Source organism: Pseudoxanthomonas japonensis, from assembly GCF_010093445.1.
Classification (GTDB): Bacteria; Pseudomonadota; Gammaproteobacteria; order Xanthomonadales; family Xanthomonadaceae; genus Pseudoxanthomonas_A; species Pseudoxanthomonas_A japonensis.
Genome location: NZ_PDWW01000015.1, coordinates 1 through 56,797, shown reverse-complemented (window position 1 = coordinate 56,797; position 56,797 = coordinate 1). Strand labels below are relative to the sequence as shown.

Below are 56,797 nucleotides of genomic sequence, written 5' to 3'. Positions count from 1 at the left end.
CCCTTGCGGGTGCCCAGCTTCTCCATCACGCCGCCCTGGTGGACTTCTTCCACGTCGACGACGAGTTGTTCGATCGGCTCCATCATCTGGCCGTCGATTTCCTTGATGATCACTTCCGGACGCGAAACGGCCAGTTCGTAGCCTTCGCGGCGCATGTTCTCGATCAGCACCGACAGGTGCAGCTCGCCGCGGCCGGAGACCAGGAACTTGTCGGCGTCTTCCAGCTGTTCGACCTTCAGCGCGACGTTGTGCACGGTCTCGCGCTCCAGGCGCTCCTTCAGCTGGCGGCTGGTCAGGAACTTGCCGCCCGACAGGTCCTTGTGGCCGGCGAACGGCGAGTTGTTCACCTGGAAGGTCATCGAGATGGTCGGCTCATCGACGGTCAGCGCCGGCAGTGCTTCCGGGGTGTCCAGCGCGCAGACGGTGTCGGAGATGGTGAGGTCCTGGATGCCGGAGATGGCGACGATGTCACCGGCCTCGGCGCTGTCCTGCTCGATGCGCTCCAGGCCCAGGAAGCCCAGCACCTGCAGCACCTTGCCCTGGCGCTTCTTGCCTTCGCGGTCGATGACGGCGACCGGCATGTTCTTCTTCAGCGTGCCGCGCTGGATGCGGCCGATGCCGATGACGCCGACGAAGTTGTTGTAGTCCAGCTGGCTGATGCGCATCTGGAAGGCGCCTTCCGGGTCCACTTCCGGCTTCGGCGCGTGCTGCATGATCGCTTCGTACAGCGGGGTCATGTCGCCGCCGCGCACCGTGTCCTCCAGACCGGCATAGCCGTTCAGCGCCGACGCGTAGACGATCGGGAAATCCATCTGCTCGGGCGTGGCGCCCAGGCGGTCGAACAGGTCCCACACCTGCTCCACGACCCACTCCGGACGCGAGCCGGGGCGGTCGACCTTGTTGATCACCACGATCGGCTTGAAGCCCATCGCGAACGCCTTCTGGGTGACGAAGCGCGTCTGCGGCATCGGGCCGTCCATCGCGTCGACCAGGATCAGCACGGTGTCGACCATCGACAGCACGCGCTCGACCTCGCCACCGAAGTCGGCGTGGCCCGGGGTGTCGACGATGTTGATGCGGTTGCCCTGCCAGGTGATGGCGGTGTTCTTGGCCAGGATCGTGATGCCACGTTCCTTTTCCTGGTCGTTGCTGTCCATCACGCGCTCGGCCAGCACGGTGCGCTCGGAGAGGGTGCCGGACTGCTTCAGCAGCTGGTCGACGAGGGTGGTCTTGCCGTGGTCGACGTGCGCGACGATCGCGATATTGCGGAGGTTTTCGATGGACATGGATTCTGGGATCGGAAAAACGCACCCGGATACCCCCTTCGAAGGGGCAGGGCGCGAGGACGGGGAGGAAAGAAGGCGGCGTATTATAGCGGGCTATGGCGCGCTAAGCACCTGATTTTCCGAATAACGCCAGAACGGACGCCGGCCGCCGAAGGGGCCGCCCTTGAAATCGCGCCGGATCGTCGTGATCTGGGAAGCGGAGGGCGCCTGAACGGGCGCCCGTCGTTCCTCTGGCGACGCCCGCGGCCTGCACGACCGCCGGGGGCAGCTCAGGCACCACCGTTGACGCCCCTGGCCCGTGCCAGAGCGCGCAGCAGTGGCGCAGAGCCGACCGCCACCTTATTTCACCCCTGGAGAACCGTTCCATGAGTCAGCTGACTGCCACCATCGACACCTCGCGCGGCCCGATCACGATCGAGCTGTACCCCGACAAGGCCCCGCTGACGGTGGCCAACTTCGTCAACCTGGCCAAGCGCGGCTTCTACGACGGCCTGAACTTCCACCGCGTGATCCCCGATTTCATGATCCAGGGCGGTTGCCCCGAGGGATCCGGCCGTGGCGGCCCCGGCTACCGGTTCGAGGACGAGACCACCAACGGCGTGCGCCATGAGCGCGGCGTGCTGTCCATGGCCAATGCCGGCCCGAACACCAACGGCAGCCAGTTCTTCATCACCCACGTGCCCACCCCGTGGCTGGACGGCAAGCACACCGTGTTCGGCAAGGTCACCGAGGGCCTGGACGTGGTGGATGCGGTGAAGCAGGGCGACCTGATCACCAAGGTCACCATCGCCGGCGACACCGATGCGGCGCTGGCCGCCAAGGCCGAGCGCGTGGCGGAGTGGAACCGCTTCCTGTCCGCGTGATGGAATGAAAGGGCCGGTCGTTGACCGGCCCTTTTTTGTTTGGGAGCACCACCATGAAGGATCGCCGTGCGCGCCTGATGGGCGCGATGCTGCTGTTGGCCGCGCTGCTGCTGGCGTCCTGCCGGCAGGACGCCGACACCGACCCCGTCGCTGCCGCGCCGGAAGTCGAACAGCCGTCCGCCGAACGTTTCCAGCAGAGCCTCGAGGGTCTCTGGAGCACCGAGGAGAACGAGGGCGACGACGCGGAAACGCTGTACGTTTTCGAGTGGCAGGCGGCTGGCCTGCGCGTGGTGCGCGATGGTGCCCTGCTGGACGGCAAGGTCGAGGATGTCGACCTGGACAACGGCACGCTGGCCCTGCACGTGACGTCGGATACCGGCCCCAGCGAAACCGTCACCGTGCGCAAGGTGCCCGATCCTCAAACACCGGATGCCTTCAGCCTGCGCATCACCTGGGGAGGCGGGCAGACGGAGGCGCTGGGCTTCGTGCGCCGACTGACGGCACGGGATCGCGAGGGCGTCGCGGAGGCGGTCCGCATGGCCAGCCGCCCGGACGATGCCGCCTGCGACACCGATGCGCCCGCCGGCAGCGTGCGCGCGGCGCTGGTCTGCGGGCACGAGGAGTTCGGCGCGCTGGACGCCGGCATGCGCGCGCAGTTCAAGGAACTGGCCGACCGCTACCCCGATGGCGACCGCACGGTGGCCGCGGCGACCCGGCAACTGGATGCCTGCGACACCCCCGCCTGCCTGCGCGCGGCTTATGCCCAGTGGCAGGCCTATTTCGACGAGAACTACGACCTGGGCGACGTCGTGGACTACCAGTGACCGCATGCGCGTGACGCTGCCGGCCTAGACCATGGGCTAGTCGGTCGCGGTGGGGTGCCGTGATACCATTTTGCGCCGCAAAAAAGACGGCGGCGACGCTCCATCACCGTTTCCACGCGAGGTTGTGCAATGCCCCTGCTTGCCCGGCGCATCGGTCGCGCCAAGCCCAGTGCGATCATGGCGGTTGCCGAGAAGGCCAAGAAGCTGAAGGCCGACGGCCGCGACATCATCAGTTTCTCGATCGGCGTTCCGAATTTCCTGCCCGGCGACCACGTCTACCAGGCCGCCCGCGACGCGCTGGCGAAGGATTCCGGCCAGTACGGCAGCAACCGCGGCACCGACGCGCTGCTGGATGCCTTCCTGCAGCACATCGAAGCGCTGGGCCTGACCGGCTACACGCGTGCCAACCTGTCCACCGGCATCGGCGCCAAGCACATCCTGTACAACCTGGCCGAGTCGCTGCTCGACGAGGGCGACACCATCGTCTACCCGTCGCCGTACTGGACCACCTACGCCGACATCGCCGACATCGTCAACGCGAAGGCCGTGCCGCTGCCGTGCCCGGCCGGCCAGGATTACAAGCTGACGCCCGCGCAATTGGATGAGGCGCTGGCGACGTACAAGCCGAAAGTCTTCCTGTTCAACAATCCGTCGAACCCGACGGGCATGGTCTACACGCGCGATGAAGTCGCCGCGCTGGCCGACGTGCTGGTGAAGTATCCGGACACCTGGATCATCACCGACGACATCTACAACCGCATGCTGTTCGACGGACTGGCGTACACCAACTTCGTGCAGGCGCGGCCGGAACTGCGCGACCGCACGGTGTTCGTCGACTCGCTGTCGAAGACCTACGGCATGCCGGGCTGGCGTGTCGGCTTCATGGCCGGTCCCGAAGTCGTCGCGAAAGCGCTGACCACGATGAACTCCAACCACATCACCAACGTGCCGGAAGTGGTCACCGCCGCGGCCATCGCCGCGCTGACCGGTCCGCAGGACGTGCCGCTGGCGAAGAACGCCGAATTCCAGGCCAAGCGCGACCAGGTGCTGGCGGCGATGGAAGCCATTCCCGGCGTGGTTTGCCCGCGTCCGCAGGGCGCGTTCTATGTGTTCCCCGACATCAGCTGCGCGTTCGGCAAGTCGCACAACGGCGTGAAGATCGAAAACGACGTCGATTTCTGCAACGTGCTGCTCGACGCGAAAGGCGTCGCCTGCGTGCCCGGCTCCGCGTTCGGCGAGCCGCGCGCGCTGCGCATCAGCTACACCTGCCCGACGCCGCAGCTGGCGCCGGGGCTGCAACGTTTCCAGGAATTCTTTGCCGAGTTGAAGTAACCGTCGCGTGGGCCTTGGCCCACCTTTCCCCACGCGGCGGGCCTGGGCCCGCCCTACGTAACCCCGAGGATCCGCACCATGAAAACCCCCGTCCGTGTTGCCGTTACCGGCGCTGCTGGCCAGATCGGCTACGCGCTGCTGTTCCGCATCGCTTCCGGCGAAATGCTGGGCAAGGACCAGCCGGTCATCCTGCAGCTGCTCGAGCTGCCGCTGGAGAAGGCCCAGGCCGCGCTGAAAGGCGTGATCATGGAACTGGAAGACTGCGCGTTCCCGCTGCTGGCCGGCATCGTCGGTACCGACGATCCGGAAGTCGCGTTCAAGGACGCCGACGTGGCCCTGCTGGTCGGCGCGCGTCCGCGCGGCCCGGGCATGGAGCGCAAGGACCTGCTGCTCGAGAACGCCAAGATCTTCACCGCCCAGGGCGCGGCGCTGAACAAGGTCGCCAGCCGCAACGTCAAGGTGCTGGTGGTCGGCAACCCGGCCAACACCAACGCCTACATCGCCATGAAGTCCGCGCCGGGCCTGCCGTCGAAGAACTTCACCGCCATGCTGCGCCTGGACCACAACCGCGCGCTGTCGCAGCTGGCCAACAAGGCCGGCGTGGCCGTGGGCGACATCGAGAAGCTGGTCGTGTGGGGCAACCACAGCCCGACGATGTACCCGGACTACCGCTTCGCCACCGTCAACGGCACGTCGCTGAAAGACACCATCAACGACGCCGACTGGAACGCCAACACGTTCATCCCGCAGGTCGGCAAGCGCGGCGCCGCGATCATCGAAGCGCGCGGCCTGTCGTCGGCCGCCTCGGCCGCCAACGCCGCCATCGACCACGTGCGCGACTGGGTGCTGGGCAGCAACGGCAAGTGGGTGACGATGGGCATTCCGTCCGACGGCAGCTACGGCATTCCGGAAGGCGTGATGTTCGGCTTCGCCGTCACCACCGAGAACGGCGAGTACACGATGGTGAAGGACCTGCCGGTCGACGCCTTCAGCCAGGCTGCGATCGACAAGACGCTGGGTGAGCTGGAAGAAGAGCGCAGCGGCGTGGCGCATCTGCTGGGCTGATCGCGCCCGCATGGTGTACAAGAAGCGCCGGGGATTCCCGGCGCTTTTTTTGTCCCGTGTGGGGCGGCGTCCGGGGCAGGGGAAGCGCATGATCGTTCCGCAGTTCTGGGCCGAAGGTCGGCTGCAGCATCGTTCGAAGGGCAGGCAGGTCACCGTGCGTCGCTTCGGCTGGTCCGACGTCAGCCAGCAGCAGGCGCAAGCGCACGCCGACGCGCGCACGCGCGAAGCCTTCGAACGGGTTGTCGCGGGCGAGCCGCTGCAGCGACGGGAAGACAAGCGTCCCTACAACGGCGCGGTCGGCGTACCGATCCGCGAGGAGATCATCGCGCGCGACGGCGACAGCGTGATCACCCGCAATTCCTATGGCGCGCTCTGTCTCAACACGCCGCATGCATTGTTCGTGGACATCGATCTACACGATCCGGCGCCTGAGCCCGCACTCAGGCGCAAGGTCCGGTGGCCGTTGCTCGGCATTGCGCTGGTGGCCGGCCTGGCGACATCCTCCTGGATCGTCGGCCTCGTATCCGCCTTGGCCGCGCTGTGGCTCTCGACATGGATCAGCAGTCGCATCCACGCCTCCCGGATGCGCAAGGACGGCGGCCCGGAAGCCCGGGCGGAGCGCCGCATCGAAACCTTCATGGCGGCGCATCCGGACTGGCAGCTGCGCCAGTACCGGACGCCCGCGGGCTTCCGCCTGCTGGCCATGCATCGCACCTTCGATCCGGGCGAGCCGGACGTCGAGGCCTGTTTCACCGCATTGCAGTCCGATCCGCTGTACGCCCTGATGTGCGTGCGACAGCACTGCTTCCGTGCGCGTGTCAGTCCGAAACCGTGGCGCATCGGGATCGGACGGCATCTGCGGCCGCGTCCCGGCACATGGCCGATCAAGCCCGAGCGCATGGAGGAACGCCGGCAGTGGGTCGCCGACTACGAGCGACGGTCCGAGGGCTTCGCTGCGTGCCGCTACGTTCGCACGCTGGGCGAAGGACGCGCGGATCCCCGCGTGGAAGCGGTGCGCACGTTGCATGATCGCCTGTGCCGCGCGGATGGCATGTTGCCACTGGCCTGATCCTGTACGGCAGTTTCCGCGCCAACCTGCGATAGGATCGCTGCCGGTTGCAGGGCAATGATCAGGATGTGATGGAGATGATGGATCCACGCGCGCCACGTTACCGCTGGGCTTGGCTGACTTTGGCGGGCATGCAGGCGTTGCTGCTGGCCGGCGTCGGTGTCGCGCTGGCAGCATGGTGGTGGCCCGAGCCTCACAGTGATTGGGCGTATTACTGGCAGGCAGCGGGACGACCGGAGGTCTATGAGCGTGGCGGACTGGGCCTGTGGCTGCTTGCGCTGCCCAAGGCGCTCGGTCTGTCGCCGGTGGCGTCGTCGTTGTCGATCAATATCCCGTCGGCCCTGTGGCTGTTGTTCCTCGCGTATCGGCTGGATGGCGGGCGCTGGAAGATCCTTGCTCAACTGGTGGCGCTATACCTGCTGCTGATCACGCCGTTCGCGGGCATCGTGCAACTCGACCTGGTAGCCGCTGCTGCGCTCGGCACCGCGTTCTGGCTGCTGGCGGATGCCGGACTCAAGCTGTCCTCTGGCTGGCGTATCGGTCTGGCGGTGGCCTGCATCGTGTTCGCGGTGTCGACCAAACCGCAGTACGCGCTGGTGATGTGGGCGTTGTTGGTGTTGTCGGTCCCGTTCGCATGGTGGCTGCGACGCTCCCTGTCGCCCGGCTACCAGCGTGTGCTGTTGGCGCTCCTGGTGGGGTCCGTGCTCGGTTTCGCAGTGGACATGGGAATGCGCGTATCCAGTGGCAGGACCGAACAGATCCGTACCAGTTCTGCGGTCACGCTCTATGGTGGCCTTCTGGTGTCCAGTGATCAGCGTTCCCAGGGATGCGGCTACTGGTCCGTGGAAGCGGCGCAGGCGGCAAAGGACGATCTGCACAAGCCGTTGTCGGAAGCGGTGATCGATCGGCTGCAGGCCCGGCCGGTCGAACACTGGGTGTCGGTGGTGCGCTGCAAGGCGCCGGAGATCCTGAGTCCGCCGCCCTATGCGCTTTACTGGCTGATCGAATCGCCCAATGTCCGGACGGCCATCGATGCGCGTCCTGACCACGAGCAGATCAACGCCACCTACCACCAGGCGCTCCGCGTGGAGCGCAAGGTATACGGCTGGGCACGCGCGCTGATCATCATCGCGAGCATCTGGACGGCCTTTGTGCTGTTGAGGAAACGAAATCCGCTGGGTGCGTTGCCGTTGCTGTGGCTCGTCGGCTTCTGGAGCGTGCACGTGGTGTTCGAGGTCCAGGGCCGATATTTCCTGGGCCTGTTCGTACTGGCTCCGGTGTTGTGTGCTGCCGTAAGCAGACTCGCCGCCCTTCCTGCCGCGGCGGGCGCTCGCGCGGAATCCACTTTATGAGCTGCGTCGTGCGACCAAGGTAGGGAGGCCACTGCGGATACGGAGGTCTATGCTGGTCCCAGCGCCGCACCCGGGAGGATCGCATGGCCTACGAAGACGTCTACCGTCGCTCGATCGAGCAGCCCGAGGCCTTCTGGGGCGAGGAGGCGAAGGCGATCCACTGGCACGTGCCGCCGCAGCAGGTGCTGGACTATTCGACGCCGCCGTTCCGCCGTTGGTTCGTCGGCGGCCAGACCAACCTCTGCTACAACGCGGTGGACCGCCATCTCGACGAGCGCGGCGACCAGTTGGCGCTGGTGGCGGTGTCCACCGAAACCGACGTCACCCGCGAACTGACCTATCGCGAGCTGTATCGCGAGGTGAACGCGTTCGCTGCCGTGCTGATGAAACTCGATGTCGGTCGCGGCGACCGCGTCGTCATCTACATGCCGAATATGGCCGAAGCGGTGTTCGCCATGCTGGCGTGCGCGCGCATCGGTGCGGTGCACTCGGTGGTGTTCGGCGGCTTCGCCGCGCACAACCTGGCGTTGCGCATCGACGACGCGCAACCGAAGCTGCTGATCGCCGCCGATGCCGGCAGCCGTGGCGGCAAGGTCATTCCGTACAAGCCGCTGGTCGACGAGGCCTGCGCGAAGGCGACCACACCGCCGCCGAAGGTCCTGATCGTGTCGCGCGGACTCGATCCTGCCGAGCCGAGGGTCGCCACCCGCGACGAGGACTACGCCACGTTGCGTGCCGAGGTCGGCGATGCCGACGTGCCGATCGAATGGCTGGAGTCGAACGAGCCCAGCTACCTGCTCTACACCTCCGGCACCACCGGCAAGCCGAAAGGCGTGCAGCGCGATGTCGGCGGCTACGCGGTGGCGATGGCGCTGTCGATGCGGACCGTGTTCGACGTCGGGCCGGGGCAGGTGATGTTCTCCACCTCCGACGTCGGCTGGGCGGTCGGCCACTCGTACAACGTCTACGGCCCGCTGATCGTCGGGGCGACGTCGGTGCTGTACGAAGGCCTGCCGATCACTCCGGATGCCGGCATCTGGTGGGCCCTGTGCGAGCAGTACGGCGTGCGCACGATGTTCTCCTCGCCGACCGCGGTGCGCGTGCTGAAGAAGCACGACATCGACTTCATCAAGCGGCACGACCTGTCGGAACTGAAATACCTGTTCCTTGCCGGCGAACCGCTGGACGAGCCGACGGCGCACTGGATCACCGATGCGATCGGCAAGCCGGTGATCGACAATTACTGGCAGACCGAAACCGGCTGGCCGGCGCTGACGCTGCTGCCCGGACTGGACATGAAGCCGGTGCGCTTCGGTTCGCCCGGCTTCCCGAACCTCGGCTACAGGATGAAGGTGATCGACGAGAACACCGGCGAGGAGGTCGGGCCGGGGCAGAAAGGCGTGCTGGTGATGCAGCCGCCGCTGCCGCCCGGCTGCATGACGACCATCTGGAACGACGATGCGCGTTTCCTGTCCAGCTACTTCAGCCACTTCAAGGAGCTGCTGTACAGCTCGCTGGACTGGGCGATCCGCGACGAGGACGGCTACACCTTCATCCTCGGGCGCACCGACGACGTCATCAACGTCGCCGGCCATCGCCTGGGCACGCGCGAGATCGAGGAGTCGGTGTCGGGTTTCGCCGCCGTCGCGGAAGCGGCCGTGATCGGCGTCGCCGATGAACTGAAGGGGCAGGTGCCGGTGGTGTTCGCCACGTTGCGCCAGGCGACGGAGGAGCCGCACGAGCGTGTGCAGGCGGCGGATGGCATGCGTCGCACGGTGGAGCAGAGCCTGGGTGCGGTCGCGCGTCCCGCGCGCGTCTATATCGTCAATGCGCTGCCGAAGACACGCTCGGGCAAGCTGCTGCGACGTTCGCTGCAGGCGCTGGCGCAGGGCGCGGATCCCGGCGACCTTTCCACGCTGGACGACCCGAACGCGCTGGAAGAAGTGAAGCGCGCGCTGCAGCGCGGTCCCGACGTCGGCAGCTGAACCTCAGCGTTTCGTCGGCGAACGGGCCGCCGGATCCACGCTGCCGTCCAGCGTCCACACCACGTCGCGACCCTGCGGGTCACGACTCAGCACGAAGTGTGCGCTCGCGCCTGGCGTGAGCGGCGATGGCGCCCGTGCGTCTTCATCGGTGTCGTCATTGGCTTCGATAATCGTGCGTTCGCCTGCATGCCCCGCGATCGGCACGATGAACAGCCCCCGTGCGTCGATGCTGCGCCGCGCCTTCTTCGTGCCGAGGTCGCCGACGTCGGCGATGGCGCCATCGGTCTCCGTCAACGGATTGCGGAAGTTGACCAGCAGGTCGGCGCGCAGTGGCGGATGCCCGGGGGCCGACAGCGTGGCGCCACGCACCAGCAGGTCCGGCCACACGTCGCCGTTCTCAGGCAGGTCGCGGTACAGGGCGGGCGACACGCCGGCATGACTGCCGGTGGCGATGCTGTCCAGTGCTGCTACCAGGCCGAGGAAATAGAGTTTGCGCAGGCGCTGCTTCTGCACGTCGCCCTCGATGCCGCCGGCCTCGATCAGTACCGTGCTGGCGCCCCACTGCGTGGTCAGGTCGCCGAACGCGCGCGGATCGAACTCCTCGTCCCAGCGCGCGATATGGCCGGCGAGATACGGCTCCAGTGCGGTGCGGATCACGCCGGCCACTTCGATGGCACGCGTGCGCACGTCGTTGACGTCGGCAGCATGGTTGTACGGCGGCGACAGCAGGGCGATGGCGGTGCCGCGGTCGGAATCGCCGGCGCGGTAGCCCACGCGCTGGTCGTGCAGGTTGAAGCCGTACTTTGGCTTCACTTGGTCGAACAGCGCTTTCAGCGTGCGCGCTTCCGGCGTGGCCAGCATGCGCGCATCGCGATTGAGGTCGATGCCCTGCGCGTTGCGGCGCTGGAAGCGCGCAGCACCGTCGGGATTGACGATGGGGAAGACGTGCAGCGTGGTATTCGCCCGCAGCTGCTTCACCAGGGGGTGGTCAGCGTGCTCGCCCAGGAAGCGGAACAGGTCGGCCAGCGCCATCGACGCCGTGCTCTCGTCGCCATGCATCTGCGACCACAGCAGCACGGGCGTCTTGCCGGTTCCCCAGCGCACGTGGCGCAGCGGACGGTCCTCCACGCTGCGGCCTATTTCATCGACGCGGAATCCGTGGCGCGTCTCCAGCAGCGGCGTTGCAATCGACCACCAATGCTCGGCGTTGAAGCTGCGGTCTTCCAGGCCCTCCACGCGCAACCGAGCGTCGTACAGCGCATCGAGGTCCGGCAACCACGCTGGGGGCGAAGGCATGGGCGTGGTGGCGCGTTCCGCGGTCGCCGGCGGATGCGGGTTGTCGGCGTTATGGGCGACGGTGGTGGGGGTCATCATCGTCAGCAGCAGGCACAGAGTCAGGGAAGGGCGCATTGCAGCAGCGGCAGGAAGCGGGCCATGGCAGGGTCACCGCATGCGCCAGTGATGTCAAACGCACGTCGGCGCGTGCGGCCAGTGCATCACGGCGATGTGGCGGGCGGAGTGACGCCGGTATAGCTCGCGCGCGGTCGGATCAAACGGCCCTGTGCCTGCTGTTCCAGCGCATGCGCCAGCCAGCCGGCGAGGCGGCCGGCCGCGAACATCACCAGCGCCGGTGTCGCCGGCAGACGGTTGAGATGGCAGATCGCGGCGAGCATGAAATCGATGTTCGGACGCAGGCCGCTGATCTCCTCGGTGGCGGCGATCAATGTTTCGAGCGCAGCCATCTCGCGGGTGCCGGCATGGCGCAGGCGGGCGCGTGCCAGCAGTTCCGCGCCGCGCGGATCGCCGTTCGGATACAGCGCATGGCCGAAGCCGGGCAGGTCGTCGCCGCGCTGCCAGCGCTGCGCGATGAAGGCACGCGGCGAGCGTGCTTCGCTGGCATCGCCGATCAACGCGTAGGCGCGCGCGGTGGCGCCGCCGTGGCGTGGCCCCGACAGTGCTGCCAGCCCACTGCACACGGTCGCATGCAGGTGCGCGCCGGTGGAGGCGACCACGCGCGCGGCGAATGCGGACACGTTGAGCTCATGGTCGGCGCAGACCACCAGCGCGGCGCGGACCAGTTCGGCAAAGCCGTCGTCGCCGGGATGCCAGGCCTGCGCGAGCACGCGATGCACGGGTGCATCGGAAGGCGGTCGCGCCACCAGCAGCGCCGCGTTGTGGCGCAGCAGGCCGGCGGCGATCTCATGACGCACACGCGGCGCGGAACTGAAGGAGTGGCGTACGTCCAGCGCCAGCAGCGGGATCGCCGCCATCGCGCGTTCCAGCGGCGGCAGCGAAGCGTCGGAGGCGAGCGGCGCGACGACCGCGGGCCATTGCACCAGTGAAGGAACGGCGAACGGATCGTCCGCGCCGCCATCCCACAGCTGCCGGGCCACGTCTTCCAGCGTGGCACCTTCGTGGACCATCGCGATCGCGGATCGGCCACGGTAGTAGGGGCCATCGGGACGGATCAGCGAGATCCGTGTTTCCAGTACCGGCAGGCCGCGGTCCAGGCTCTGCGCGGCGCCACGAGCAGCGCCGCGACCCACCTGCTTGCGCTGCGCCAGCCGTTCCACGTCCTGCAGCAGATACAGGCGGCTGCGGTGGTCCTTGCCGGGGCGCGACTCCAGCAGTCCGCGGCTGACATAGGCGTACAGCGTGGCCTGGCTGATGCCGAGCAGGCGGCAGGTCTCGCGGGCGGTCAGCAGGTCGGTGGCGGAGGCCATGCGGAAATATTGATTGATTCGATCAAGATTGATCAACCCTGAAGATGGTGCCAGATTTGCGACCCGAAGAGGGGCGTACCCTTCACGCACCTCCGGCGGCCGGCACGTCCGGGCGCCAGATCGACAGGAGTTCCCATGAGTTCCGTTTCCGCAGGCGCGACATTCCGCGCCGCTCTCGCCGCCGAATCGCCGTTGCAGGTGATCGGTGCCATCAATGCCAACCATGCCCTGCTCGCCAAACGCGCCGGCTACCGTGCGATCTACCTGTCCGGTGGCGGTGTCGCCGCAGGTTCCCTGGGCCTGCCCGATCTGGGCATCAACACGCTGGAAGACGTGCTGATCGACGTGCGCCGCATCACCGACGTCTGCGACCTGCCGCTGTTGGTCGACATCGACACCGGCTTCGGTCCCAGCGCGTTCAACATCGAGCGCACGGTGAAGTCGCTGATCAAGGCCGGCGCCGCCGCCTGCCACATCGAGGACCAGGTGGGCGCCAAGCGCTGCGGCCATCGTCCGGGCAAGGAAATCGTGTCGGCCGGCGAGATGGTCGACCGCGTCAAGGCCGCCGCCGATGCCAAGACCGATCCGGACTTCTTCCTGATCGCGCGCACCGACGCCATCCAGGTCGAAGGCGTCGATGCCGCCATCGAGCGCGCCATCGCCTGCGTCGAGGCCGGCGCCGACGGCATCTTCGCCGAGGCCGCCTACGACCTGCCCACCTACCGGCGTTTCGTCGACGCGGTGAAGGTGCCGGTGCTGGCCAACATCACCGAGTTCGGCAAGACGCCGCTGTTCACCCGCGACGAACTGGCCTCGGTCGGCGTGGCGATCCAGCTGTATCCGCTGTCGGCGTTCCGCGCCATGAACAAGGCGGCGGAGAACGTCTATGAAGCCATCCGCCGCGACGGCCACCAGCAGAACGTGGTCGACACCATGCAGACGCGCGAAGAGCTGTACGACCGCATCGGTTACCACGCCTTCGAGCAGAAGCTCGATACCCTGTTTTCCGCAAAGAAATAGCTAATACCTCTTCTCCCTCCAGGAGAAGAGCCTGCCCCGTACTCGATACGGGGTGCCCGAAGGGCGGATGAGGGTACGGCGAAGCCAGCGATGTTCGAGCTGCACGGATTTCGCCGAACCCTCACCCCAACCCCTCTCCCGGTGGGAGAGGGGCTCCAAGTCACGATGAGGAGTTGAACATGTCAGAGAGCGTCCCCTTCAAGCCGAAGAAATCCGTCGCCCTGTCGGGCACCGCCGCCGGCAACACCGCGCTGTGCACCGTCGGCCGCACCGGCAACGACCTGCACTACCGCGGCTACGACATCCTCGACCTGGCCACGACCAGCGAATTCGAGGAAGTCGCCTACCTGCTGGTGCACGGCAAGCTGCCCAACCGTGCCGAGCTGGCCGGCTACAAGGCCAAGCTGAAGTCGCTGCGCGGCATCCCGGCCGCGGTGAAGGCCGCGCTGGAGGAATTGCCGCCGTCGGCGCACCCGATGGACGTGATGCGCACCGGCGTGTCGATCCTGGGCTGCGTGTCGCCGGAGAAGGACGACCACAACCACCCCGGCGCGCGCGACATCGCCGACAAGCTGATGGCCTCGCTCGGTTCGATGCTGCTGTACTGGTACCACTGGAGCCACAACGGTCGCGCCATCGACGTGGAGACCGACGACGACTCCATCGGCGGCCATTTCCTGCACCTGCTGCATGGCGAGCCGCCGAAGGAGAGCTGGGTGCGCGCGATGCATACCTCGCTGATCCTGTACGCCGAGCACGAGTTCAACGCGTCCACCTTCACCTGCCGTGTCATCGCCGGCACCGGCAGCGACATGCATTCGGCCATCGCCGGCGGCATCGGCGCGCTGCGCGGCCCGAAGCATGGCGGTGCGAACGAAGTCGCGTTCGAAGTGCAGAAGCGCTACGAAACGCCGGACGAGGCGGAAGCCGACATCAAGGCGCGCGTCGAGCGCAAGGAAGTGGTGATCGGCTTCGGCCATCCGGTCTATACCACCGGCGATCCGCGCAACGATGTCATCAAGAATGTGGCGAAGGCGCTCTCCGCCGAGCAGTCGAGCATGAAGATGTACGACATCGCCGAGCGCCTGGAGTCGGTGATGTGGGACATCAAGAAGATGTTCCCGAACCTCGACTGGTTCAGTGCGGTCAGCTACCACATGATGGGCGTGCCGACGGCGATGTTCACACCGCTGTTCGTGATCGCCCGCACCAGCGGCTGGAGCGCGCACGTCATCGAGCAGCGCATCGACGGCAAGATCATCCGTCCCAGCGCCAACTACACGGGGCCTGAGGATCTGGAATTCGTTCCGCTGGACCAGCGCTGACCCGCGCCGACAGGTGTCCACGGGGCCGTTTCGACCAAGGTCGGGCGGCCCCGTGTCGTTTGTGTGACCCGCGTGGCAGCCCGCAACGGGTCTGTCGCGGTACTACTGACGGCCGCTAGCGGTGCGTCGCAGCCGTCGGGAGGGGCCCGTCGCGCGGCGCCGGGGGACGCCATGCAGACCATGTGGTGCAAGACCGAGGCCGGACGCAACGAGATCCAGCAGCGCACGCGCAAGTTGCCGGCTGCGCTGCGTTCGATCCTGTTGCTGGTGGATGGCCAGCGCAACGATGACGAACTGCGCACGATGATGAGCGGGCTGCACGCGCCCGACGATGCCCTGCAGCAGCTTGAAGCCGAAGGCCTGATCGAGCGGCGCTCGGGCGCGGCCTGGGTGCTCGCCGCCGTCTCCGCCCCGAAAGCGGGCGAGGCGCTGCAGGCGTCCACCAAGACCCCTGCCGACCGCTACAACCTGCTGTATGCGCGCATCACCGACGACATCCGCTCGCACATCGGCCTGAAGGGCTACTTCCTGCAGCTCAAGGTCGAGCGTTGCGCCGACGCAGACGAACTGGTGGCGCTACTGCCCGACGTGGCGACCGCGTTGACGAAGGCGCGCGACCACACCTTCGCCACGCGCTGGCTGGAGGACGTGCGCGCGTCGGTGGTCTGACGCGCGCCGTCGCGACGGTCAGGACAGGCCTTCGGCCTTCAGTGCCGCTTGCACGCCGCTATCCGCTTCCATGCGCTGCTTGAAGGCGGCGATGTTCGGCAGGCCCGACAGGTCGACACCCATGCGGTCGGCCCAGCGCAGCGTGATGTAGAAATAGGGATCGGCATAGCTGCGGAAGCCTGCCAGCCAGTCGCGGCCTTCCAGCTGCTTCTCCGCACTTTCGAACAGCCCGCGCAGGCGCTTGCGCGCGGCGTCCTTGATGGCGTCTGCCTTGGTTTCGTCGGCAAGGAAACGCGAAGGTCCGAACAACGGGTGGAAGGCGGGATGCACGTCGGAATTGACGAAGGCCAGCCACTTCGCCGCCTGCGCGCGCTGCTGCGGCGAACCGTCGCCGGCCAGATGCGCCTGCGGATAGGTGTCGGCGATGTAGCCCATGATCGCGGCGTTCTGCGTCAGTACGAAATCGCCATCGACGATCGCCGGCACGGCGCCGGTGGGATTGATCGCCAGATAGGCGGGCTCCTTCATTTCCGCTGCCGTCATCACCTGCACGTCGAACGGTTGGCCGGTCCACTGCAGCGCGATGTGGTCGGCGGTCGAGCAGGCGCCGGGCTTGGTGTAGAGCTTCATGCGGTGTCCCCGAGAAATGGAAAAGGCCCGCGATTATCGCGGGCCTTGACTGCTTTCTGCGTGATGCGTGGCGCAACGGATCGTGCTGTGCGCGAAGAGCGGGCATCGCGGCGGTCCGCCCTCACCCCTTGCCCTCTCCCAGCGGGAGAGGGGGAGTAGGTGCCATGCGGGTTCGGCGTCGGTGGGAGGAGCGCCGCGTGCGGCGTCATGCTTTCGGAAGCTTCTGTTTTCAGGAGCGGGGCTTGAGTTTCTGCACGCGCAGGAACGTGTGATCGCCGATCGTCGCCACGTGGTACGCGTTGCGCCAACTCGGGCTGGCGATCTGGTGCGCCATGAAGTGGCTGGCGCCCGGCACGATCTCCTTGCGCTGGCCGGGCGGCAGGGCCCAGTTGCGCTCGGCGTTCAGGGCGACGGTGACCGACTTGGCCCAGGCGTCCGGGTTCTTCAGGCGGGTGTTCGGCCCGACGATGGTCGGGGCGAACTGCTTGCGGGCGGTCACCACGGAGCAGACGGAGTCGCCCCACAGGCCGCTGTCACGACGACGCAGGGCGACTTCGGCGACGGCCTGCTGGCCGCGGAGGGTCTGGTCGCGGGCTTCCAGGTACACGGTGGTGCTGAGGCAAAGCGAATCGGCGGCCGGCTGCGGCAACATCTGCGACAGCCATAGGATCCAGGCCAGTTTCATGGGAACTCCTTGCTCCGTCTTTCCCGCACCCCTGCCTCCCCCGTCACGATGGGAGCGGCAAACCTGGGACATGCGGCAGGGCGTCATGGGGAGGCAGCCTTCACACGGGCTGCCCGGGGACCGGCAAGGCCGGATCAGAGGGATCCGGGCACCGGGCTCAGCCCGCCTGAACTGGGCGGCGGGCCGGAAAGTCGGCGCAAGGTAGGGGGGGCAGTCCCAACTCGGCCTGAACGGGCCGGCTTGACGCCGGGGGTGCCGGTCTGGCTGGAAACTGTGAGCAATGTCGCACCGGCGAGGCCTGCAAGAGGTGCGACAAGCGCGAAAAAAGACGCCCGACGATCACGGTCACCCCCTGTAGGAGCGCCCCATGGGCGCGATGCTCTTGCGCGGGATGCGTGAAAAGCATCGCGCCCATGGGGCGCTCCTACAGAGCGGGTTGCGCGGGTGTACGGGCTGCGCGGGAGGCCGAGGGCCTACAGGCCGGCTGCCAACCGGCTTCCCTGGTCGATCGCGCGCTTGGCGTCCAGCTCCGCGGCCACGTCGGCGCCGCCGATGAGGTGCGGCGTCTTGCCGGCGGCGACCAGGTCGGCCTGCAGGTCGCGACGCGGTTCCTGGCCGGCGCAGACCACCACATGATCGACCGGCAGCAGCTGTTCCGTGCCGTCCACCTTGATGCGCAGGCCGGCGTCGTCCACGCCCAGGTACTCCACGCCGCCCAGCATCGTCACCTGCTTGGCCTTCAGCGTGGCCCGGTGCACCCAGCCGCTGGTCTTGCCCAGGCGGGCGCCAGGCTTGCCGGGGCTGCGCTGCAGCAGCCAGACCTCGCGCGCCGGTGGTTCCGGCTGCGGCTTCACCAGGCTGCCGCGCGCCTCGAAGGTCGGGTCCACGCCCCATTCGGCCATCCAGCGGCCCGGGTCCAGCGAGGGCGAGTGGCCTTCGTGGGTCAGGTATTCGGCCACGTCGAAGCCGATGCCGCCCGCGCCGATCAGTGCCGCGCGGGCGCCGACGGTGACGCGACCGGACAGCACGTCCACGTAGCTGACCACCTTGGCGTGGTCGGCGCCGGGAAAGGCGACCTTGCGCGGGCTGATGCCGGTCGCCAGCACGACCTCGTCGAAGCCGGCCAGGTCGGCGGCGGTCACCGGCGAGGACAGCTTCACGTCGACCCGCGTCTCCTCCAGCCGGTGGCGGAAGTAGCGCAGCGTCTCGTGGAACTCTTCCTTGCCCGGGATCCGCTTGGCGTAGTTGAACTGGCCGCCGATCTCGTCGGCCGCATCGAACAGCGTCACCCGGTGGCCGCGCTCGGCGGCGACGGTCGCGCAGGCCAGCCCGGCCGGACCGGCGCCGACCACGGCGATGGTCTTCGGCGTGAACGTCTTCTTATAGAACAGGTCGGTCTCGTGGCAGGCGCGCGGATTGACCAGGCAGCTGGCGAGCTTGTTCTCGAACACATGGTCCAGGCAGGCCTGGTTGCAGGCGATGCAGGTGTTGATCGCCTGCGGCGTGCCGGCGCGCGCCTTGGCCGTCCATTGCGGGTCGGCCAGCAGCGGGCGGGCCAGCGACACCATGTCGGCCTTGCCGGCGGCGAGGATGCCTTCGGCCACGTCCGGCATGTTGATGCGGTTGGTCGCCACCAGCGGCACGCGCACGTGTGGCTTGAGCTTGGCGGTGACGTCGACGAAGGCCGCCCGCGGCACCGAGGTGACGATGGTCGGCACGCGCGCCTCGTGCCAGCCGATGCCGGAATTGATGATCGTGGCGCCGGCGGCTTCCACGGCCTTGGCCTGCGCGACGATCTCCTCCCACTGGTTGCCGTCGTCGACCAGGTCGATCAGCGACAGCCGGTAGATGAGGATGAAATCCGGACCGACCGCCTCGCGCACGCGGCGGACGATCTCCACCGCGAAGCGCATGCGCTTCTCCGGCGTGCCGCCCCAGGCGTCATTGCGCTTGTTGGTGCGCGGGGCGGTGAATTCGTTGATGAAATAGCCTTCCGAACCCATGATCTCGACGCCGTCGTAACCGGCGTCGCGCGCCAGCCTCGCCGCGTTGGCGTAGGCGTTGATCTGGCGTTCGATGCCACGGGCCGACAGCGCGTGCGGGGTGAAGGGGTTGATCGGCGCCTTGATCTTCGACGGCGCCACCGTCAGCGGGTGGTAGCCGTAGCGGCCGGCATGCAGCAGCTGCGCGCAGATCTTCGCACCGTGCTCGTGCACTGCCTGGGTCACGAACTTGTGCGGGCGCGCTTCCCACGGCCACGACAGCTTGCCGCCGAAGGGCTTCAGCCACCCCACCAGATTCGGCGAGAAGCCGCCGGTGACGATCAGGCCGACGCCACCCGCCGCGCGCTCGGCGAAGTACGCCGCCAGTCGCGGGAAATCCCTGGCCCGGTCTTCCAGACCCGTATGCATCGAACCCATCAGCACGCGGTTGCGCAGCGTGGTGAAGCCCAGGTCCAGCGGTGCGAACAGGTGCGGGTAGGGCGAGGGGGCAGTGGCAGCGGCGGTCGACGTCATGCGGGCAGTGGATACGCGTGCGTATGGGTGGGCGCACGATGCCGCGAATCCCGGGGGCACGCAAGCGTTGGGATGCGCGCACGGCAGGTCATGGCGAGGCCTCGTTGGCGTGCGGCAGTTCGGCGGGCAGGGCTTCCTGTTCCAGCGACAGCGGACGGGCGCGGAGGTCGTCGGCAACGTCGTGCCAGCCGGCGCGCTCGGCCCAGCGGCACATGGCTGTTAGGACGGTGGCAGGCGGTACGTGCTCCTCGCTACCGTTCCTCTGCACGGTGGCCGGCGACATGCGCCAGGGCTGCAGCCGGCGTCCGCGCGCCGACGCGGTTTCCGCGAGCACCGCGGCGATGCGGAAACCGCCCTCGTCGATGTCGCCCCAATGCCACACCGGCAACCCGGCGGGCAGTGCGTCCAGCACGCGGGCGTAGGCGCGCCGCCAGGCCGGCGAGGGCATGCCGCCGGTGTAGAGCAGCAGCGCGCGGTCGGCGCCCGGCGCGCGTGCCGCATCGTGGAAGCTGGCCAGGTTTTCCACGCTGAGCAGGCAGGCGGCGGTCGTGCGGACACCTTGCAGGGCATCGAGGGGCACGCCGAGGAAGGCCGTGGCGAGGGGCAGCTCGACTCCTTCATCCAACAGCAGCGTGCCGCTGCCGGCGATCAGCAGCGGTTGCGGTTCGCGGCGCAGGCCCAGCGACGCCCACACATGTTCCTTTTCGATCATGCCGTCCGTCGCCAACGAGCCACGGGTCAGCAGGTCCAGCCAGGGGGTGAGCTGCTCCAGCCGCTTGCTGGCCTGCACGCGACCGGCGAACAGCCTCGCGCTCTCGCGACGCAGGATGCGTTCGTGGGCGGCGTCGGCCAGGCGGGCCTGTACCGCGTGTGCGGCGTCGGCCAGGTCGGGTGCCGTTTCCGGGCCGTGGCCGCGCACCTTGCGGTCGTTCCGCCAGGCGTCCAGCACCTCGCCGAGCACGGGGAACTGTGGCAGCCACCGCGCCAGCAGGTCGGCGGCTTCGCCGACACGGGCATCGAGCAGCGCGATGCCCAGGTGGTCCGCGAGGGCGTCCAGGTCGATCACCGTCAAGCGCAGCAGGCGTTCGCCGTCGCCGCGGTGCGAGTCGCGCTGCACAGCAATCGCGCCGGCCCGTTCGGCCAGGGCCACCTGCGCATGGAAGGTGTCGCGTTCGGCCAGCGTGCGCAGCGCCAGATACTCGCGCGCGCTGGCTTCGGTCATCGGCAGCGAGGCGGGCGGGGTGTCGCCGCGCAGCCGGGCGCGCTCACCCTTGCGCAGCAGCCGCTCCAGCACGCGCCGCGCATCGCTCACCCCGGCGCCTGCTGCCGTTCGATGCGTGCGGTTTCCTCGGCCAGCAACTCGGGGTGCAGGTCGAACTGGTCCGAGAGCAGCAGGGCGCGTGCGGCCGCCTGCACTTCGATCCGCTCGGCCTGCAGCAGGTCGCCGTCGCGGAACAGTTCGATGTAGCTGTCGAGCACGCCGCTGAGCGTGCCCTGCGCGGTGTCGGGCGCGGCCAGTACCAGTTGCAGGCCGAGCGAGCGCAGGTAGTTGGTGGTGGCGCGCGCGTTCTGCGCGTCGATCTTGTCGCCGAACTCGTCCAGCAGGATCAGCCCCATGCCGCCGGGTTGCGCCTCGCTCTTGCCGTAGGCCGCCGCCAGCGCCGCACCGGCGATCACGTACAGCGGCGCGCGGTGTTCGCCACCGGAACCGGACCGCATGCGTTCGCTGAGCGTGCCGATCACGGTGTCGTCCTGCCGGATCTGCACTTCGAAGCGGAAGAAGCGGCGGTAGTCGTCCAGCGGCGATGTCGCGGTGCGCGCGGCCGCGCCGTCTTCGATCAGTTCGCGGAAGGCCGCCGGGACCTCGCCGGCACTGCCGAACAGCGTGTCCTCGCCGCCGACATCCACCGCGCGCCGGATGAAGCGCTCCAGGTCGCGGAACTCCGGCACCACGTCGTAATGGAACTGGTAGCGCTCGTTGTTGGAGAACGGCGGGCTGCTGCGCAGGGTGCGGTTGAGCGTGGCGATCTGCTGGCGCAAGCGGATGAAGTTGTCGTTGAGCGCGGCGGCCACGCTGGCGCGGAAGGTCTCCACGGCGGTGTCGTACGCCTGGCGGGCTTCGCCCTCGTAACGCACCAGGTCGGTATCGCGCAGCTGGGTCAGTTCACGGCGCAGCAGCGCCAGCGCCGGCCGCCAGGCGCTGGCGTCGAAGTCCACGCCCAGTCCATGGTCGCGTGCGTACTGGGCCAGTGCGCTCCACGCCTCGGGCAGCAACTTGGCGAGCTGCCGGTCGCTCTCGTCGGCACGACGCTCGCAGGTCCTGCCGCGTTCTTCCAGCGATTCGACCTTCCCGTCGAGTTCGTCGCGATGCCGTTCGATCAGGTTGGGATCGACGTCGGGATCCTTGAAGGCTTCCACCGCGCGGCGGGCGACCAACTCCTCCTGCTGGCGCAGGCCTTCGAGCAGGCGGCGGCTGCGCTCCAGGTCGGTGACCGCGACGGCTTCCTGCCCGACCAGCGCATCGGTGCGCGTCTCGCACTCGCCGAGGTGTGCGCCCAGTTCGCGCAGTGCCTCCGACAAACGGAGCAGGTCCGGGTCCAGCGCGGCAAGGCGGCTTTCCTGCGCGGTGCGGTAGCGCCCGGCCAGTTGGCGGTGCTCGAGCGCGCGTTCGTGCAGCGCCTGCGCCACTGCATCGGCGTCGGCCAGCCGCGCGAGTCCGCGCTGGCTGTCGTCGGCGCGGCGCAGGTGCGGCTCGATCTCGCGCACGTCGCGCTCGGCTTTTTCGATTTCCTCGTGCAGCACGCGCAGGCGGGCGCGGTTGTCCGATGCACCGATGCGCAGATCGCCGGCGGCAGGCAGGCGAAGGCGCTCGATGCTGCCGCCGCGTGCGAGCAGGCCGTCGCGCGTCAGGCCCTGACGGCTGCGCACCAGGTCGGCTTCGGTCTCCACGCAGCGCAGGTCGCCGAGTTGCCGGCGCAGGAACGCCAGGGCATCGGCGTTCACGCCGTCCAGCAGCGCGGCGACGCTGCCGGCCGCCGCGTCCTTGCCGCGCGCATCCCGCGCCTGGCTGGACAGCGCCAGTTTCACGCCGTAGACCGAGCGCCCGCCCGACAGGCTGCGGTACAGCTTGACCGCGCGCTCCTCGTCGTCGGCAGGGATCAACAGCGCTTCGACGTTGCTGCGCAGGTAGGCTTCGATGGCCGGCTGCCACGCGACATCGGTCACGCGCACCAGGTCGCAGACCGGGCGCGCATCGATGCCGGCCTCGCGCAGGTAGCTCATCAGCCGCACGGTATCGGCGTGCAGTTCCGCCTGGCCGGCGGCCAGGCGTTTCTGGTTCTGGCGCGCGGTGGCCAGCGCGTCGCGGGCCTTGTCGTGCGCGGCGTGCACCTGCCGTGCGTGCTGGTCGACCTGCTCGCGCAACGGCGCGGCTGCGCGAAGGGCCTGGCGGGCGCGCGCGAACAGGTCCTCCGGCGTCCACGGCAGGGCGTCCCCGTCCTCCAGCGCCGACAACGCCGCATGCCACTCATCCCAGTCGGCACGCGCGGACTGCACGGCGCCGGCATCGACACCGGCCAGCACGAGCGCCTCGAGCTGGTGGAACTGGTCGCGCACGAAGCCGATCTCGCGCAGCAGTTCCCTGTTCAACTGGCCCAGGCGTGCGCGGTCGCGGCTGGCCAGTTCGTCCAGTTGCGCCTGCTCGCCGTAGCCGGCGCTGCCTTGCAGGCGGGCCTGGGCGCGAGCCTGCTCGTCGCGCAGGGTGTCGCGCTCGGCGCGCGCATCGACGAGACGGCGGCGCGTGTCGGCCAGGGCATCCTCCGCCGTGGTCACCGCGCCTTCGGCCTGTTCCAACTGCTCGCCGTACAGGTCGCGCGCATACTCCGCCGCCAGGGCGCGGTAGGACGCCGCGCGCACCGCCTGCGCCGCGATGCGGTCGTACTGGCGTTCGACGCCTTCGGCGGCGTCGATGCGCTGGCGCACCTGTTCGATGCGGTCGCGGATCTGGCGGAAGCTTTCCAGCAGGGCACGGAAGCGGGCGATGTCGGTGGGCCGGTCTTCGGCCACCAGCGTGCGCACGAACAGGTCCACGTCTTCCACGCGCTGCAGGTTGAGCGCGTTGAGGAAGGCCTTGCGATACGCGTTGATATCGGGATTGGCGCTCGGCGAGGCGCGCAGCCGCAGCAGCAGGTCCTTGACGAAGCGTTCGGCCACCGTGTGCAGCTCGGGTGCGCCACCGGCCGCCTTGCAGCGGCGCAAGGCCATCTCGCGGAACGTCGTCCAGGCCAGCGGCAGTTCCTTGCCCTTGAGCTGCTCCACGTGGTCGGCCAGTTCCAGCGCCACGCCCGGTAGCAGGTACAGCCCGTGCAGGCGGTGGTCGGGTTCGTCCACCGAAGCGCCCAGCGCGATGCCGGCCGTCAGCGCTTCGCCGGTGTCGGTGTCGCGGAACACCAGCGAGATGTAGGTGGTCGCGGTGCGCCGCTTGCGCCCGTCGTCGCCGCTGCGGAACACGCCCAGGCAGTAGTCGCGGATGGTGCGCGCGCGATGGCTGCCGCCGGCCTGCGCATTGAAGCGGATGCGGCTGCGGTCGCCGCCCAGCAGCACGATCTGCAGCGCATCCAGCAGCGCGCTCTTGCCCGCGCCGTTGGGCGCGATGATGGCGGTGGTGGCATCCAGTTCCAGCGTCTGCGCCTCGAACAGGAAGAACTGCACCAGGTGTACGCGCTCAAGCTGCTGCATCGCCGTCCTCCATGACGTCATCGCCGTCCGCGGCCTCGCCTTCGTCGTCGCGGTTGTGCTGGTCCAGCCGTTGCAGCCACTGCTCGCCGACGATGTCGACGATGGCCGGCCGCACCTGCAGGTGGAACGGTTGTGCGTCGTCCGGCTCGGATTCCACCAGCCGGCACGTGCCCCAGCGCTTCAGCGTGCGGGCCAGGTCGCGCAGCGTGCCGACGTCCGGCATGGGCCGCCCGGCGAGCGCCTGGTACGCCTCCTGCAGGTCCGGCAGCTCGACGGTGACGACGCCTTCGTCTTCCACCAGGCCCTGCCGCATCGCCTCGTCGTAGCGCTGCCGCAGCACGAGCAGCAACAGGGTTTCGGCCAGCGTCACCGGCACGCCCTCGGCATGGGCGGGCAGCGCCACCACGTAACGGTAGTGCGCGTTGCGCTCCAGGCGGATGCCCAGCGGCGCCAGCGCGGCGACGAAGTCGTCGTAGTGGTCCTCCACCAGGTGGTAGGCCAGCCGCGTGCTGCGGTCGCTGGCGTACAGCACCTGTTCCACCACCAGGCGATAGGCGGTGCGTTCGAAATCCTGTACGGCGTAGACGCCGTTGGAGAGTTGGCTGAGCGTGGTCCAGCTGCGTTTCATGCGGTTTTCCGTGAGGGCGGGCCGACGCGGCGCACGACGAAGCGTGGCGCGCGCAGGTAGCCGTTGTCGTCGCGTCCGCCCGCGTCCAGCAACTCGACGCGGTAGCCGCGCAGCAGCCGGCCCAGCGGATCTTCGCGCCGCAGGCCGCCGATGCGGTGGCTGCGCAGGGCGAGCGTGAGCAGGGTCTGGTAGGCGCGCAGGTCTTCGATGCTGGCGATGGAGAACGCTTCGGAAGCGACCTGGTCGTGGGTGTCCAGGTGCGTGCCGACGTAGCGCGCCATGTCGTCGGCGTTGACCAGCCGGGCGCGCTTCATCCGCCGCAGCAGGCTGAGCCGCGCCAGTTGCTCGGGCGTCGGCGGCTGGGTGGCGTTGGCGCTGCGCGGAATCGGTTGCGGTTTCTGCCGCGGCGCACGCAGGCGGCTCGCTTCCATCAGCATGCCGGGCGCCACCGGCAGCCGCAGCGCGTCTTCCGGCGCGTGCTGGACGCCCCGGCAGGCGCGGCGCAACAGGATGTCCAGTTTGTCGGGCGCGCGCAGGCGGTAGTCGAGGAAGGCCAGCGCACGCCGGTTGGCCTGGCGGATGTCGTCGTCCAGCCGGCCCAGGTACTCGTCGATGCGCTCCAGTTCGCGCAGCCGGCGCAGGCTGCGTGCGAACCGCTGGTCGCCGCGCGTTTCATCGCCACCGCCGACATGTTCGCGATACCACGCCCGCAGCGCGCTGCGCCGCTCGCCGCTCTCGATCTGCTGCGCCACCGACAGGATGGCGCTGCGTCTTGCCAACGGGTGGTCGCCCGTGTGCAGCTCGGCGTAGTCGCCGATGAAGAACTCGCTGACGTAGCGTTCGAACCACTGCCGCGCGAACTGCGCGGTGGACTCGGCCTTGCTCAGTTCCGGCATCAGGTCGCGGACCTGCAGGCTCATCGACGACAGCGACACCAGCAGCCGCCGTGCCTGGTCGGCGGCCTCGTCCAGCGCATCGCCGGAGGCCTTGCCGTCGGCCACCTGCTGCAACTGGTGTTCGATCGACCGCATCTTCGCCGACACGAAGGTCGGGCCATGCTCGGCGAACTCCACCAGCAGCGACAGGAACTGGTGCACGACCGGCGGCATGGTGACCATCTCGCGCGCGCCGATGCGCTCCTGCCGCAGCCAGCCGGTGCTGCGGAAGCGCTCGTAGAGCGTGTTCACCCGCACGGGCAGCGGCGTGTCCGGCGTCTCGCCGTCCTCGTCTTCCCACGGGTCATCGGCCAGCAGGTAGCGCTCCAGTGCCGCGGTGATCTCGCGGCGCTGGAAGCCCATGCTCGGCGGCACCGGCGCGTCGGGCCCGAAGAACTCGTCGAACAGCCGGCACAGCAGCAGCCAGTAGTGTTCGCGGTTGGGCGACGCCAGCGGACCGAACAGGCCGCTGGGCAGCAACGGGAACAGGGCCGGTACCTGCGTCATGGCCGCAAGGACCGCGGCGGTCGGCCGGCATTGTGATGTGGCGGGCGCGGCAGCGCCGGGAAAAAGGGCATGGCGTGATCGGACGGACGGGCGGATCGCGCCGGAGCGCGCTGCGGCCAGCCACGATATCGCAAGTCGCGCGGGCGCCGGTAGCTGTTCCCGCAAGCCAGCCGGCGCCCTGATCCGTCAGGCGTGGACGGGTCCTACCAGCCGGCGAGCACCAGTTTGCCGATGGTGGTCCCGGATTCCAGCCGGCGGTGCGCTTCGCGCAGGTTGGCCGCATTGATCGGAGACAGCGTGCCGGTCAGCGTGCCGCGCAGCTGGCCGGCGTCGATCAGGTCGGCGACGCGATCCAGCAGTGCGCCCTGTTCGCCCATGTCGGCGGTGCGGAAGCGCGGACGGGCGAACATCATTTCCCAGTGGATGCCGATGCTCTTGGCCTTGTAGGGATCGCCGATGCGCAGCTCGCCGCGCGGCTCGACGATCAGGCCGACGTGGCCGAGCGGCGCCAGCAGTTCGCCCAGGTCGGTCCAGTAGCGGTCCGTGTCGGCCAGGTTGAGCGCCGCGTCGACGGTGTCGAAGCCAAGCGCCTTCAGTTGCGGACCGAGCGGCTCGCGATGGTTGACCACATGGTCGGCGCCCATCGCCTTGCACCAGTCGATGGTGTCCTGCCGCGATGCGGTGGCGATGACGGTGAAGCCGGCGCGCTTGGCCAGCTGGATCGCGATGGAACCCACGCCGCCGGCACCGGCGATCACCAGCAGCGACTTGCCTTCACCACCGTTGTCGATGGCGTACGGCATGCGGTCGAACAGCAGTTCCCACGCGGTGATCGTGGTCAGCGGCAACGCGGCCGCCTGCGCGAAATCCAGCGACGCGGGCTTGCGGCCGACGATGCGTTCGTCGACCAGCTGGAACTGCGCGTTGCTGCCGGAACGGGTGATGTCGCCTGCGTAGTAGACGGCATCCCCGGGCTTGAAGCGGGTCACCGCTTCGCCGACGGTTTCGACCACGCCGGCGGCGTCGTAGCCCAGCACCTTCGGCTGTGCCTCGACCTGCGGCTTCGGCGAACGCACCTTGGTGTCGACGGGATTCACCGACACGGCTTCCACGCGCACCAGGATGTCGTGGCCGGTGGCGGTGGGTTTCTCGAGTTCGACATCGACCAGCGAGTGCGGATCGTCGATGGGGAGATAACGGGTGAGGGCGACGGCTTTCATGGTGGTTCCTCGTGGGGATCGGAAGGCATGTCGCGATGATGCGGCGTGCGAATGGAACAGGCGATGCGACGAACGGCGGATCAGGCGCAGTCCGCTTCCGCGACCAGTGGGAAACGCTGGCGGCGCTCCAGCGCCAGTGCCCACAGCGCGACGGCGAAGGCGGACGCAGGCACCAGCGCGGCGACCCAGGGCAGGGCGGACAGCCCCAGTCCCTGCGAGATCACCACGCCGCCCAGCCACGCGCCCAGCGCGTTGCCGAGGTTGAAGGCGCCGATGTTCAGGCTGGAGGCCAGGCTCTGCGCGCCGCTGGCCTTCTGCAGCACCCACAGCTGCAGCGGCGACACGGTGGCGAACGCCGCGGCACCGAGCAGGCCGGTGAACGCGATCATCGCCCACGGGCTTTCCAGCACGAAGGTCATCGCGCCCATCACCAGCGCCAGCAAGGTGAGCGTGCCAAGCAGCGCGGGCGCCAGGCGGCGGTCGGCGAAACGGCCGCCAAGCAGGTTGCCGACGATCATGCCGACGCCGAACACCAGCAGGATCGGCGAGACCGCGGCATCGGCGAAGCCGGTGACTTGGGTCAGCAGCGGCTGGATATAGGTGTACACGGTGAACATGCCGCCGAAGCCGAGCACGGTCATAAGCAGGCCGAGCAGCACCTGCGGACGCGCGACCACGCGCAGTTCGTCGCGGAACGGCAGTGGCGACGGCGCACTGCGGTCGGCCGGCACGAGCGTCGCGATGATGAGCGTCGCCAGCACGCCGATCGCGGTCACCGCCCAGAACGTGGCGCGCCAGCCGAACTGCAGGCCCAGCCACGCGCCCGCCGGCACGCCGAGCAGCGTGGCCACGGTCAGGCCGGTGAACATGATGGAGATGGCGGAGGCCTTGCGGTCTTCGCTGACCATGCCGGTCGCTACCACGGCGCCGACGCCGAAGAAGGTGCCGTGCGCGAGCGAGGTGATCACGCGCGCGGCCATCAGCAGTTCGTAGTTCGGCGCCAACGCACAGGCCAGGTTGCCCAGCGTGAACACGATCATCAGCGCCACCAGTACCGCCTTGCGCGGCATGCGGCTGGTGGCGGCGGTCAGCAGCGGGGCGCCGACAAAGACGCCCAGCGCGTAGCCGGAGATCAGCAGACCCGCGGCGGCGATCGAAACCTGCAGGTCGGTGGCGACCTGCATCAGCAGGCCCATGATGACGAACTCGGTGGTGCCGATGCCGAAGGCGCCGGCGGTCAGGGCGTAGAGACCCAGCGGCATGCGTGACGCAGAGGGTGTGGTGGGAGACATGGGGTAGAGGGGGTCAGGGGAGGCGTGCAGCGTGCCGCTTCCTTCGCTGGCGAAAAACGGAGAAAATGGCGAATCACTTTCAATGGAAAATTGAAAATGGACCGCATCGGCGACCTCACCCTGTTCATGCGCGTGCTCGACCTGGGATCGATCACCGCCGCCGCCCACAGCCTGGACCTGTCGGTGGCCGTGGCCAGCCAGCGCCTGAAGCGGCTGGAAAAGGAGCTGGGCGTGCGCCTGCTGCACCGGACCACCCGCCGCCTGCACCCCACGCCGGAGGGTCTGGCCCTGGCGCAGCAGGGACGGGTGCTGGTCGAGGAACTGGAATCGCTGGGCAGTGGCCTGCGCGAGGCCGCCAGCGAGGTCGCCGGTACGCTGCGGGTGACGATGTCGGCCTCGTTCGGGCGCCAGTACGTCTCGCCGCTGCTGCCTGCCTTCCTCGCGCGCCATCCCAAGGTCCGACTGAGCGTCCATCTCAGCGACAACGTGGTGGATCTGGTCAGCGAGGGCTTCGACCTCGCCATCCGCATCGGGGCGCTGGACGATTCACGCCTGGTGGCCCGGCGCATCGCCCCTAACCGTCGCGTGCTGTGCGCGTCGCCGGACTACCTGCGCCGGCGCGGCGTCCCGCAGACGCCCGCACAGCTTGCCGACCACGATTGCCTGCTGCTGTTCGGCAGCGGCGGTCGCCAGGACGTCTGGCGGCTGGGAACGCCGGAGGGCGGCGAGGTCGCGTTACGCGTGCGCGGTCGCTTCGAGAGCAACTTCGGCGAAGTGCTGCGCGATGCGTCGCTCGCGGGCGAGGGCATCGTCGTGCATTCGTTGTGGCACGTCGCCGACGATCTGCGGGCGGGACGTCTGGCCGTGGTGCTGCCCGACTTCCCGTTGGCCACGACCGCGATCAGCGCGGTCATGCCGCAGCGACGGCTGGTGCCGCCGCGGGTGCGCGCGTTCGTGGATTTCCTTGCCGGCCAGTTCGGCGACGATCCGCCGTGGGAGCGCGGATTGGCGGTGTAGTCAGGCCGTGTCGAACGCGAAGGCGTCCAGCGCCAGCCCACCCATTTCCACGTCGCGATGGAGCAGGCGTCCCCTGGCGCCTTCGCCGCCGGCGCCGAGCGCCACGTAGAGCGGATAGAGGTGCTCGGTGGTGGGATGGTTCTGCGCCGCATGCGGCAGCGAGGTCCAGTCGAGCGCGGTGGCCACGTCGCCTTCCAGCAGCGCAGCACGCAACGGATCGGTGAACGCGGTGACCCACGGGTACGCCGCTGCCTGCGCATGCTGCCAGTGCAGTGCGCGCAGGTTGTGCGAGAAGCCACCGGAACCGACCACCAGCACGCCTTCGTCCCGCAGCGGCGCCAGCGCCCGGCCCAGCCGGTAGTGCCACTCGGCGCTTTGGGAGGGGTTTACCGACAGCGCCACCACCGGGATGTCCGATGCCGGATACATCCGCCTCAACGGTACCCAGACGCCGTGATCCAGCCCATGGTGGCCGTCTTCGTGCGCGTCGAACCCGGCGGTCGTCAGGCGCTCCGCGATATCGTGCGCGAGTGCGGGTGCACCGGCCGTCGGATACCGGATCCGGTAAAGCGGTTCCGGGAACCCGCCGAAGTCGTGGATCGTCTCCGGCATGGGCGTGGCAGTGAGCGTCGGGCGCGCATGGACGAAATGCGCGGAGGCCACCAGGATGGCGCGGGGCCGGTGCAGAAGGCCGCCCAACCGGTCGAGGAAGCGGCCGGTGGGCGAGTCCTCGATCGCCAGCATGGGAGAGCCATGCGACAGGAAAAGACTGGGAAGACGATGTACGGCAGGCGCGGACAGGTTCATGATGCGAGCATCGGCTCCCGCGGAAGACTTACCAAGGGCCGTACGTGGACCGGTGTGTTGCCGGGGCCGAACTTGCCGCGCCGCGCCGGATTCCCCGGCGGCATGGCGCTCGGTGCAGGGTGGATCTGCGCGAGTTCTCTTACAGAGTGTTAACCTTGGCCAACTTGTTATGGTACCGTTAACACAGTCTTCACATACCCCCGCATAATCTGTTCAGCAAGGCGACGGCAGCCTGTCGCCTCGAATAACAACTAGAAGCGCCGCAAGCAAAGCCCTTCGGTTTCTCTACTACTGAACTTTTACAAGGAAAGGAGCTGCAAATGAACAAGAAGATTCTCTGCGCCGCGCTGCTGGGCGGCCTGAGCCTCGCCAACCATGCGACGGCCCAGGAGTTTGATGACCGTTGGTACCTGACCGGTTCCGCGGGTTGGAACTTGCAGGACACCGACCGTCGTACCGAAGATACCCAGTTCCTGACCTTGGGCCTGGGCAAGTTCATCAGCCCGAGCTGGTCGCTCGACGGTGAACTCAACTACCAGAACCCGAATTTCGACTTCAACAAGGATCTGAACTGGAGCCAGTACGGCATTTCGCTCGATCTGCGTCGTCATTTCATCCAGGAAGGCCGTGGCTGGAATCCGTACGTTGTTGCCGGTCTGGGCCTGCAGCGTTCTGAAGAAGAGTATGTGATCAACAGCCCGAACTCGCCGGCACAGCGCCGCGATAACAACCTTGCGGCCAAGCTGGGCGTCGGCCTGCAGACCACGTTCGACAAGCGCGTGGCCGTGCGTGCTGAAGTTGCGTACCGCGCTGATTTCGACGATCAGAGCTACACCGCCGAGGGTGGCATTCACCAGCAGGAAGAAAGCTACTTCGGCGACGTCCTCGCGTCGATTGGCGTCGTGATCCCGCTGGGCCCGAAGGCCGAAGCCGCTGCTCCGCCGGCCCCCCCGGCTGCGCCGAGCTGCGCGGACCTGGATGACGACGGCGACGGCGTCAACAACTGCGACGACAAGTGCCCCGGTTCGCAGGCTGGCCAGACCATCGGTCCGGACGGCTGCCCGGTGCAGGTCTCGATCGACCTGAAGGGCGTGAACTTCGACTTCGACAAGTCGACCCTGCGTCCCGACGCGATCGCGATCCTAGGCGAAGCCGCCGAGATCCTGAAGCGCTACCCCGACCTGCGCGTCGAAGTGGCCGGTCACACCGACCTGTGCGGTGCGGACGCCTACAACCAGTCGCTGTCGCAGCGTCGTGCGCAGACCGTGTACGACTACCTGACCAACAACGGCGTCAGCGCCTCGCGTCTGGTGGGCCCGATCGGTTACGGCGAGAGCCGTCCGCTGGAGCCGACCGCGCAGACCCTGCCGGGCTGCAAGAGCGAGCGCAACCGTCGTACGGAACTGAACGTCCAGAACTGACCGGACGCTCTTCCTGCAACACCCGAAGCCCGGCCTCGCGCCGGGCTTCGTTTTTTCCGGCCGTCGCACGCCGGATTTGCGTGACGGCGCTTCCGTCTTCGTGCATCGATGCAGCGCAGGGCGGTCGATTTCTTGCCATGCCTTGAGACGCTGCCTACACTCCCGGCACGTCCAGAAAGAACCCTCCAGGAGTTGTGTCGATGCGCCGTCATGTTCTTGCCAGCCTGCTGGGCATCGTTGCGATTCCCGCCGCCCATGCCGCGCCGGACTGCAGCGGCAGCCTGGTGCCACCGCCGCTGAAGACGCCCGCCACGGTGATCGCGCCGGTCGCACCCGAGTTCACTGCTGCCGCCACGCAGCTGGGTGCGCCATCCGGCGTGCTGGCGTCGCATGCCTTCGACGAGTCGCAATCGGTGGAGCGCGTGCTGATGCGCCTGCGCATCGAAGGCTGCCGCAATGTCGCCAAGGCGTTGCCCACCGCGCCGGCCGCTGCGACAGCCTCCGCCAGTCCGGCGGCCTATCAGCCGAAGACCGCGCACGACAATACGCCGTGGCGGTTCGACATGAGCCAGAACGGCAAGCGCATGACCGCGGACGAATTCGATGCGTGGATGAAATCCCGTGGCGTGCGGGTGGTGAAGGCTCCTGGTGCGCCGGCAGCGGCGCCAGCGCCGGAACCCGCCGAGCCCGCGAAGAAGAACTGATCCGCGAACGGCCGGTTTTCCGGCCGTTTTCCTTTCCGCTCTCCATGAAGACGCGCAAACCGACTGCCCGCGATGCCGCGCGACCGCGTGCGCCTGTCGCGCAGGGAATCCGTCACGGGCTTGCGCGCGTCCTCTCCAAGCAGGGTACGTGTTCGCGCAGCGAGGCCGCGCGCTGGATCGTCGAAGGCCGGGTGTCCGTCGATGGCCGCATCGTGCGCGATCCCGAGTTTCCGGTGGTTGCCGGCCGTGCCGTGATCAAGGTGGATGGTCTGGCGAGTGCCGCGCCTGAGCGCACCTACCTCATGCTCAACAAGCCGCGTGGCCTGGTGACCACGGCACGCGACGAACAGGGACGCGATACGGTCTACCGCTGCCTGGACGGCGCGGGCCTGCCGTGGGTTGCGCCGGTCGGCAGGCTCGACAAGGCCAGCGAGGGCCTGTTGCTCTTCACCAACGATCCGGAATGGGCGGCCCGCATCACCGATCCCGCGCAAGGTCCGGACAAGACCTATCACGTGCAGATCGACGCGCTCCCGGATAACGCCCTGCTACAGGGATTGACGGCCGGTGCTGGCGTCGACGGCGAGCACCTGTCCGCCCGCTCCGTGCAGGTGCTCAGGCGCGGCGAGCGCCACGCGTGGCTGGAAATCGTGCTGGAAGAGGGACGCAACCGGCAGATCCGCCGCCTGCTGGCGGCGTTCGATGTCGGCGTTCTGCGGCTCGTGCGCGTCGCCGTAGGCCCGCTTGCGCTGGGAGACTTGGGCAAGCGCGCATGGCGGATGCTCGAACCGCACGAGCGCGAGGCGCTCGCGCCGACGACCGGCCGCTGATTGCGCGACGGCGGTCCGGGTTCGCTGCGGAACAGCTGCCTACACTCGTCCGCGCTGACCTTGGGGAAATCACATGTACCGTTCGATCCCGCGCCTGCCGCTGTGCTGCGCCGTACTGCTCGTCTTCGGCCTGTCGACAGGCTGTGCTTCGACATCGCCATCGGCTACAACGAAGAAGACCGCTCCCGAAGAGATCGTTACCGTGAAAGTCGGGCCGCACGGACACCGTTTCGACATGCAGCAGAACGGCCGCAGCATGACGGCCGAGGAATTCGATGCCTGGATGAAGGCTCGCGGTATCCGCGTGGCCAAGGGCGCGCCGGTCGCGCCCAAGACGGCGAGTACTGCCAAGCGCGCCCGCTGACGGGCGCGCCCGCCACGGCCTCGCTCAGGCCTTCAGCACGCCCAGTTCGCGACCGATGCGGATGAAGGCGTCGATGGCGCGGTCCAGGTGCTCGCGCGTATGCGCCGCGCTGATCTGCGTGCGGATGCGCGCCTGCCCCTTGGGCACCACCGGAAAGAAGAAGCCGATCGCGTAGATGCCTTCCTCGAGCAGGCGCTCGGCGAAGCGCTGCGCCAGCGGCGCGTCGTACAGCATCACCGGGCTGATGGGGTGCACGCCCGGCTTGATGTCGAAACCGGCGGCGGTCATCTTCTCGCGGAAGTAGCGGGTGTTTCCCTGCAGCTGCTCGCGCAGGTCGCCGGCCGCGTCGAGCATCTCGAACGCCTTGATGCCGGCGGCCACCACGTGCGGCGGCAGCGAGTTGGAGAACAGGTACGGACGCGAACGCTGGCGCAGCAGTTCGATCACTTCCCTGCGTGCGGTGGTGAAGCCGCCCAGCGCACCGCCCATCGCCTTGCCGAGCGTGCCGGTGATGATGTCGATCCGGTCCAGCACGCCCTTCACTTCGGCCGAGCCGCGGCCGGTGGCGCCGAGGAAGCCGGTGGCGTGGCATTCGTCGATGTGCACCAGCGCGTTGTACTTTTTCGCGAGCGCGGTGATTTCGTCCAGTGGCGCGATGAAGCCGTCCATCGAGAACACGCCGTCGGTGGTGATCAGCTTGGTCTTGCAGCCGGCGGCATCCGCGGCCTGCAACTGCTTTTCCAGGTCGGCCATGTCGCAGTTGGCGTAGCGGAAGCGCTTGGCCTTGCACAGGCGCACGCCGTCGATGATCGAGGCGTGGTTCAGTGCGTCGGAGATGATGGCGTCGTCCTCGCCCAGCAGCGGCTCGAACAGGCCGCCGTTGGCGTCGAAGCAGGCGGCGTAGAGGATGGTGTCCTCGGTGCCGAAGAAGTCGGCAATCGTCTGTTCCAGCTGCTTGTGCAGGTCCTGGGTGCCGCAGATGAAGCGCACCGAGGCCATGCCGAAGCCGTGGGTATCCAGCGCGTCCTTCGCCGCCTGGATGACGTCCGGATGGTCCGCCAGGCCCAGGTAGTTGTTGGCGCAGAAGTTCAGCACGGTGCGGCCGTCGGCCAGGGTGATTTCCGCCGACTGCGGGCTGGTGATGATCCGTTCGGACTTGAACAGGCCCTGGGCACGAATCTCGTCGAGGGTGGCGGCGTAGTGGGCAGTCAGCGGGTTGGCCATGGCAGGGGCATAAGCGGGAAAGACGCCATTCTACCCGCCGGCCGTGCGGCGCCTCCGCGTCATGCGCGTACGGCATAAGCGCCCCCCGTTTCGTCATTTCCCTGCCCGCATGTGCGCCCGCAGCATCGCGTCTCCGGCCCATCACGGGTCTTCACATGGGGAAAAGCGGCCATGCGGACACACTCGGGACCACGCAAGCGCAAGGGCAGTGGTGTCGCCATCCTCGGCGCGCTGGCCTGTTCGCTCGCCCTCCCCGTGTCCGCACAGCGCCAACCAACCGCGCAGGAGCTGCTGCAGCGGCTGGAAGCCCTGGAGCGCCGCGTCGGCGAGGCGCCGGCGACGGTGGCGGTCGAAGGCGACTCCGCGCCGGCGACGCTGGGCGACCTGGACCAGCGCCTGCGCATCCTGGAGCGTCGTCTCGAACTGCAGCAGGAAGAAGCCGCGACCAGGGCAAAGGAAGCGCCGGTCATCGCGGCGAACGACAAGGGCGCATCGCTGAAGTCGGCGAACGGCGACTACGAGATCAGGATCCGTGGCCTGATCCAGGGCGACGGACGCTTCTTCAACAGCGGCGTGCCGTCGGGCACCTACGACACCTTCCTGCTGCGCACGGCGCGCCCGACCATCGAGGGCACGCTGGGCAAGTGGATCGGCTTCCGCTTCACGCCGGAGTTCGCCGGCGACAGCGCCAGCATCGTCGATGCCTATGCCGACCTGAAGTTCTCGCCCGCGGCCACGGTGCGACTGGGCAAGTTCACTTCGCCGGTCGGCCTGGAGCGCCTGCAGTCGTCGTCCGCGTTGTCCGACATCGAGCGCGCGTTGCCCAGCGAACTTGCGCCCAACCGCGACATCGGCGTGCAGTTGCAGGGTGAGTTGGCCGGCAGCAAGGTCAGCTACGCGATCGGCGTGTTCAACGGCACGGTCGACGGCCGCGATGCGGTGACGACGAATCCGGACGACGAGTTCGAAGTCGCCGGCCGCCTGTTCGTCGAACCTTTCAAGGACGATGCGGGTTTCTGGTCCGGTCTCGGCTTTGGTATCGGCGGCAGCGTCGGCGACACCGCCGGTACGGGCAACAATATCCTGCCGCGCTACCGCACGCCGGGCCAGGTGCAGTTCTTCAACTACCGCAGCGCGGTGGCCGCCGACGGCAAGCGCACGCGCTGGTCGCCGCAGGGCTACTTCTATCGCAACCAGTTCGGCCTGCTCGCGGAGTACATCGCATCGAAGCAGGAACTGCAGGTCGGCGCCACCTCCGCCGAGCTCGAGAACACGGCCTGGCAGGCGACCGCGAGCTATGTGTTGACCGACGAAGATGCGAGCTACCGCGGCGTGGTCAAGCCGTCGAAACCCTTCAGTCCCGGCAAGGGTGGCTGGGGTGCATGGGAACTGGTCGGCCGTTACGGCGAACTGGAGATCGACGATGGTGCCTTCCCCCTGTTTGCCGATCCCGTGGTCTCCGCCCGGCGCGCCAAGGCCTGGACGCTCGGTGTCAACTGGTACCTCACCAGCAACCTGAAGCTGGTCGTCAATTACCTGGGTACGCAGTTCGAGGGCGGTGCCGCCGCAGGCGCGGACCGCGACAACGAAAAGGCCGTGTTCTCGCGACTGCAGATCGCCTTCTGATTCCCGGAGCCCCTTCATGAAGACTTCCATCCGCCGCCATGCGCGCAACGCGCTGCTCGCCTTCAGCCTGACGCTGGCCGCCGCCGCGGGCGCCAAGGACATCAACCTGCTCAACGTGTCGTACGACCCGACGCGCGAGTTCTACCGCGAGTTCAATGCCGCGTTCGCTGCCGACTGGCAGAAGACCAAGGGGCAGAAGGTCAGTATAGAGACCTCGCATGGCGGTTCCGGCAAACAGGCGCGCTCGGTGATCGACGGCCTGGAAGCCGACGTGGTGACGCTGGCGCTGGCCTACGACGTCGACTCCATCGCCCAGCGCGCCAAGCTGTTCCCGGCCAACTGGCAGTCGCGCCTGCCGGAGAACAGCGCGCCGTACACGTCGACGATCGTCTTCTTGGTCCGCAAGGGCAACCCGAAGAAGATCCGCGACTGGCACGACCTGGTGAAGCCCGGCATCTCGGTGATCACGCCGAATCCGAAAACCTCCGGCGGCGCACGCTGGAACTACCTGGCCGCATGGGCCTACGGATTGAAGATCTTCAAGGGTGACGAGGCGAAGACGCGCAACTTCGTGCGTGGGCTGTTCCGCAACGTGCCCGTGCTGGACACCGGTGCGCGCGGCGCGACCACCACCTTCGTCCAGCGCGGGATCGGCGACGTGCTGCTGGCGTGGGAGAACGAAGCCTTCCTGTCGATCGAGGAGCTGGGCCCGGACAAGTTCGACATCGTCGTGCCGTCGTTGTCGATCCTCGCCGAACCGCCGGTGGCGCTGGTGGACCGCAACGTCGACAAGCACGGCACGCGCGAGGCGGCGCAGGCCTACCTGAAGTACCTGTATTCGCCGACCGGCCAGCGCCTGGCTGCCAAGCACTACTACCGTCCGCGTTATCCGCAATACGCGGCAGCCAAAGACATCGCGCGCTTTCCCAAGCTGGAGCTGGTGACCATCAACGGCGTCTTCGGCTCCTGGGCGAAGGCGCAGGCGACGCACTTCGCCGACGGTGGCGTGTTCGACCAGATCCAGGCGAAGTAACGTGGCGGCAGTGCATCCGTCGTCGGGAAAGGCGCGCCCGCGGCGCGTCATTCCCGGTTTCGGCCTCAGCCTGGGCTATACGCTGGCCTGGCTGGGGCTGATCGTGCTGATCCCGCTGGTGGGCGTGTTCGCCAAGGCCAGCGGGCTGGGACCGGCCGGCATCTGGGCGATCTGGACCGAGCCGCGCGTGCTGGCCGCGCTGCGCATCAGCTTCGGCACCGCACTCGCGGCGGCCGCGTTCAACGCGGTGATGGGCACGCTGGTCGCGTGGGTGTTCGTGCGCTACCGCTTTCCCGGCAAGCGCCTGTTCGATGCGATGATCGACCTGCCGTTCGCACTGCCCACCGCCGTCGCCGGCATCGCGTTGACCGCGTTGTACGGGCCGACCGGCTGGATCGGGCAATGGCTGGAGGCCGCCGGCATCAAGGTCGCCTACACGCCGCTCGGCATCACGGTGGCGCTGGTGTTCATCGGGCTGCCGTTCGTGGTGCGCGTCGTGCAACCGGTGCTGGCGGAGATCGAAACCGAACTGGAGGAAGCGGCGGCTACCCTCGGCGCGACCCGCTGGCAGTCCGTACGCCTCGTGGTGCTGCCGACGCTGTGGCCGGCCGTGCTGGCGGGTTTCGCGCTGGCGTTCGCGCGCGGCGTGGGCGAGTACGGCTCCGTCATCTTCATCGCCGGCAACCTGCCGGGCGTCTCGGAAATCGCACCGCTGCTGATCACGATCAAGCTGGAGGAGTTCGACTACGAAGGTGCCACCGCCATCGCCGCGGCGATGCTGTTGCTCTCGTTCGCGCTGCTGCTGCTGATCAACACGCTGCAGGCGCGCCTGCAACGCACCGGCAAACGGGCGGGGGGCTGACATGGGCGACGCCATCTCCGCCGTCATCGCCATGCCTCCGGAGTCGTCCGCCGTGGAAACGCCTGCACGTCCCGTCCGCCGCCATGCCGCCACCACCGAACCCGTCTGGGTGCAGGTGCTGCTGGTGCTCGGCGCGCTAGGGTTCCTGCTGTCGTTCCTGCTGCTGCCGCTCGCGCTGGTGTTCGTCGAAGCGCTGCGCGGCGGCTGGACCGCCTTCGTCGCGGCCGTCAGCGAAGCGGATGCGCTGGCGGCGGTGAAACTGACGTTGCTGGTGACCGGCATCGTCGTTCCCTTGAACCTCCTGTTCGGCGTGGCGGCGGCGTGGGCGGTCAGCAAGCACGAGTTCCGCGGCAAGCGCTGGCTGGTGACGTTGATCGACCTGCCGTTCGCGGTATCGCCGGTGGTGGCGGGCCTGATCTACGTGCTGATCTTCGGTGCGCAGGGCTGGGCCTATTCGCTGATCGACGAGGGCTGGCGGTTCACGCTGCCGCTGCTGGGCGAGTTGCACGTGCAACTTCCCAAAATCGTGTTCGCGCTGCCGGGCATCGTGCTGGCGACCATCTTCGTGACGTTTCCCTTCATCGCGCGCGAACTGATGCCGCTGATGGAGCAGCAGGGCACGGACGAAGAACTGGCTGCGCTCAGCCTGGGTGCCAGCGGCTGGCAGACGTTCTGGCGCGTCACGCTGCCGAACATCCGCTGGGCACTGCTGTACGGCGTGCTGCTGTGCAGTGCGCGCGCATTGGGCGAGTTCGGTGCGGTGTCGGTGGTGTCGGGCCACATCCGCGGACGCACCAACACGCTGCCGCTGCACGTCGAGATCCTTTACAACGAGTACGCGTACAGCGCCGCGTTCGCGGCGGCTTCGCTGCTGGCGCTGACGGCGCTGGTGACCCTCGGATTGAAGACCTGGCTGGAATGGCGCCACGGCGAAGCGCTGGCCGCCAACCACCGTCACTGACAGGACGACCTCATGGGTATCAAGATCGAACACCTGGGCAAGCGGTTCGGCAATTTCGCCGCACTGGACGACGTGTCGCTGGACATCCGTCAGGGCGAGCTGCTGGCGCTGCTGGGACCATCGGGTTCCGGCAAGACCACGCTGCTGCGCGTGATCGCTGGCCTCGAACAGGCGGATAGCGGGCGCGTGCTGTTCGATGGCGAGGATGCGACCCGCCTCAGCGTGCAGGCGCGCCGCGCGGGGTTCGTATTCCAGCACTACGCGTTGTTCCGCCACCTGACGGTGGAGGAGAACATCGCCTTCGGGCTGCGCGTGCGCAAGGGGCGTGACCGCGTGCCCGATGCGACCATCCGTGCGCGCGTCGCCGAGTTGCTCGCCCTCGTGCAGCTGGATGGATTCGGCGCCCGTTATCCCGCGCAGCTGTCAGGCGGCCAGCGGCAACGCGTGGCGCTGGCGCGTGCGCTGGCCATTGAGCCGCGCGTGCTGCTTCTGGACGAACCCTTCGGCGCGCTCGACGCGCAGGTGCGCCGCGACCTGCGTCGATGGCTGCGCGAGCTGCACGACCGTACAGGACTCACGACAGTCTTCGTGACGCATGACCAGGAAGAGGCGCTGGAACTCGCGGACCGCGTGGCCATCCTCAACCGTGGGCGTATCGAACAGCTCGGCAGTCCGGCAGATGCCTACGACGTGCCGGCGTCGCCGTTCGTCTATTCGTTCGTGGGCGCGGTGAACCGGCTTCCCGCGCAGTGGGGCGAGGGCGCGTTGCAAGTGGCGGGCCTGCCGCTGCGGCCGCGAGGCGAGGCGGGGCAGGGCGAGGCGGACCTGTTCGTGCGGCCGGAGGATCTGCATCTGGTCGAGGAGGGATCGGCCTGGCCGGCCACCATTGTCGACGCTCAGCGCACCGGCCCTCGCCTGAGGTTGCGTGCCCGGTTGGACGACGGCCAGGCCGAGGTCGATATCGAGCTGCCTGCGGACCGCGAAGGACCGGGAACGGCGCCGGGACAACAGGTGCGCTTGGCACCAAAACGGTTCGGATGGTTTCCCCGCGACGGTGCAACGGCACCAGCGTGATGCGATATAACTTACTGAATTGATTGAAAAAGAAACCAATTACGGAGTTCTCATCCAGCACTTGACGCGGGCGATTGGTGCGGCGCACTATCGGGGCGCAGTTAAAAAACCGTGAAGTCGTGATGGCGGTTCGAAGACGCCCCGACGCACCCGGTCACCCATGCCACCGCCCCAGGAGACCCCGGATGAAGCCCATCAAGCTCTGCACCGCCCTCGCCACCGCCCTGCTGCTGTCCGCGCCCCTGGCAGCGTTCGCACAGGAGGCGGAAGAAGAAGCATCTTCCCCCTTCAGCGCCACCTTCGCGGTGACCACGGATTACGTGTTCCGCGGCGTGTCCCAGACCGATAACGGTCCTGCCTTCCAGGCCGGGGCCAGCTACTCGGCGCCCTTCGGGCTGTATGCCGGTGTGTGGGGATCGAATGTCGACTTCGGCGACGGTGGCCCGAACTTCGAAGTGGACTACTTCGTGGGTTGGAACAAGGACCTCAGCGACAGCTGGAATCTGGACCTGGGCGTTAACCGTTACACCTATGAAGGCGCCTCTGACGGTTACGGCAACATCGACTACAACGAATACATCGCCAAGCTGGAATGGAGTGGTCCGGTGACGGTCGGCGGCATCCTGGCCTACGCCGACGACTACAGCAACACGGGTGCCGAGGAAATCTACGCCGGCCTGTCCGCCAGCTACGACTTCGGCGACTCGGGCTTCTCGTTGGGCGCGACCACCGGCTATACCGCCATCGACGCGGGCAGCGATGGACGCGCCGATTTCTACGATGGCTCGATCACCCTGTCCAAGGGGTTCGGTCCCGCCACTGCGACGCTGGGGTACTACGACACGTTCGGCTCGGATGCTCCGGAGTTGCGCCGCGGTTCCGACATCTACAAGCCCGGCCTGGTGTTCACCATCGCGGTCGAAGTGCCGTAACGCACCGTGTGACGGACAACGAAAAGGGCGCCGCAAGGCGCCCTTTTCGTTTCGCCGACCTGCCGGCGGATCAGTTCCAGCTCAACACCACCTTGCCGGCCTTGCCCTGTTCCATCAGGTCGAAGCCCTTCTGGAAGTCGTCGATCGGTAACTGGTGGGTCAGCACCTTGCCCAGCGGGAAGCCGCTCAGCACCAGTTGCGTCATCTTGTACCAGGTCTCGTACATCTTGCGGCCGTAGATGCCCTGCACGGTGAGGCCCTTGAAGATGATCTTGTCCCAGTCGCAGCCGGCACCCTTGGGCATGATGCCGAGCATCGCGATCTTGCCGCCGTGGTACATGCAGTCGAGCATGTCGTTGAACGCGCGCGGGTTGCCGCTCATTTCCAGGCCCACGTCGAAGCCTTCCATGTGCAGGTCGGCCATCACGTCCTTGAGCGAGGTGTTGGCCACATTCACAACGCGCGTGGCGCCCATGTCGGCGGCCAGCTTCAGGCGGAAATCGTTGACGTCGGTGACCACCACGTTGCGCGCGCCGATGTGCTTGCAGATGCCGGCGGCGATGATGCCGATCGGACCCGCTCCGGTGATCAGCACGTCTTCGCCCACCACGTCGAACTCCAGCGCGCAGTGCGCGGCGTTGCCGTACGGGTCGAAGAACGCGGCCAGTTCGGACGGGATCTGGTCCGGGATCGGCCACAGGTTGCTGGCCGGCATGACCATGTACTCGGCGAACGCGCCGTTGCGGTTCACGCCGATGCCGACGGTGTTGGGACACAGGTGCTGGCGACCGCCGCGGCAGTTGCGGCAATGGCCGCAGACGATGTGGCCCTCGGCCGACACGCGCTGGCCGACCTCGTAACCGGTCACCGCCGAGCCCAGTTGGGCGATGCGGCCGACGAATTCGTGGCCGATGGTCAGGCCCGGCGTGATCGTGCGCTGGCTCCACTCGTCCCACAGGTAGATGTGCAGGTCGGTGCCGCAGATGGCGGTCTTCTCCAGCTTGACCAGCACCTCGTTGGGGCCGGGCTGCGGGACGGGCAGTTGCTCCATCCAGATGCCTTTGCCGGCCTCGCGCTTCACCAGCGCCTTCATCGTCTGTGCCATCGGACGTCGATCCAGGGGTAATGAGGGCGCGGATTATACGCCCCGGTCCTGTGCGCCCCTGTTGCGGCGGTCCTTGACAGCCGGAACATCCGCAGCGCCCGGCCGGCCTAGGACATAAGTCATGGTCGGCCGGGATGACCGGTTCATTACAATCGGAACTTTCCTGCCAGTCCCGGGGTTTCCATGCGTCCGAACCTGCTCGCCGCCGCCATCGCGGTTCCCTTGTCCCTGCTCGCCGCCCAGCTCGCCCATGCCGGTGAGGGCATGTGGGTGCCGCAGCAGCTGCCGGAAATCGCCGGTCCGTTGAAGAAGGCCGGGCTGAAGCTGTCGCCGCAGCAACTGGCCAATCTGACCGGCGATCCGATGGGCGCCGTGGTCGCGCTGGGCGGCTGCACGGCCAGCTTCGTGTCGCCGAACGGCCTGGTGGTGACCAACCACCACTGCGCCTATGGTGCGATCCAGCTGAACTCCACCCCGGAGAACAACCTGATCAAGAATGGCTTCAACGCGCCGACCACGGGCGATGAAGTCAGCGCAGGGCCGAATGCCCGCGTATTCGTGCTGGACGAGATCACCGACGTGACCAAAGACGCGCAGGCCGCCATCGCGACCGCGGGCAACGATGCGCTGGCGCGCACCAAGGCACTCGAGGCGTTCGAGAAGAAATTGATCGCCGACTGCGAAGCCGATGCCGGTTTCCGCTGCCGCCTGTACAGCTTCTCCGGCGGCAACACCTATCGCCTGTTCAAGAACCTGGAGATCAAGGACGTGCGCCTGGCGTACGCGCCCCCCGGCAGCGTGGGCAAGTACGGCGGCGATATCGACAACTGGATGTGGCCGCGCCACACCGGCGATTTTGCGTTCTACCGCGCCTACGTGGGCAAGGACGGCAAGCCGGCGGCGTTCTCGAAGGACAACGTGCCGTATCGTCCGAAGCGTTGGCTGAAGTTCGCCGACCAGCCGCTGGGAGAGGGCGACTTCGTGATGGTGGCCGGCTATCCGGGTTCGACCAACCGCTACGCGCTGGCGGCCGAGTTCGACAACACCGCCGCATGGACCTATCCCACCATCGGCCGTCACTACAAGAACCTCATTGCCCTGGTCGGCGACGCGGGCAAGAAGAATCCCGATATCCAGGTGAAGTACGCCAGCACGATGGCGGGTTGGAACAACACCAGCAAGAACTACGACGGTCAGCTGGAAGGCTTCAAGCGCATCGACGCCGCCGGCCAGAAGCAGGCGGAAGAGGCTGCCGTGCTGGCGTGGCTGAAGGGGCAGGGAGGCAAGGGCGAGGCCGCCCTGGCGGCGCACGGCCGCTTGATCGACCTGCTCGAGCAGGGCAAGGCGACGCGCGAGCGCGACCTGATCCTGGGACAGTTCCACAACACCGCCACCGTGGGTACGGCTGCGCAGCTGTACCGCCTGTCCATCGAGCGCGAGAAGCCCAACGCCGAGCGTGAATCGGGCTACCAGGAGCGCGACCTGCCCGCGATCGAAGGCGCGCAGAAGCAGCTCGAGCGCCGTTACGTGGCGGCGATGGATCGCCAGCTGCAGGAGTACTGGTTGAACGAGTACCTCAAGCTGCCGGCGAACCAGCGCGTCGCTGCGGTCGATACATGGCTCGGCGGCAACGACGCGGCCGCCGTGAAGCGTGCGCTCGATCGATTGGCCGGCACGAAGCTGGGCAGCACCGACGAGCGGCTGAAGTGGTTCGCCGCCGACCGCAAGGCGTTCGAAGCCAGCAACGATCCGGCCATCCAGTACGCCGTCGCCGTCATGCCCACGCTGCTGAAGCTGGAGCAGGAGCGCAAGACGCGCGCGGGCGAGAACCTGGCCGCGCGTCCGGTCTACCTGCAGGCGCTGGCCGACTACAAGAAGAGCCAGGGCGAGTTCGTCTATCCCGACGCCAACTTGTCGCTGCGCATCACCTTCGGCAACGTGATGGGTTACGCGCCGAAGGACGGCGTGGAGTACACCCCGTTCACCACGCTGGAAGGCGTGGTCGCCAAGGAGACCGGGCAGGATCCGTTCGACTCGCCGAAGGCGCTGCTCGATGCGGTCGCTGCCAAGCGCTACGGCGGGCTGGAGGACAAGCGCCTCGGCTCCGTGCCGGTGAACTACCTGTCGAACCTCGACATCACCGGCGGCAATTCCGGTTCGCCGGTACTCGATGCGCACGGCAAGCTGATCGGCCTGGCCTTCGACGGCAACTGGGAGTCGGTCAGCTCGAACTGGGTGTTCGACCCGAAGATGACCCGCATGATCGCCGTGGACGGTCGTTACCTGCGCTGGATCATGCAGGAGGTCTATCCGGCACCGCAGCTGCTGACGGAAATGGGCGTCGGCAAGTAACACCTGCAACGGTCGGCCGACACGGGACGGGAGCGGTTATCATCCGCTCCCGTCTTCGTTTCCGGCCTTTGGAAGCGCGACCGTTTTTCTCGAATGGACACACCGACGCATGCGCATCCTGCTTGCCCGCCACGGCGAAACGCCGTGGAACGCCGAAGGCCGCTACCAGGGCCAGATCGACATCCCGCTCTCGCCGGTTGGTGAAGGCCAGGCGACCGCGCTGGGCCAGCGGTTGAAGGAGGTGCGCATCGATCGCGCGGTGGCGTCGCCGCTGTCGCGCGCGCAGCGCACGGCGCAGCTGGCATTGGGCGAATCGCGCGCGGACATGCTGCTCACCGATCCCGAACTGCAGGAAATCGCCCATGGCGAGTGGGAGGGCCTGCTGGCCAGCGAGATCCAGGAAAAAGACCCGGCGCGGCTGCTCGCCTGGCGCGAGGAGCCCGACACCGTGCTGATGCCCGGCGGTGAGTCACTGCGCCAGGTGCTCGACCGTTCCTGGCGCGGCCTGGCTCGCGCCGCCGAGGGCCTGGGCGGCGACGACACCCTGCTGATCGTGGCGCACGACGCCGTCAACCGCGTCCTGCTGTGCCGCATCCTTGGCCTTCCGATTGCGAAGTTGTGGACGTTCCGCCAGGCGCCGACCACGCTCAACCTGCTGGAAGGTCCGACGGTGGATCAACTGGAAGTCGTTCGTCTCAACGACTGCGCGCACCACACGCCGTTCTTCGGCGAAGCGAAGCATCGGGCGCTTTAGTGTGACGGGGTCAGTGATGTATGGGGGATGACGATGAGACTGCTCATCGCACGTGTTCTGCTCCTGTTGGCGAATGCGTTTGCTGCCACATCCGTGCAGGCTGCCGAGGATGCTGGGCCACACGTGATTGAATCGCCGCAGCCGCGCTACCCCGCCGAGGCGTTCTATCTCGGCATTACCGGCACTGCCGTACTGATCATGGATGTCGACAGGGGCGGCGCGGTGAAAGAGGTTTTCGTCGAACAGAGCTCGCGCAACCGCATGCTCGACAAAGCGGCGATCGATGCGGCAAGGACATGGCGCTTCTCGCCCGCGCTCGTGAACGGCGTTCCCGTAAGCGGCAGGGTGCGTGTTCCAATGTCGTTCGCGCTGGAACCAGATGCTATCGAGGATGATGCGATACGCGATCGCGCGTTTACATTGCCGCCGCGACTGCAGTTGCCTGAGTCGCCGCGCTTCCACGATGCCGATGGCACGGTGGCGGGATACATCGAGGATCCGATTCCGCTGGAAGCCGGCAGCGTCGCGGATGCCATCGCGCTGCTGAAAGCGCGTGGCAGCCAGCGCAGTGCGACAGGTCTGTCGCCGGACGTCGCCATTTACACGCTCGATGGCGAGAACGACAGGACACGATGGCTCGTGTACGAGGGCGATCATTACTACGCCCCCTCCCTGGTCCGGAAGCGGCTGACGCACGATGGGCGACGCGCCTACCAGGTGACGCGCATGCTGTGCGAGTCCAAAGTGCCCGACGTCTGCACGCGTCTCGCTGGAACGGTGCAGCGTCCTTACCGGCAGCGCGCGGTGCCATTGCGGACGGTTCCGCGAGACGCACCCTGAGTTCCGGGTCTGCGTGATAATGGCGGCATGCGTACCCTCAGCGACTGGCTCGCCTACATCGAGCAACAGCACCCCAAGTCCATCGACATGGGTCTGGACCGCGTGCGCGAGGTCGCGGAGCGGCTGTTGCTGGGCAAGCCCGGCACCCGCGTCATCACCGTCGGCGGCACCAACGGCAAGGGCTCGACGGTCGCTTTCATCGAAGCCATCGCGCGCGCCACCGGATGGAAGGTGGGCGCGTACACGTCGCCGCATCTGCTGCGCTACAACGAGCGCGTGCGCATCGATGGCATGGAGGTGGATGATGCCTCGCTGGTCGACGCGTTCGAGGCCGTGGAAGCGGCGCGTTTGAGGCCCTCTCCCGTCGGGAGAGGGGTTGGGGTGAGGGTCGGGAGAAGCGATGATGATCCGGACGCCAGCGCGCCGGCCGCACCCTCATCCGGCGCTGCGCGCCACCTTCTCCCGGGGGGAGAAGGGAACACGATTCCACTGACCTATTTCGAGTTCGGCACGCTGGCGGCGCTGTGGCTGTTCCAGCGTAGTGCACTGGATCTCGCTGTGCTGGAGATCGGCCTGGGCGGGCGCCTGGACGCGGTGAACATCGTCGATCCCGATGTCGCCGTCATCACCACCGTCGACATCGACCACACCGATTGGCTCGGCAACGACCGCGAAACCATCGGTGCGGAAAAGGCTGGCATCGCCCGTGCGTGGAAGCCGCTCGTGCTGGGCGAAGTGGATTCGCCGTCCAGCGTGCTGCGCCATGCGTACGCCATCGGCGCGAACGCACTGCGCCTGGGCAGCGACTTCTTCCACGAGCCGATCGACAACCAGCGCTGGCGCTGGCGCGAAGTCGGCGCCGAACTGGAGCTTCCGGCACCGGCGCTGTCCGCACCGTCGCAACGCGCGAACGCGGCGACGGCGATCGCCGCGCTGCGTGCGTTGCCGGGCGAACCGGTGCGCGACGAAGCGTTCGCAGAAGGTGTGGCGTCGGCAGCGCTGCCGGGCCGGCTGCAGCGGCTGGAGCGCGATGGTGTGGAGGTAGTGCTGGATGTCGGGCACAACCCGCAGGCGGCGCGCGAACTGGCGACATGGCTGCAGGCGCATCCGATCGCTGGCGCGACCCGCATGGTGTTCGCCGCACTCGCCGACAAGGACGTGCGCAGCGTCGTCGACGCGTTCGCCAGCGCATCGCTGCCATGGTTCCTCGCGGGCGTGTCGTCGGGTCCGCGCTCGCAGACGGCCGAACAGCTGGCGGCCCGCCTGGATGACGCGATGGCGGCGGCCGCAAGCCTGCACGCCAGCGTGGACGACGCCTTGCACGCGGCGCTCGCCGAGTCATCCGCCGGCGACCGCGTGCTGGTGTTCGGCTCGTTCCATACCGTGGCCGACGCGATGCGCATCCTGCATTCAGGTCGATGACGGATAGCGTGCGAGGGCGCGCCGTATAATCGCCGCGGCATTCCCGCCGCAGCAGCCGTGGACCTGGATGGATACTGCCCTGAAACAGCGCCTGATCGGCGCCGTCGTGCTGGTGGCGCTGGCCGTCATCTTCCTGCCCATGCTGGTGAAGGGCCCCGCGCCCGACAGCGGCGTGTCCGACGTGCCGTTGGACGTCCCGTCCGCACCCGGCGGCGAATTCGAGACGCGCGAACTGCCGCTGGTGACGCCGGGCAACGCGCCCGCCACCGGTGCGGTGGGCCTGCAGGGTCAGGTCGCCGCGCCCGCCGCGGAGCCGGCACCTGCGTCCGGCACGTTGCAGCCGGCCGCGACGGCAGGCGGCAAGTTCGCCGTCAGTTTCGGTGCCTACGCCACGCAGGCCGACGCCGACGCCGTGCTGGCCCGCGTGAAGCAGGCCAAGCTGCCGGGCTTCGTCGAGCCGGCAACCATCAATGGCAAGCCGGCCTTCCGGGTCCGTGTGGGTCCTTACGCCGACCGCCCACAGGCCGAAGCGGCGCGACTGGACGCCATCAAGATCCGCGGCGATGTCAACGCACAGGTGGTGACGCTGGATGCCGAGGCGACCGCGCCCGCCGCGAATCCGCCCGCACCCTCCGCGTCGACCGCGGCCGCGGTACCCGCCACGCCGGCCGTTACCACGCAGGCGCTGCCGCCCGAACCGGCCAAGCCCGCGCCGAAGCCGGCACCCACCGAATCGAAACCGGTCGCCACGACGCCCGCCGAGACGAAGCCCGTATCGCTGCCGGCCCCCAAGCCCGTCGCCACGGCACCCAAGCCCACTGAAGCGTCCAAGCCGGCCGCCTCCGACACCGGTTTCGCGGTGCAGCTGGGCGCGTTCTCGAACGCGGCCGATGCCAACGCCCTGCGCGACCGCGCGCGTGGCGCCGGCTTCAGCGCCTTCGTCGAACAGGTCCGCACCGACAAGGGCACGCTGAGCCGCGTGCGCGTCGGGCCTGTCGCCAACCGTGCCGACGCCGACCGCCTGAAGGCGCAGGTCGCGTCGAAGATCGGCGTGGACGGCATGGTGCGCCCGCATCCTTGATGGCCTCAACGCGCTCGATGGGTGATCGCCTCGGGCGCGTTGCATGAGCGCCCTCGACCTGACGCTGCTGGCGATCGTCGGCGTGTCGGCGCTGTTCGGCGTGATGCGCGGCTTCATCAGCGCGCTGGCGTCGATGGTCGCCTGGCTGCTGTCCGGCTGGGTCGCCTTCCATTACGGCGGGGAAGCAGCGCAATGGCTGTCCAGCGACGGCACACCCTCGGCAAGCGAACTCCTGGGGGGCTATGCGCTGAGTTTCATCGGCGTGATGGTCGTCGTCGGATTGACCGGGTGGGCCATCCGCCATCTCGTGAAGTCGGTCGGCCTGTCCGGCCTGGACCGCGCGCTGGGGTTTGCGCTCGGGCTGGCGCGCGGGGCCTTCGTCGCCTGCATCGTGCTGCTGCTGACCGCCTTCAGCGATCTGCCCAGCGAACCTGAATGGCATCGTTCGTCCGTGGTGCCGGTGTTGCTGCCCGGCGCGCAGTGGCTGGCGCAGTGGCTGCCGGAATGGACTGTGCAGGAACTGGACTTTGGCAATGGGCGCCCGGCGGGCGATAATGCGCGCCTGCGAAATCTGCTGCCCCTGCCGCTGGAAGAACCCGGCGCACCGCAGGAGCGCGTCCCACCGACCGCCTCGCCCGCGTCGAAACCGGAGTAGATCCACCATGTGCGGCATCGTCGGAATCGTCGGCAACCAGAACGTCGCCGGCCAGCTTTATGACGGGCTGACCGTCCTCCAGCACCGCGGACAGGACGCTGCCGGCATTGCGACCGCCGACGGCACGCGCCTGCGCGTGCACAAGGACAACGGGCTGGTGCGGGACGTATTCAACGCCAAGGCGATGAGCGTGCTGGAAGGCCGGGTGGGCATTGCCCACTGCCGCTATCCGACCGCCGGCTCCGAGGGCATGGACGAGGCCCAGCCGTTCTACGTCAACTCGCCGTACGGCATCGCGCTGGCGCACAACGGCAACCTGATCAATACCGAGTCGCTGCGCCAGGATGTGTTCGCGCAGGACCGTCGCAACATCAACACCGACTCGGACAGCGAAGTGCTGCTGAACGTGTTCGCGCACGAACTGGACCTGCAGCGCACACTGACCCCGGAAGCGGCCATCCGCGCGGTCGCCGGTGTCCATCGCCGCGTGAAGGGCGGCTACGCCGTCGTCAGCGTGGTGCTGGGCCTGGGCCTGGTGGCGTTCCGCGATCCGCACGGCATCCGCCCGCTGGTGCTCGGCAAGCGCGAGCACGGCGAGGGCACGGAATACATCATCGCGTCGGAATCCGCTGCGCTCGACATCCTCGGTTTCGTCCGCATGCGCGACGTGCAGCCGGGCGAGGCGATCGTGATCACCGCGCGCGGCGAGCTGTTCAGCGAGATCGTCGCCGATGCGCCCGAGCATGCGCCGTGCATCTTCGAGTACGTGTACTTCGCGCGCCCGGACTCGATGATCGACAACGTGTCGGTGCACAAGGCGCGCATGCGCATGGGCGTGAAGCTGGGCGAGAAGATCCTGCGCCTACGTCCCGACCACGACATCGACACCATCATCCCGATCCCGGACACCTCGCGCGACGCCGCGCTGGAAATCTCCAACGTGCTGGGCGTGAAGTACCGCGAGGGGTTCATCAAGAACCGCTACGTCGGCCGCACCTTCATCATGCCGGGGCAGGGCGAGCGGGTGAAATCGGTGCGCCGCAAGCTCAATCCGATCAACCTTGAGTTCCGCAACCGCGTGGTGCTGCTGGTCGACGATTCCATCGTGCGCGGCACCACCTCCAAGCAGATCGTGCAGATGGCGCGCGACGCCGGCGCCCGCAAGGTGTACCTGGCCAGCGCCGCACCGCCGGTGCGCCATCCGAACATCTACGGCATCGACATGCCGGCCGCGGACGAACTGGTGGCGCACGACCGCACCGTCGAGGACATCGAGCGGGAACTGGGCTGCGACTGGCTGATCTACCAGGACCTCGAGGATCTGGAAGCGGCCGTGCGCGAGGGCAATCCGAACCTGGCCGCCTTCGATTCGTCCTGCTTCGACGGCAAGTACGTCACCGGCATCGAGCCGGGCTACTTCGAGCGCATCGAGCAGGCCCGCTCGGACGAAGCCAAGCGCAAGCGCCGCGTCGGCTGACGCGGCGCCGCGCGGCATGACCACGCTGTTCGAAGCCGCCCGCGTCTGCCTGGATGCGGCGGACGTCGACGCGAAGGTCGCGCTGACACAGCAGTACGCCGAGGCATTCGCGCGCGGCGAACTCCGCATTCCCGGCGACGCACCGCCTCCCGCGCCCATCCGTGCGCCGGGACGACCGTCGAAACCGGTGCTGGTGCATCCACGCGAGTTGCCACGACGAGGGTTGGGCAGCCTGCAGGGCAGGGCGGCCTTCATCCACGCCATCGCGCATATCGAACTCAACGCCATCGATCTTGCCTGGGATGCGGTGTACCGCTTCCGTGGATTGCCGCATGACTTCTATGCGGACTGGGTGGGCGTCGCGCACGACGAGTCGCGCCACTTCGTGCTGCTGCGTGATCGCCTGTGCGAACTGGGCCACGACTACGGCGACTTCGACGCCCACAACGGCCTGTGGGAAATGACCGAGAAGACGGCGCACGACGGCCTGGCGCGGATGGCGCTGGTGCCGCGGGTGCTGGAGGCGCGCGGCCTCGACGTGACGCCGGGGATGATCGTCAAGCTGCGCGATCTGGGCGACGAGGCCACCGTGGCGATCCTCGACCTGATCCTGCGCGAGGAAGTCGCGCATGTCGCCGCGGGTTCTCGCTGGTACCGGTGGTATTGCGCGCAGCGTGGCATCGAACCGCGTGCACGTTTCCGTGAGCTGTTGAGGGAATACGCCGGCGGCTACCTGCATGGACCGTTCAACATCGAGGCGCGCCTGCTGGCGGGCTTCGATGAGGATGAGCTGGCGGCGCTGGAAGCGCCGTAGGGCCACACTGTGGGCGCATGCTTGGTAGGAGCGGGCCATGCCCGCGATGCTTTTCCATCCCGAGTGCAAAAAAGCATCGCGCCCATGGGGCGCTCCTACAAGAGCGCTTCCAATGCCATTGCGTCCGGTTCCACGCGCAGCACCGAGCCCTGTTCATACCAGTCTCCCAGCACGATGCGCTGACAGGCGTGGTCATCGACAGTGAGATCGTGCATCGCGGGTCGGTGCGTATGGCCATGGATGATCGTGTGGATGCCGAACTGCGCGAACGTCGCGTCCACGGTGGCTGTTGCCACATCGGTCAGGGTCTCGAACTGCGTCTTGTCTTGCTGCTTCATGCCGCCCTGATGCGCCGCACTGGCGGCGCGCGCCTGCGCTGCGAACGCGAGCCGGGCGGCCAGCGGTTGCGAGAGGAACTGCGCCTGCCATGCCGGATTCCGCGTCTGCGCGCGGAACGCCTGGTAGGCCGTGTCGCCTGTACACAACAAGTCACCATGCATCAGCAGCACCGGCTTGCCGTACAGCATGACGACGGCCGGGTCGGGCAGGATGCGCATGCCAGCGCGGCGGGCGAACGCATCACCCAGCAGGAAGTCGCGGTTGCCGCGGATGAAGAGCACCGGCACCCCCGCATCGGCCACCTCGCAGACGCGGGCGGCCACGTAGGCCCCGGTCTCCGAGGGGTCGTCGTCGCCCACCCACGCCTCGAACAGGTCGCCGAGGATGTAGAGCGCATCGGCCCGGGTGGCTTCCTTCTGCATGAATGCGCCGAACAGCTCGGTGACGGCGGGACGCTCGGCGGCCAGGTGCAGGTCGGAGATGAAGAGCGTCGTCATGGGGGAATTCTAAGCCCTCCCCTTCAAGGGGAGGGTTGGGTAGGGATGGTGTCGGTTTGGTCGTTCACGTGAGGGAACACCATTCCCGTCCGCATGCCGGTCTTCCCTTGAAGGGGACGGAAATGCGGCGATGGATATCACTCTCGTCGTTCACCGAACCGGCGCGCGGCGGCGCGTTCGGGCTTCCGGGCGCTGCACAGCCCCCGCAGCGCGGTAAAATCGCGGCAAACCGCACCAAGAGTTTCCCCATGGCCTGCCGCACCCGCTTCGCCCCCAGTCCCACCGGCTACCTGCACATCGGCGGCGCCCGCACGGCGCTGTATTGCTGGCTGGAGGCGCGCCATCGCGGCGGCGATTTCATCCTGCGCATAGAGGACACGGACCGCGAGCGCAGCACGCAGGCCGCCATCGACGCGATCCTCGATGCCATGGATTGGCTGGGCTTGAACTACGACGAAGGCCCGATCTACCAGACCCGCCGCGTCGACCGGTATCGCGAGGTCGCCGAACAACTCGTCGCCGCCGGCAAGGCCTATTACGCCTACGAGACGCGCGAAGAGCTCGATGCCATGCGCGAGGCCGCGATGGCGAAGCAGGAGAAGCCGCGTTACAACGGCGCCGCGCGCGAGCAGCAGCTGCCGTACCGCGACGATCCGAATCGCGTCATCCGCTTCAAGAATCCGCTCGACGGCGTGGTCGCCTTCGACGACCTGATCAAGGGCCGTATCGAGATCGCCAACAGCGAACTCGACGACATGGTGATCTTCCGTCCGGATGGCTACCCGACCTACAACTTCGCCGTGGTGGTCGACGACTGGGACATGGGCATCACCGAAGTGATCCGCGGCGACGACCACATCAACAACACGCCGCGCCAGATCAACATCTACGAAGCGCTCGGCGCACCGGTGCCGAAGTTCGCGCACATGCCGATGATCCTCGACGAGGAGGGCGCCAAGCTGTCCAAGCGCACCGGCGCGGCCGACGTGATGCAGTACAAGGATGCCGGCTATCTGCCGCATGCGCTGATCAATTATCTGGCGCGCCTGGGCTGGTCGCACGGCGACCAGGAACTGTTCTCGCGTCAGGAGCTGATCGACCTGTTCGACGTGAAGGACGTGAACTCGAAAGCCGCGCGCCTGGACATGGCCAAGCTGGGCTGGGTGAACCAGCACTACCTGAAGACCGATGCGCCGGCGGACATCGCGCCGCATTTCGTCTACCAGCTGAAGAAACTCGGCGTCGATCTCGCCGCGGGTCCGGCACCGGTCGACGTGGTGGTCGCGCTGCGCGACCGCGTGCAGACCTTGAAGGACATGGCCGAGAAGGCCGTGGTCTGGTACCAGCCGCTCACGGTCTACGACGATGCCGCGGTGGCCAAGCATCTGGGCGCGGCTGCGCAGGCTCCGCTGGCCAAGGCCCGCGAGTGTCTGGCGGCGCTGGCGGAGTGGAGTGCCGAGGGCGTGTCGGCGGCGCTGCATGAAGCCGCGGCGGCGCTCGAGCTCGGCATGGGCAAGGTGGCGCAGCCGCTGCGCGTGGCGATCACCGGCACCCAGGTCAGTCCCGATATTTCCCAGACCGTCTACCTGGCCGGTCGCGACGAAGCCTTGAAACGCATCGACGCCGCACTCATCAAGAGTGGTACGGCCGCCTGACTCCGGATCGCCCATGCCGAATACACACGCCTGCACCGACCCGCACCATCACGTCCACGATGCCGAGGCATTCGTGGCCGCGGTCGAACATGCGTGCCAGGAGCGCGGCCTGCGGTTGACGCCGATCCGCGCGCGCGTGCTGCAGCTGATCGCCGAGGCCGGCAAGCCGGTGAAAGCCTACGAACTGCTGGAGTGGGTACGCGCCACCAAGGGTGTTGGTGCGGACGCACCGCCGACGGTGTATCGCGCGCTGGATTTCCTGATGGCCAACGGCTTCGTGCACAAGCTGGAGTCGGTGAACGCCTTCGTCGCCTGCCATCACCCCAACAGCGCCCAGCACTCGGTGCCGTTCCTCATCTGCGACCGCTGCCACAGCGCGGTGGAACTGGAGGATCGCGAGGTGGTCGCGGCCCTCGATGCGCGCGCCAAGGCGCTGGGCTTCCAGCCGCAGGCGCAGACGCTGGAAGTGCATGGACTATGCGCGCGCTGCGCGACGGCTGCGTAAGGTGTTGTTGGTGGTGGGAGCGACGTAAGTCGCGAGCTCTTCCTCCTGAAAAACAGAAAGCTCGCGACTTACGTCGCTCCCACACCAACCGTCCTCAGGCCGCCGCCCGCACCGCCTCCGGTGAACGTTCGCGGATCGGCAGGTTGGCTACCGCTGCAATCAGCGCCAGCGCCATGTCCGCATACCACATCCACATGTAGTCGCCGTTGCGCTCCAACGCCAGCCCACCCATCCAGGCGCCGAAAAAGCCGCCGATCTGGTGCGAGAGCAACGTCAGGCCGAACAGCGTGCCCAGATAACGCGGGCCGAACAGCTTGCCGACCAGACCCGCGGTGGGCGGTACCGTCGCCAGCCAGGTGAAACCCAAGGCCGCGGCAAAGACGTAGAACGTCAACGGCGTCGGCGGCGCCATCAGATACAGCGCGATCATCACCGCGCGGCTGGCGTACATCACCGCCAGGATCCACTTCATCCGCACGCGCTGGCCCAGTGCGCCGGCGACCAGGCTGCCAGCCACGTTGAACAGCCCGATCAACGCGATCGATACCGCCGACACGTTGGGCGACAGTCCGCACAGGGCGATTTCGCCGGGCAGATGCGTGACGAGGAAAGCGATATGCACGCCACAGGTAAAGAAGCCGAGGTGCAGCATCCAGTAGCTGCGGTCGCGCAGGGCGATGGCGACCTGCTGCTTGAGGCCGATGTCGCCGATGGCGTTCCCGGTGGATGCTGCGGATGAGGAGGCCGTCTTCCGCCGCAGTGGAAAGGCCAGCGGAATCGCCAGCAGCGAGGCGACCGCCAGCGTATACATCGCGCTGGCCCATCCCGCGAAGGCGATGACGGCCTGCACCAGCGGCGCGAACACGAATTGCCCCAGCGATCCGCCTGCGTTGATGAAGCCCGCGGCGAACGAACGCTTTTCGGGCGCCAGCTGCTGCGCGGTGGCGCCGATCAGGATGGAGAAGCTGCCCGCACCCGCGCCCGCGGCGGTCAACACGCCCAGCGTGAACATGAGGCCCCATGGCGAGGTCAGGTGCGGTGTCAGGGCAAGGCCCAGTGCCAGCAGGACGGCGCCGAGCACGAGGATGCCGGTGGACCCGCGCTTGTCGGCGATGGCGCCGAACACCGGCTGCACGGCGCCCCAGGTGAATTGGCCGATGGCGAGGGCGAAGCTGATCGCCGCGATGCCGATGCCGGTGTCCTGGTGGATGGGCGAGACGAACAGGCCGGTGGTCTGGCGCGCGCCCATCGTGATCATCAGCGTCGCCGAGGCGGCCAGTAGCAGGCCCCAATGTATCCGGGGTGCAGAGGTCGCAGCACCGCTGTTCACGCCGCTTCTCCCAGGTGCTGCCGCAGAAGACCGTCGAGGCGGTCCAACTCGCCATGGAGTTGCTGGATGCCGGTTTCACCCAGCATCGTGTCGATGACGGCCTGCGCGCGCTGCCAACGCGGCTTCGCGGCGATCAGGCGGGCACGGCCTTCGTCCGTCAGCGCGATCACCCGCTGACGGGCATCTTTGCCACGGACCGTTTCCAGCAAGCCTGCGTCCATCAATGGCGACAGGTTCCGGGTGAGCGTGGTGCGGTCCATGCCGAGTTCTTCCGCCAGACCTCCGAGCACGCGCGGCTCGCGCTCGGTCCGGCGCAGGATCGAATACTGGTTGAGGCTCAGGCTGACGGCAGCGAGTTCACGGTCGTAGACCTGCGTCACCCGGCGACTGGCGCGCCGCAGGCGGAAACAGGTGCACAGGCTGGACGTGACGGGGGCGGGGGAGGGCGTCATC

Annotated in this window: 48 protein-coding genes and 1 pseudogene (1 of these 49 cut by a window edge); 31 read left to right on the top strand and 18 right to left on the bottom strand. The window is 67.8% G+C overall.

All coding sequences use genetic code 11. The features are described from left to right. Positions 1 to 1,286 carry the 5' portion of a translational GTPase TypA gene (typA, locus tag CSC78_RS11480; RefSeq protein WP_162338018.1) on the bottom strand. Its footprint begins 544 nt before the window's first position, so only the first 1,286 of its 1,830 coding nucleotides appear in the window; its start codon is at positions 1,284 to 1,286; its stop codon lies beyond the left edge, outside the window. 365 nt (positions 1,287 to 1,651) lie between these two features. Here typA and CSC78_RS11475 point away from each other — a divergent pair, with 365 nt between their 5' ends. From CSC78_RS11475 to prpE, 7 genes and pseudogenes are all read left to right on the top strand, one after another. After that, positions 1,652 to 2,149 (top strand): peptidylprolyl isomerase, encoded by a 498-nt coding sequence (locus tag CSC78_RS11475; RefSeq protein WP_162338017.1) that lies wholly within the window; start codon positions 1,652 to 1,654, stop codon positions 2,147 to 2,149. A 53-nt stretch (positions 2,150 to 2,202) separates the two neighbouring features. Continuing rightward, positions 2,203 to 2,973 (top strand): hypothetical protein, encoded by a 771-nt coding sequence (locus CSC78_RS11470; RefSeq protein ID WP_162338016.1) that lies wholly within the window; start codon positions 2,203 to 2,205, stop codon positions 2,971 to 2,973. 129 nt (positions 2,974 to 3,102) lie between these two features. Next, the gene (locus CSC78_RS11465) at positions 3,103 to 4,305 is read left to right on the top strand and encodes a pyridoxal phosphate-dependent aminotransferase (protein ID WP_162338015.1); all 1,203 of its coding nucleotides are present in this window, start codon (positions 3,103 to 3,105) and stop codon (positions 4,303 to 4,305) included. A gap of 78 nt (positions 4,306 to 4,383) precedes the next feature. Further along, the gene (locus CSC78_RS11460; RefSeq protein ID WP_162338014.1) at positions 4,384 to 5,370 is read left to right on the top strand and encodes a malate dehydrogenase; all 987 of its coding nucleotides are present in this window, start codon (positions 4,384 to 4,386) and stop codon (positions 5,368 to 5,370) included. An 88-nt stretch (positions 5,371 to 5,458) separates the two neighbouring features. Beyond that, on the top strand, positions 5,459 to 6,439 hold the full coding sequence (locus tag CSC78_RS11455) for a hypothetical protein (protein WP_162338013.1): 981 nt from the start codon (positions 5,459 to 5,461) through the stop codon (positions 6,437 to 6,439). Positions 6,440 to 6,519: 80 nt separating this feature from the next. Next, complete coding sequence (locus CSC78_RS11450; RefSeq protein WP_162338012.1) at positions 6,520 to 7,791, top strand: DUF2339 domain-containing protein; 1,272 nt, start codon at positions 6,520 to 6,522, stop codon at positions 7,789 to 7,791. Between the two features lie 77 nt (positions 7,792 to 7,868). Continuing rightward, positions 7,869 to 9,776: pseudogene (gene prpE / locus CSC78_RS11445) on the top strand (propionate--CoA ligase); the annotation flags it as partial. A 3-nt stretch (positions 9,777 to 9,779) separates the two neighbouring features. Here prpE and CSC78_RS11440 read toward each other — a convergent pair. Further along, positions 9,780 to 11,186, bottom strand: coding sequence for a M14 family zinc carboxypeptidase (locus CSC78_RS11440; protein ID WP_162338010.1), 1,407 nt, complete (start codon positions 11,184 to 11,186; stop codon positions 9,780 to 9,782). A gap of 86 nt (positions 11,187 to 11,272) precedes the next feature. Beyond that, positions 11,273 to 12,499 (bottom strand): citrate synthase family protein, encoded by a 1,227-nt coding sequence (locus CSC78_RS11435; protein ID WP_162338009.1) that lies wholly within the window; start codon positions 12,497 to 12,499, stop codon positions 11,273 to 11,275. A 135-nt stretch (positions 12,500 to 12,634) separates the two neighbouring features. Here CSC78_RS11435 and prpB point away from each other — a divergent pair, with 135 nt between their 5' ends. The 3 genes from prpB (at position 12,635) to CSC78_RS11420 (ending at position 15,513) form a co-directional block, all read left to right on the top strand. Next, entirely contained in the window at positions 12,635 to 13,519 is an 885-nt protein-coding gene (gene prpB / locus CSC78_RS11430; protein WP_162338008.1) for a methylisocitrate lyase, read from the top strand. A 179-nt stretch (positions 13,520 to 13,698) separates the two neighbouring features. Then, positions 13,699 to 14,844, top strand: coding sequence for a bifunctional 2-methylcitrate synthase/citrate synthase (gene prpC / locus CSC78_RS11425; RefSeq protein ID WP_379608635.1), 1,146 nt, complete (start codon positions 13,699 to 13,701; stop codon positions 14,842 to 14,844). 171 nt (positions 14,845 to 15,015) lie between these two features. Next, positions 15,016 to 15,513, top strand: coding sequence for a hypothetical protein (locus CSC78_RS11420; RefSeq protein WP_162338006.1), 498 nt, complete (start codon positions 15,016 to 15,018; stop codon positions 15,511 to 15,513). 18 nt (positions 15,514 to 15,531) lie between these two features. Here the strand turns inward: CSC78_RS11420 and CSC78_RS11415 are convergent, their stop codons facing one another. The 9 genes from CSC78_RS11415 to CSC78_RS11375 form a co-directional block, all read right to left on the bottom strand. Beyond that, positions 15,532 to 16,143: a glutathione S-transferase family protein gene (locus CSC78_RS11415; protein ID WP_162338005.1), complete on the bottom strand. Its 612-nt coding sequence runs from the start codon at positions 16,141 to 16,143 to the stop codon at positions 15,532 to 15,534. Positions 16,144 to 16,372: 229 nt separating this feature from the next. After that, complete coding sequence (locus CSC78_RS11410; protein ID WP_062352321.1) at positions 16,373 to 16,828, bottom strand: cell wall hydrolase; 456 nt, start codon at positions 16,826 to 16,828, stop codon at positions 16,373 to 16,375. A gap of 473 nt (positions 16,829 to 17,301) precedes the next feature. After that, on the bottom strand, positions 17,302 to 19,344 hold the full coding sequence (locus CSC78_RS11405) for an NADPH-dependent 2,4-dienoyl-CoA reductase (protein WP_162338004.1): 2,043 nt from the start codon (positions 19,342 to 19,344) through the stop codon (positions 17,302 to 17,304). 88 nt (positions 19,345 to 19,432) lie between these two features. Further along, positions 19,433 to 20,656: a Wadjet anti-phage system protein JetD domain-containing protein gene (locus CSC78_RS11400; protein WP_162338003.1), complete on the bottom strand. Its 1,224-nt coding sequence runs from the start codon at positions 20,654 to 20,656 to the stop codon at positions 19,433 to 19,435. Further along, positions 20,653 to 24,081 (bottom strand): SbcC/MukB-like Walker B domain-containing protein, encoded by a 3,429-nt coding sequence (locus CSC78_RS11395; RefSeq protein ID WP_162338002.1) that lies wholly within the window; start codon positions 24,079 to 24,081, stop codon positions 20,653 to 20,655. The genes CSC78_RS11400 and CSC78_RS11395 overlap by 4 nt, the downstream gene beginning before the upstream one ends. Continuing rightward, positions 24,068 to 24,709 (bottom strand): DUF4194 domain-containing protein, encoded by a 642-nt coding sequence (locus CSC78_RS11390; protein WP_162338001.1) that lies wholly within the window; start codon positions 24,707 to 24,709, stop codon positions 24,068 to 24,070. Before CSC78_RS11390 ends, CSC78_RS11395 begins: the two co-directional genes overlap by 14 nt. After that, positions 24,706 to 26,151, bottom strand: coding sequence for a Wadjet anti-phage system protein JetA family protein (locus CSC78_RS11385; protein WP_162338000.1), 1,446 nt, complete (start codon positions 26,149 to 26,151; stop codon positions 24,706 to 24,708). Before CSC78_RS11385 ends, CSC78_RS11390 begins: the two co-directional genes overlap by 4 nt. Positions 26,152 to 26,354: 203 nt before the next feature. Beyond that, a complete protein-coding gene (locus CSC78_RS11380; protein ID WP_162337999.1) occupies positions 26,355 to 27,371 on the bottom strand; it encodes a zinc-binding alcohol dehydrogenase family protein in 1,017 nt (338 codons plus the stop codon). 80 nt (positions 27,372 to 27,451) lie between these two features. Further along, positions 27,452 to 28,663: an MFS transporter gene (locus CSC78_RS11375; RefSeq protein ID WP_202924168.1), complete on the bottom strand. Its 1,212-nt coding sequence runs from the start codon at positions 28,661 to 28,663 to the stop codon at positions 27,452 to 27,454. Positions 28,664 to 28,759: 96 nt separating this feature from the next. On the opposite strand from CSC78_RS11375, the gene CSC78_RS11370 reads away from it, so the two are divergent. Next, entirely contained in the window at positions 28,760 to 29,680 is a 921-nt protein-coding gene (locus CSC78_RS11370) for a LysR family transcriptional regulator (RefSeq protein WP_162337997.1), read from the top strand. On the opposite strand, the gene CSC78_RS11365 is transcribed toward CSC78_RS11370, so the two are convergent. Continuing rightward, positions 29,681 to 30,487, bottom strand: coding sequence for a dioxygenase family protein (locus CSC78_RS11365; RefSeq protein WP_162337996.1), 807 nt, complete (start codon positions 30,485 to 30,487; stop codon positions 29,681 to 29,683). Between the two features lie 320 nt (positions 30,488 to 30,807). On the opposite strand from CSC78_RS11365, the gene CSC78_RS11360 reads away from it, so the two are divergent. The 4 genes from CSC78_RS11360 to CSC78_RS11345 all read left to right on the top strand — a co-directional run bounded on the left by CSC78_RS11360 (position 30,808) and on the right by CSC78_RS11345 (position 33,806). Beyond that, complete coding sequence (locus CSC78_RS11360) at positions 30,808 to 31,908, top strand: OmpA family protein (RefSeq protein ID WP_162337995.1); 1,101 nt, start codon at positions 30,808 to 30,810, stop codon at positions 31,906 to 31,908. 200 nt (positions 31,909 to 32,108) lie between these two features. Continuing rightward, complete coding sequence (locus CSC78_RS11355) at positions 32,109 to 32,612, top strand: hypothetical protein (protein WP_162337994.1); 504 nt, start codon at positions 32,109 to 32,111, stop codon at positions 32,610 to 32,612. 44 nt (positions 32,613 to 32,656) lie between these two features. After that, positions 32,657 to 33,442 (top strand): pseudouridine synthase, encoded by a 786-nt coding sequence (locus tag CSC78_RS11350; RefSeq protein WP_162338038.1) that lies wholly within the window; start codon positions 32,657 to 32,659, stop codon positions 33,440 to 33,442. 73 nt (positions 33,443 to 33,515) lie between these two features. Next, positions 33,516 to 33,806: a hypothetical protein gene (locus tag CSC78_RS11345; protein WP_162337974.1), complete on the top strand. Its 291-nt coding sequence runs from the start codon at positions 33,516 to 33,518 to the stop codon at positions 33,804 to 33,806. Between the two features lie 24 nt (positions 33,807 to 33,830). Here CSC78_RS11345 and kbl read toward each other — a convergent pair whose 3' ends face one another. Then, a complete protein-coding gene (gene kbl, locus CSC78_RS11340; RefSeq protein WP_162337993.1) occupies positions 33,831 to 35,030 on the bottom strand; it encodes a glycine C-acetyltransferase in 1,200 nt (399 codons plus the stop codon). Positions 35,031 to 35,201: 171 nt separating this feature from the next. Between kbl and CSC78_RS11335 the strand changes: the two genes are divergently transcribed. The 6 genes from CSC78_RS11335 (at position 35,202) to CSC78_RS11310 (ending at position 41,518) form a co-directional block, all read left to right on the top strand. Next, a complete protein-coding gene (locus tag CSC78_RS11335; protein ID WP_162337992.1) occupies positions 35,202 to 36,656 on the top strand; it encodes an OprO/OprP family phosphate-selective porin in 1,455 nt (484 codons plus the stop codon). A 16-nt stretch (positions 36,657 to 36,672) separates the two neighbouring features. Next, on the top strand, positions 36,673 to 37,689 hold the full coding sequence (locus tag CSC78_RS11330; protein ID WP_162337991.1) for a sulfate ABC transporter substrate-binding protein: 1,017 nt from the start codon (positions 36,673 to 36,675) through the stop codon (positions 37,687 to 37,689). A 1-nt stretch (position 37,690) separates the two neighbouring features. Next, positions 37,691 to 38,551 (top strand): sulfate ABC transporter permease subunit CysT, encoded by an 861-nt coding sequence (gene cysT / locus CSC78_RS11325; protein ID WP_202924167.1) that lies wholly within the window; start codon positions 37,691 to 37,693, stop codon positions 38,549 to 38,551. Position 38,552: 1 nt separating this feature from the next. After that, positions 38,553 to 39,512: a sulfate ABC transporter permease subunit CysW gene (gene cysW, locus CSC78_RS11320; RefSeq protein WP_162337990.1), complete on the top strand. Its 960-nt coding sequence runs from the start codon at positions 38,553 to 38,555 to the stop codon at positions 39,510 to 39,512. A 12-nt stretch (positions 39,513 to 39,524) separates the two neighbouring features. After that, the gene (locus CSC78_RS11315) at positions 39,525 to 40,586 is read left to right on the top strand and encodes a sulfate/molybdate ABC transporter ATP-binding protein (protein WP_162337989.1); all 1,062 of its coding nucleotides are present in this window, start codon (positions 39,525 to 39,527) and stop codon (positions 40,584 to 40,586) included. A gap of 185 nt (positions 40,587 to 40,771) precedes the next feature. After that, the gene (locus CSC78_RS11310) at positions 40,772 to 41,518 is read left to right on the top strand and encodes a TorF family putative porin (RefSeq protein ID WP_162337988.1); all 747 of its coding nucleotides are present in this window, start codon (positions 40,772 to 40,774) and stop codon (positions 41,516 to 41,518) included. A gap of 70 nt (positions 41,519 to 41,588) precedes the next feature. Here the strand turns inward: CSC78_RS11310 and tdh are convergent, their stop codons facing one another. Continuing rightward, positions 41,589 to 42,623, bottom strand: coding sequence for an L-threonine 3-dehydrogenase (tdh, locus tag CSC78_RS11305; protein WP_162337987.1), 1,035 nt, complete (start codon positions 42,621 to 42,623; stop codon positions 41,589 to 41,591). A 183-nt stretch (positions 42,624 to 42,806) separates the two neighbouring features. On the opposite strand from tdh, the gene CSC78_RS11300 reads away from it, so the two are divergent. The 8 genes from CSC78_RS11300 (at position 42,807) to CSC78_RS11265 (ending at position 52,018) form a co-directional block, all read left to right on the top strand. Next, positions 42,807 to 44,975, top strand: a complete 2,169-nt coding sequence (locus tag CSC78_RS11300; RefSeq protein WP_162337986.1) for a S46 family peptidase — start codon at positions 42,807 to 42,809, stop codon at positions 44,973 to 44,975. 109 nt (positions 44,976 to 45,084) lie between these two features. After that, on the top strand, positions 45,085 to 45,729 hold the full coding sequence (locus tag CSC78_RS11295) for a histidine phosphatase family protein (RefSeq protein WP_162337985.1): 645 nt from the start codon (positions 45,085 to 45,087) through the stop codon (positions 45,727 to 45,729). Between the two features lie 33 nt (positions 45,730 to 45,762). Continuing rightward, positions 45,763 to 46,569 (top strand): energy transducer TonB, encoded by an 807-nt coding sequence (locus CSC78_RS11290; RefSeq protein WP_162337984.1) that lies wholly within the window; start codon positions 45,763 to 45,765, stop codon positions 46,567 to 46,569. A 27-nt stretch (positions 46,570 to 46,596) separates the two neighbouring features. Further along, the gene (locus CSC78_RS11285) at positions 46,597 to 47,991 is read left to right on the top strand and encodes a bifunctional folylpolyglutamate synthase/dihydrofolate synthase (RefSeq protein ID WP_162337983.1); all 1,395 of its coding nucleotides are present in this window, start codon (positions 46,597 to 46,599) and stop codon (positions 47,989 to 47,991) included. A 67-nt stretch (positions 47,992 to 48,058) separates the two neighbouring features. Then, positions 48,059 to 49,072, top strand: a complete 1,014-nt coding sequence (locus tag CSC78_RS11280; protein WP_162337982.1) for an SPOR domain-containing protein — start codon at positions 48,059 to 48,061, stop codon at positions 49,070 to 49,072. Positions 49,073 to 49,115: 43 nt separating this feature from the next. Next, positions 49,116 to 49,727 (top strand): CvpA family protein, encoded by a 612-nt coding sequence (locus CSC78_RS11275; RefSeq protein WP_162337981.1) that lies wholly within the window; start codon positions 49,116 to 49,118, stop codon positions 49,725 to 49,727. A gap of 7 nt (positions 49,728 to 49,734) precedes the next feature. Next, positions 49,735 to 51,204: an amidophosphoribosyltransferase gene (gene purF / locus CSC78_RS11270; RefSeq protein WP_162337980.1), complete on the top strand. Its 1,470-nt coding sequence runs from the start codon at positions 49,735 to 49,737 to the stop codon at positions 51,202 to 51,204. A 16-nt stretch (positions 51,205 to 51,220) separates the two neighbouring features. Beyond that, the gene (locus CSC78_RS11265) at positions 51,221 to 52,018 is read left to right on the top strand and encodes a ferritin-like domain-containing protein (protein WP_162337979.1); all 798 of its coding nucleotides are present in this window, start codon (positions 51,221 to 51,223) and stop codon (positions 52,016 to 52,018) included. Positions 52,019 to 52,113: 95 nt separating this feature from the next. Here CSC78_RS11265 and lpxH read toward each other — a convergent pair whose 3' ends face one another. After that, positions 52,114 to 52,854, bottom strand: coding sequence for a UDP-2,3-diacylglucosamine diphosphatase (gene lpxH, locus CSC78_RS11260; protein WP_162337978.1), 741 nt, complete (start codon positions 52,852 to 52,854; stop codon positions 52,114 to 52,116). Between the two features lie 248 nt (positions 52,855 to 53,102). Between lpxH and gltX the strand changes: the two genes are divergently transcribed. Further along, positions 53,103 to 54,509, top strand: coding sequence for a glutamate--tRNA ligase (gene gltX, locus CSC78_RS11255; protein ID WP_162337977.1), 1,407 nt, complete (start codon positions 53,103 to 53,105; stop codon positions 54,507 to 54,509). 13 nt (positions 54,510 to 54,522) lie between these two features. Then, a complete protein-coding gene (locus CSC78_RS11250) occupies positions 54,523 to 55,014 on the top strand; it encodes a Fur family transcriptional regulator (protein ID WP_162337976.1) in 492 nt (163 codons plus the stop codon). Between the two features lie 94 nt (positions 55,015 to 55,108). Here CSC78_RS11250 and CSC78_RS11245 read toward each other — a convergent pair whose 3' ends face one another. Then, positions 55,109 to 56,272 carry an MFS transporter gene (locus tag CSC78_RS11245; RefSeq protein WP_162338036.1) on the bottom strand — a complete coding sequence of 388 codons (1,164 nt, stop codon included), beginning with the start codon at positions 56,270 to 56,272 and terminating at the stop codon, positions 55,109 to 55,111. Between the two features lie 68 nt (positions 56,273 to 56,340). Further along, positions 56,341 to 56,796 (bottom strand): MarR family winged helix-turn-helix transcriptional regulator, encoded by a 456-nt coding sequence (locus CSC78_RS11240; RefSeq protein ID WP_162337975.1) that lies wholly within the window; start codon positions 56,794 to 56,796, stop codon positions 56,341 to 56,343. Position 56,797: the final 1 nt, after the last annotated feature.

What these genes read in the sequence shown, in the direction of transcription:
- CSC78_RS11475 (WP_162338017.1), top strand. Translation starts at nt 1,652, where the DNA reads ATGAGTCAGCTGACTGCCACCATCGACACCTCGCGCGGCCCGATCACG.
- CSC78_RS11470 (WP_162338016.1), top strand. Translation starts at nt 2,203, where the DNA reads ATGAAGGATCGCCGTGCGCGCCTGATGGGCGCGATGCTGCTGTTGGCC.
- CSC78_RS11465 (WP_162338015.1), top strand. Translation starts at nt 3,103, where the DNA reads ATGCCCCTGCTTGCCCGGCGCATCGGTCGCGCCAAGCCCAGTGCGATC.
- CSC78_RS11460 (WP_162338014.1), top strand. Translation starts at nt 4,384, where the DNA reads ATGAAAACCCCCGTCCGTGTTGCCGTTACCGGCGCTGCTGGCCAGATC.
- CSC78_RS11455 (WP_162338013.1), top strand. Translation starts at nt 5,459, where the DNA reads ATGATCGTTCCGCAGTTCTGGGCCGAAGGTCGGCTGCAGCATCGTTCG.
- CSC78_RS11450 (WP_162338012.1), top strand. Translation starts at nt 6,520, where the DNA reads ATGGATCCACGCGCGCCACGTTACCGCTGGGCTTGGCTGACTTTGGCG.
- CSC78_RS11440 (WP_162338010.1), bottom strand. Translation starts at nt 11,186, where the DNA reads ATGCGCCCTTCCCTGACTCTGTGCCTGCTGCTGACGATGATGACCCCC.
- CSC78_RS11435 (WP_162338009.1), bottom strand. Translation starts at nt 12,499, where the DNA reads ATGGCCTCCGCCACCGACCTGCTGACCGCCCGCGAGACCTGCCGCCTG.
- prpB (WP_162338008.1), top strand. Translation starts at nt 12,635, where the DNA reads ATGAGTTCCGTTTCCGCAGGCGCGACATTCCGCGCCGCTCTCGCCGCC.
- prpC (WP_379608635.1), top strand. Translation starts at nt 13,699, where the DNA reads ATGTCAGAGAGCGTCCCCTTCAAGCCGAAGAAATCCGTCGCCCTGTCG.
- CSC78_RS11420 (WP_162338006.1), top strand. Translation starts at nt 15,016, where the DNA reads ATGCAGACCATGTGGTGCAAGACCGAGGCCGGACGCAACGAGATCCAG.
- CSC78_RS11415 (WP_162338005.1), bottom strand. Translation starts at nt 16,143, where the DNA reads ATGAAGCTCTACACCAAGCCCGGCGCCTGCTCGACCGCCGACCACATC.
- CSC78_RS11410 (WP_062352321.1), bottom strand. Translation starts at nt 16,828, where the DNA reads ATGAAACTGGCCTGGATCCTATGGCTGTCGCAGATGTTGCCGCAGCCG.
- CSC78_RS11405 (WP_162338004.1), bottom strand. Translation starts at nt 19,344, where the DNA reads ATGACGTCGACCGCCGCTGCCACTGCCCCCTCGCCCTACCCGCACCTG.
- CSC78_RS11395 (WP_162338002.1), bottom strand. Translation starts at nt 24,081, where the DNA reads ATGCAGCAGCTTGAGCGCGTACACCTGGTGCAGTTCTTCCTGTTCGAG.
- CSC78_RS11390 (WP_162338001.1), bottom strand. Translation starts at nt 24,709, where the DNA reads ATGAAACGCAGCTGGACCACGCTCAGCCAACTCTCCAACGGCGTCTAC.
- CSC78_RS11385 (WP_162338000.1), bottom strand. Translation starts at nt 26,151, where the DNA reads ATGACGCAGGTACCGGCCCTGTTCCCGTTGCTGCCCAGCGGCCTGTTC.
- CSC78_RS11380 (WP_162337999.1), bottom strand. Translation starts at nt 27,371, where the DNA reads ATGAAAGCCGTCGCCCTCACCCGTTATCTCCCCATCGACGATCCGCAC.
- CSC78_RS11375 (WP_202924168.1), bottom strand. Translation starts at nt 28,663, where the DNA reads ATGTCTCCCACCACACCCTCTGCGTCACGCATGCCGCTGGGTCTCTAC.
- CSC78_RS11370 (WP_162337997.1), top strand. Translation starts at nt 28,760, where the DNA reads ATGGACCGCATCGGCGACCTCACCCTGTTCATGCGCGTGCTCGACCTG.
- CSC78_RS11365 (WP_162337996.1), bottom strand. Translation starts at nt 30,487, where the DNA reads ATGAACCTGTCCGCGCCTGCCGTACATCGTCTTCCCAGTCTTTTCCTG.
- CSC78_RS11360 (WP_162337995.1), top strand. Translation starts at nt 30,808, where the DNA reads ATGAACAAGAAGATTCTCTGCGCCGCGCTGCTGGGCGGCCTGAGCCTC.
- CSC78_RS11355 (WP_162337994.1), top strand. Translation starts at nt 32,109, where the DNA reads ATGCGCCGTCATGTTCTTGCCAGCCTGCTGGGCATCGTTGCGATTCCC.
- CSC78_RS11350 (WP_162338038.1), top strand. Translation starts at nt 32,657, where the DNA reads ATGAAGACGCGCAAACCGACTGCCCGCGATGCCGCGCGACCGCGTGCG.
- CSC78_RS11345 (WP_162337974.1), top strand. Translation starts at nt 33,516, where the DNA reads ATGTACCGTTCGATCCCGCGCCTGCCGCTGTGCTGCGCCGTACTGCTC.
- kbl (WP_162337993.1), bottom strand. Translation starts at nt 35,030, where the DNA reads ATGGCCAACCCGCTGACTGCCCACTACGCCGCCACCCTCGACGAGATT.
- CSC78_RS11335 (WP_162337992.1), top strand. Translation starts at nt 35,202, where the DNA reads ATGCGGACACACTCGGGACCACGCAAGCGCAAGGGCAGTGGTGTCGCC.
- CSC78_RS11330 (WP_162337991.1), top strand. Translation starts at nt 36,673, where the DNA reads ATGAAGACTTCCATCCGCCGCCATGCGCGCAACGCGCTGCTCGCCTTC.
- cysW (WP_162337990.1), top strand. Translation starts at nt 38,553, where the DNA reads ATGGGCGACGCCATCTCCGCCGTCATCGCCATGCCTCCGGAGTCGTCC.
- CSC78_RS11315 (WP_162337989.1), top strand. Translation starts at nt 39,525, where the DNA reads ATGGGTATCAAGATCGAACACCTGGGCAAGCGGTTCGGCAATTTCGCC.
- CSC78_RS11310 (WP_162337988.1), top strand. Translation starts at nt 40,772, where the DNA reads ATGAAGCCCATCAAGCTCTGCACCGCCCTCGCCACCGCCCTGCTGCTG.
- tdh (WP_162337987.1), bottom strand. Translation starts at nt 42,623, where the DNA reads ATGGCACAGACGATGAAGGCGCTGGTGAAGCGCGAGGCCGGCAAAGGC.
- CSC78_RS11300 (WP_162337986.1), top strand. Translation starts at nt 42,807, where the DNA reads ATGCGTCCGAACCTGCTCGCCGCCGCCATCGCGGTTCCCTTGTCCCTG.
- CSC78_RS11295 (WP_162337985.1), top strand. Translation starts at nt 45,085, where the DNA reads ATGCGCATCCTGCTTGCCCGCCACGGCGAAACGCCGTGGAACGCCGAA.
- CSC78_RS11290 (WP_162337984.1), top strand. Translation starts at nt 45,763, where the DNA reads ATGAGACTGCTCATCGCACGTGTTCTGCTCCTGTTGGCGAATGCGTTT.
- CSC78_RS11285 (WP_162337983.1), top strand. Translation starts at nt 46,597, where the DNA reads ATGCGTACCCTCAGCGACTGGCTCGCCTACATCGAGCAACAGCACCCC.
- CSC78_RS11280 (WP_162337982.1), top strand. Translation starts at nt 48,059, where the DNA reads ATGGATACTGCCCTGAAACAGCGCCTGATCGGCGCCGTCGTGCTGGTG.
- CSC78_RS11275 (WP_162337981.1), top strand. Translation starts at nt 49,116, where the DNA reads ATGAGCGCCCTCGACCTGACGCTGCTGGCGATCGTCGGCGTGTCGGCG.
- purF (WP_162337980.1), top strand. Translation starts at nt 49,735, where the DNA reads ATGTGCGGCATCGTCGGAATCGTCGGCAACCAGAACGTCGCCGGCCAG.
- CSC78_RS11265 (WP_162337979.1), top strand. Translation starts at nt 51,221, where the DNA reads ATGACCACGCTGTTCGAAGCCGCCCGCGTCTGCCTGGATGCGGCGGAC.
- lpxH (WP_162337978.1), bottom strand. Translation starts at nt 52,854, where the DNA reads ATGACGACGCTCTTCATCTCCGACCTGCACCTGGCCGCCGAGCGTCCC.
- gltX (WP_162337977.1), top strand. Translation starts at nt 53,103, where the DNA reads ATGGCCTGCCGCACCCGCTTCGCCCCCAGTCCCACCGGCTACCTGCAC.
- CSC78_RS11250 (WP_162337976.1), top strand. Translation starts at nt 54,523, where the DNA reads ATGCCGAATACACACGCCTGCACCGACCCGCACCATCACGTCCACGAT.
- CSC78_RS11245 (WP_162338036.1), bottom strand. Translation starts at nt 56,272, where the DNA reads ATGATCACGATGGGCGCGCGCCAGACCACCGGCCTGTTCGTCTCGCCC.
- CSC78_RS11240 (WP_162337975.1), bottom strand. Translation starts at nt 56,796, where the DNA reads ATGACGCCCTCCCCCGCCCCCGTCACGTCCAGCCTGTGCACCTGTTTC.